At 61.0% G+C, this 57,671-nt stretch carries 38 protein-coding genes and 1 pseudogene (1 of these 39 running past the window's edge); 12 read left to right on the forward strand and 27 right to left on the reverse strand.

The features are described 5' to 3' along the window. The 5 genes and pseudogenes from L8H52_RS19250 to L8H52_RS19270 form a co-directional block, all read right to left on the reverse strand. Positions 1-1,536: pseudogene (locus tag L8H52_RS19250) on the reverse strand (hypothetical protein); the annotation flags it as partial. Between the two features lie 229 nt (positions 1,537-1,765). Beyond that, a complete protein-coding gene (locus L8H52_RS19255) occupies positions 1,766-2,125 on the reverse strand; it encodes a hypothetical protein (RefSeq protein WP_242208386.1) in 360 nt (119 codons plus the stop codon). Between the two features lie 533 nt (positions 2,126-2,658). Then, complete coding sequence (locus L8H52_RS19260; RefSeq protein WP_242208385.1) at positions 2,659-3,954, reverse strand: OprD family porin; 1,296 nt, start codon at positions 3,952-3,954, stop codon at positions 2,659-2,661. Positions 3,955-4,248: 294 nt separating this feature from the next. Beyond that, the gene (locus L8H52_RS19265; RefSeq protein WP_242208384.1) at positions 4,249-5,952 is read right to left on the reverse strand and encodes an amidase; all 1,704 of its coding nucleotides are present in this window, start codon (positions 5,950-5,952) and stop codon (positions 4,249-4,251) included. 306 nt (positions 5,953-6,258) lie between these two features. Then, on the reverse strand, positions 6,259-7,635 hold the full coding sequence (locus tag L8H52_RS19270; protein ID WP_242208383.1) for an aspartate aminotransferase family protein: 1,377 nt from the start codon (positions 7,633-7,635) through the stop codon (positions 6,259-6,261). A gap of 158 nt (positions 7,636-7,793) precedes the next feature. Between L8H52_RS19270 and L8H52_RS19275 the strand changes: the two genes are divergently transcribed. Beyond that, on the forward strand, positions 7,794-8,399 hold the full coding sequence (locus L8H52_RS19275) for a TetR/AcrR family transcriptional regulator (RefSeq protein WP_242208382.1): 606 nt from the start codon (positions 7,794-7,796) through the stop codon (positions 8,397-8,399). 1 nt (position 8,400) lies between these two features. On the opposite strand, the gene L8H52_RS19280 is transcribed toward L8H52_RS19275, so the two are convergent. Beyond that, positions 8,401-9,174 carry a DUF3313 domain-containing protein gene (locus L8H52_RS19280; RefSeq protein WP_242208381.1) on the reverse strand — a complete coding sequence of 258 codons (774 nt, stop codon included), beginning with the start codon at positions 9,172-9,174 and terminating at the stop codon, positions 8,401-8,403. 292 nt (positions 9,175-9,466) lie between these two features. Here L8H52_RS19280 and L8H52_RS19285 point away from each other — a divergent pair, with 292 nt between their 5' ends. Next, the gene (locus tag L8H52_RS19285; RefSeq protein ID WP_242208380.1) at positions 9,467-10,492 is read left to right on the forward strand and encodes an NAD-dependent epimerase/dehydratase family protein; all 1,026 of its coding nucleotides are present in this window, start codon (positions 9,467-9,469) and stop codon (positions 10,490-10,492) included. A 61-nt stretch (positions 10,493-10,553) separates the two neighbouring features. Here the strand turns inward: L8H52_RS19285 and L8H52_RS19290 are convergent, their stop codons facing one another. From L8H52_RS19290 to L8H52_RS19340, 11 genes are all read right to left on the reverse strand, one after another. Further along, the gene (locus L8H52_RS19290; protein WP_242208379.1) at positions 10,554-12,917 is read right to left on the reverse strand and encodes an MMPL family transporter; all 2,364 of its coding nucleotides are present in this window, start codon (positions 12,915-12,917) and stop codon (positions 10,554-10,556) included. Beyond that, entirely contained in the window at positions 12,914-14,047 is a 1,134-nt protein-coding gene (locus tag L8H52_RS19295; RefSeq protein WP_242208378.1) for a YCF48-related protein, read from the reverse strand. The genes L8H52_RS19290 and L8H52_RS19295 overlap by 4 nt, the downstream gene beginning before the upstream one ends. A 77-nt stretch (positions 14,048-14,124) precedes the next feature. Continuing rightward, the gene (locus tag L8H52_RS19300; RefSeq protein WP_242208377.1) at positions 14,125-15,477 is read right to left on the reverse strand and encodes a DUF1329 domain-containing protein; all 1,353 of its coding nucleotides are present in this window, start codon (positions 15,475-15,477) and stop codon (positions 14,125-14,127) included. Between the two features lie 16 nt (positions 15,478-15,493). After that, entirely contained in the window at positions 15,494-17,365 is a 1,872-nt protein-coding gene (locus L8H52_RS19305; RefSeq protein ID WP_242208376.1) for a DUF1302 domain-containing protein, read from the reverse strand. Between the two features lie 145 nt (positions 17,366-17,510). Beyond that, entirely contained in the window at positions 17,511-18,521 is a 1,011-nt protein-coding gene (locus L8H52_RS19310) for an AraC family transcriptional regulator (RefSeq protein WP_242208375.1), read from the reverse strand. 55 nt (positions 18,522-18,576) lie between these two features. After that, complete coding sequence (locus L8H52_RS19315; protein WP_242208374.1) at positions 18,577-19,854, reverse strand: OmpP1/FadL family transporter; 1,278 nt, start codon at positions 19,852-19,854, stop codon at positions 18,577-18,579. A gap of 36 nt (positions 19,855-19,890) precedes the next feature. Continuing rightward, a complete protein-coding gene (locus tag L8H52_RS19320; protein WP_242208373.1) occupies positions 19,891-21,366 on the reverse strand; it encodes a DUF1214 domain-containing protein in 1,476 nt (491 codons plus the stop codon). Continuing rightward, complete coding sequence (locus L8H52_RS19325) at positions 21,359-22,795, reverse strand: DUF1254 domain-containing protein (protein ID WP_242208372.1); 1,437 nt, start codon at positions 22,793-22,795, stop codon at positions 21,359-21,361. Before L8H52_RS19325 ends, L8H52_RS19320 begins: the two co-directional genes overlap by 8 nt. Before the next feature lie 94 nt (positions 22,796-22,889). Further along, positions 22,890-24,422: an arylsulfatase gene (locus L8H52_RS19330; protein ID WP_242208371.1), complete on the reverse strand. Its 1,533-nt coding sequence runs from the start codon at positions 24,420-24,422 to the stop codon at positions 22,890-22,892. Positions 24,423-24,504: 82 nt separating this feature from the next. Then, positions 24,505-25,557 carry a hypothetical protein gene (locus L8H52_RS19335; protein ID WP_242208370.1) on the reverse strand — a complete coding sequence of 351 codons (1,053 nt, stop codon included), beginning with the start codon at positions 25,555-25,557 and terminating at the stop codon, positions 24,505-24,507. Positions 25,558-25,584: 27 nt separating this feature from the next. After that, positions 25,585-26,424: an SDR family NAD(P)-dependent oxidoreductase gene (locus L8H52_RS19340; protein ID WP_242208369.1), complete on the reverse strand. Its 840-nt coding sequence runs from the start codon at positions 26,422-26,424 to the stop codon at positions 25,585-25,587. Positions 26,425-26,629: 205 nt separating this feature from the next. Here L8H52_RS19340 and L8H52_RS19345 point away from each other — a divergent pair, with 205 nt between their 5' ends. The 4 genes from L8H52_RS19345 to aspT all read left to right on the forward strand — a co-directional run bounded on the left by L8H52_RS19345 (position 26,630) and on the right by aspT (position 32,213). Then, positions 26,630-27,757 carry an AI-2E family transporter gene (locus tag L8H52_RS19345; RefSeq protein WP_242208368.1) on the forward strand — a complete coding sequence of 376 codons (1,128 nt, stop codon included), beginning with the start codon at positions 26,630-26,632 and terminating at the stop codon, positions 27,755-27,757. 43 nt (positions 27,758-27,800) lie between these two features. After that, on the forward strand, positions 27,801-28,811 hold the full coding sequence (locus tag L8H52_RS19350) for an AraC family transcriptional regulator (protein ID WP_242208367.1): 1,011 nt from the start codon (positions 27,801-27,803) through the stop codon (positions 28,809-28,811). 71 nt (positions 28,812-28,882) lie between these two features. Continuing rightward, the gene (locus L8H52_RS19355; RefSeq protein ID WP_242208366.1) at positions 28,883-30,496 is read left to right on the forward strand and encodes a mechanosensitive ion channel domain-containing protein; all 1,614 of its coding nucleotides are present in this window, start codon (positions 28,883-28,885) and stop codon (positions 30,494-30,496) included. A 25-nt stretch (positions 30,497-30,521) separates the two neighbouring features. Beyond that, entirely contained in the window at positions 30,522-32,213 is a 1,692-nt protein-coding gene (aspT, locus tag L8H52_RS19360; protein ID WP_242208365.1) for an aspartate-alanine antiporter, read from the forward strand. 9 nt (positions 32,214-32,222) lie between these two features. Here the strand turns inward: aspT and L8H52_RS19365 are convergent, their stop codons facing one another. The 5 genes from L8H52_RS19365 to L8H52_RS19385 are packed head-to-tail and all read right to left on the reverse strand — an operon-like array spanning position 32,223 to position 49,312. Beyond that, positions 32,223-34,319: an HlyD family efflux transporter periplasmic adaptor subunit gene (locus tag L8H52_RS19365; protein ID WP_242208364.1), complete on the reverse strand. Its 2,097-nt coding sequence runs from the start codon at positions 34,317-34,319 to the stop codon at positions 32,223-32,225. Further along, on the reverse strand, positions 34,319-35,665 hold the full coding sequence (locus L8H52_RS19370) for an HlyD family secretion protein (protein ID WP_242208363.1): 1,347 nt from the start codon (positions 35,663-35,665) through the stop codon (positions 34,319-34,321). Before L8H52_RS19370 ends, L8H52_RS19365 begins: the two co-directional genes overlap by 1 nt. Then, on the reverse strand, positions 35,662-36,435 hold the full coding sequence (locus tag L8H52_RS19375; RefSeq protein ID WP_242208362.1) for an efflux RND transporter periplasmic adaptor subunit: 774 nt from the start codon (positions 36,433-36,435) through the stop codon (positions 35,662-35,664). Before L8H52_RS19375 ends, L8H52_RS19370 begins: the two co-directional genes overlap by 4 nt. After that, entirely contained in the window at positions 36,416-37,951 is a 1,536-nt protein-coding gene (locus tag L8H52_RS19380; protein WP_242208361.1) for a TolC family protein, read from the reverse strand. The genes L8H52_RS19375 and L8H52_RS19380 overlap by 20 nt, the downstream gene beginning before the upstream one ends. Before the next feature lie 45 nt (positions 37,952-37,996). After that, positions 37,997-49,312 (reverse strand): VCBS domain-containing protein, encoded by an 11,316-nt coding sequence (locus tag L8H52_RS19385; RefSeq protein ID WP_242208360.1) that lies wholly within the window; start codon positions 49,310-49,312, stop codon positions 37,997-37,999. A 252-nt stretch (positions 49,313-49,564) separates the two neighbouring features. On the opposite strand from L8H52_RS19385, the gene L8H52_RS19390 reads away from it, so the two are divergent. Both L8H52_RS19390 and L8H52_RS19395 read left to right on the forward strand, forming a co-directional pair. Continuing rightward, entirely contained in the window at positions 49,565-50,365 is an 801-nt protein-coding gene (locus L8H52_RS19390; RefSeq protein WP_242208359.1) for a DUF2092 domain-containing protein, read from the forward strand. Position 50,366: 1 nt separating this feature from the next. Then, positions 50,367-50,933, forward strand: coding sequence for a hypothetical protein (locus L8H52_RS19395; protein ID WP_242208358.1), 567 nt, complete (start codon positions 50,367-50,369; stop codon positions 50,931-50,933). On the opposite strand, the gene L8H52_RS19400 is transcribed toward L8H52_RS19395, so the two are convergent. Next, positions 50,934-51,527 (reverse strand): hypothetical protein, encoded by a 594-nt coding sequence (locus L8H52_RS19400; protein WP_242208357.1) that lies wholly within the window; start codon positions 51,525-51,527, stop codon positions 50,934-50,936. Between the two features lie 126 nt (positions 51,528-51,653). Here L8H52_RS19400 and L8H52_RS19405 point away from each other — a divergent pair, with 126 nt between their 5' ends. Further along, a complete protein-coding gene (locus L8H52_RS19405; RefSeq protein WP_242208356.1) occupies positions 51,654-52,298 on the forward strand; it encodes an amino acid transporter in 645 nt (214 codons plus the stop codon). On the opposite strand, the gene L8H52_RS19410 is transcribed toward L8H52_RS19405, so the two are convergent. After that, positions 52,272-52,943, reverse strand: a complete 672-nt coding sequence (locus tag L8H52_RS19410) for an NAD(P)-binding domain-containing protein (protein WP_242208355.1) — start codon at positions 52,941-52,943, stop codon at positions 52,272-52,274. The two genes, L8H52_RS19405 and L8H52_RS19410, sit on opposite strands and share 27 nt — an antisense overlap. A 99-nt stretch (positions 52,944-53,042) precedes the next feature. On the opposite strand from L8H52_RS19410, the gene L8H52_RS19415 reads away from it, so the two are divergent. Continuing rightward, complete coding sequence (locus L8H52_RS19415) at positions 53,043-53,930, forward strand: LysR family transcriptional regulator (RefSeq protein WP_242208354.1); 888 nt, start codon at positions 53,043-53,045, stop codon at positions 53,928-53,930. 14 nt (positions 53,931-53,944) lie between these two features. Here the strand turns inward: L8H52_RS19415 and proP are convergent, their stop codons facing one another. The 3 genes from proP to L8H52_RS19430 form a co-directional block, all read right to left on the reverse strand. Beyond that, positions 53,945-55,447, reverse strand: a complete 1,503-nt coding sequence (gene proP / locus L8H52_RS19420) for a glycine betaine/L-proline transporter ProP (RefSeq protein ID WP_242208353.1) — start codon at positions 55,445-55,447, stop codon at positions 53,945-53,947. Between the two features lie 251 nt (positions 55,448-55,698). Next, positions 55,699-56,358, reverse strand: coding sequence for a DUF3313 domain-containing protein (locus L8H52_RS19425; protein ID WP_242208352.1), 660 nt, complete (start codon positions 56,356-56,358; stop codon positions 55,699-55,701). Then, the gene (locus tag L8H52_RS19430; RefSeq protein WP_242208351.1) at positions 56,358-56,669 is read right to left on the reverse strand and encodes a hypothetical protein; all 312 of its coding nucleotides are present in this window, start codon (positions 56,667-56,669) and stop codon (positions 56,358-56,360) included. The genes L8H52_RS19425 and L8H52_RS19430 overlap by 1 nt, the downstream gene beginning before the upstream one ends. A 146-nt stretch (positions 56,670-56,815) precedes the next feature. On the opposite strand from L8H52_RS19430, the gene L8H52_RS19435 reads away from it, so the two are divergent. Together L8H52_RS19435 and L8H52_RS19440 are read left to right on the forward strand one after the other, a co-directional pair. Then, on the forward strand, positions 56,816-57,538 hold the full coding sequence (locus L8H52_RS19435) for a response regulator (protein ID WP_242208350.1): 723 nt from the start codon (positions 56,816-56,818) through the stop codon (positions 57,536-57,538). Beyond that, positions 57,535-57,671, forward strand: the 5' portion of a protein-coding gene (locus tag L8H52_RS19440) for an ATP-binding protein (protein ID WP_242208349.1). Its footprint extends 1,195 nt past the window's final position; the window shows 137 of its 1,332 coding nt (coding positions 1-137); its start codon is at positions 57,535-57,537; the stop codon falls past the right edge of the window. Before L8H52_RS19435 ends, L8H52_RS19440 begins: the two co-directional genes overlap by 4 nt.

Genomic DNA, 57,671 nt, shown 5'->3' on the forward strand with positions numbered 1-57,671 from the left:
TTTCAGTTGTTGGCCGGTTTCCCCGGCAATTGTCGGCATCGGCAACCGTGGATCATTCTCGGCAATAGCGTTAATGACCAGTACCAGCCCCGGCGACTTGCCAACCGGTTTGCCATCACGCACAAGTTCCCAGTAGAACGTTTGGGTAGTCCCTCGTTGCGTCACCAGGAAGGCCGAGGTGAATTTGAAGTTGGCGCGCTTGTTCTGGTTGATCAACACCAGTGGAAAAGGTGGGGTGCCTGCTATCGGATCAACTTGTTTCAGTTGAGCGTGATCACCCGGCAACGCCGCAAGGTGTTCTATGCGCACAGTAACGCCGTCTTCATAAGCCAACACATCGATGGGATTGATGGCCGGCGCGATAAGCGTTGGCGGCAGCAGGTCGACGGGGGCGGCGCCGGTCACCGTGGCGATTGCCGTTTTGGAGAGGCCCAGGAGATCTCCACCTGGACGCCTCAACTCGAAGAAAACTTCCACATTGCTATCGGCAACGATTCGGTCATTGGGCACGCTGACAATGCACGGCTGAAGCACACCAAAATTCGCCGTGATCTTGCCGGGAATCGTCAGATCAACATCCGACGCGCTGGAGCGGTAAGTCACCAATACGTCGTCATCTTTCTGATAGATCGGCGCTTGCGGAATGATAACCACCAGTAGCGGTCGACCTTGTAATTTGTCGAGGTCGATGATTGTCGGATCATCCGTATCGTCGTCGGGATCTTCTCGCAGGATCGGTTTATCCAGCGTGAGGCGATCAAGATCAACGTTCGCCCGAATAATCTTCGACCAACGCCGTTTATCCGTAGCGTTTAGCAGTTGATCGACCACGGTGTAGGAGAACGGGCAGTTGTCCTGACTGCCCACCAGTTCGAACTGCTCACGATCGATCAGCGCGACAAAAGAAGCGGCCGCCTCACCAGGTTTTACCGTGAATTCGAAGCGCTCGTTGCCGATTTGCACGGTGACCTTGTCGTAAACCTTCATGTGCGAATAAGCGAGGGTGAGAGGGACCTTGTTGTCGATCTTGTCCTTGTCGATGTTCGCCGGATCCCCCCATTCTGCGGGCAGGCTGATGCCCAGCCCCGGGTGTTCGCCATTACCCGGCACGTCATTGCCACCGGGTAACGTGGCGCTGTAAAGCGCCCACAGCTCGGTGGATTTGCTTTCATTGCCGGGGTGAGTTTTCAGTTTGTACTGGACGACGTTGGTGATGCTGTCACGCAAGTCGGACTGGAACAGGTCGAAGGCGATGATTTGATTGCCGACCTCTTGGGGCAGGCCGATCTGTACGCCATTGAGCCAGAGGGTGATTTCGTCGTATTGGTCGGGGTCCAGCGGCGGATCGACCAAGACCTTCACCGCTGCGGCGAGCGTGCCATCCTTGCGAAGTACGTCCTCGAAAATCCCCAATGGCACCCCTTGCACCGGTACACCGTCGGGTGGCTTTTGGTCGCTGATGACGCCGTTGGTGGCACGGGCGATCTTGGCGGGGTAGAGCTGCTGCGTTTCGTTACCTGAAACAATGCTTGCCATGGGACACCTTCCCGGGTGATTGGTCAGCGCGGCGCGCTGACTGCGATGGAGCGATCAAACACCGGGGTGGGAAGGTTGGCTACTGTCAACTCTGACAGGTGGCGACGAGTGGTAGGAGCGTTGTCCGGCGAGCCGGAACGGATTGCATCTCAGGCAGGTGCTTTCGGGGAGTTCGTCCATCCCTGTGGCGAGAGCGATCGCCCTCGCCACAAGATTGCCGGGGTACAGATCAGCCCGGCAACTCCAGATTATCCATAACCCGATTCACCGCCAGCTCCCCGAGCATGATCAACTGCGCGATCCCCAACAGCGTCCTGCGCTGCGACGCGGGGATGAGGTGGGCGAAGTCATGGGCGATGGTTCTGGCCGAGGCGAGTGTTTCGCTGGCATCGGCCAGCAGTTCCTCGTTTTTGAAGTCCGCGGTGACCGCGTACATCCGGCGGGTTTTTCGTGGTGGTGGGGTGGAGCCGGGTGGGCAGAGGTAGTGATCGAGCGCGCGTTCGGCAGCGTCGTTGAGCTTTTTTGAATTGAGGGATTCGTAGGGGGAGGCGAGGTCGGTTTCGGGCGGGTTTGGCGTTGGTTTGATCATCGGTAAAGCCTCTAGAGTAATGAAGCTGCCACCGTTCGCTGCTAACGAAGGAGGTGGCGGCTGTACGCGGGTTAGCAGACCAGGACTCTAGAACCCGGCGCACCGAAGTGCCCCACGCAAAGCCGCCATAACGGCAACGGACTTTATGCGTCTAGAGAAAAACCCGGGCTGCTAAACCCGATCACTGACAATCAGCGACCGACCCACAATAGAACCCGCCCCAAAGGCGCACAAGCCGGCGGATTCTGGCGTAGCTGTAGGCAATGGCGCAAGAATTTGTAGCCTTGAAGGCGTGTCTGGAGGTGTCTTTTAAACACCGGAGTTTAAAAAGCAAAGGATCGGGCGATTGGCTGGGTGCAACCGTGGTCTGTCCCCGTTTCCCCCAGGGTTTGTGACGGACGCAGAAACCTGTGGGAGCGAGCTTGCTCGCGAAGGCGTTTTGTCAGGCGAAATCAATGTAACTGATCTATTGCATTCGCGAGCAAGCTCGCTCCCACAGTTGAATGATTGCAGGCGGGATTGATCGTGTTGCGTCAGAAACCCAACGGGTACTGGATCACCACGTAAATCCGGTCAATATCATCGCCAGCCTGCGCCTCATTGGCGCGGTGCGATACGTGGGACAACTGCACCGACAAATCCTTCGCCGCACCCGACTGGACGACATACTTCAGATCAATATCGCGCTCCCAATGCTTGCCGCCATCACCTTGCTGCGGCTGATAACTGCCGCTGTCCGGATCAAACGGGTTGTAGGCGCCGCCCTTGGGCGCGTGGGTGCCGTCGATGTGGCTGCCGGAGACGTAGCGGGTCATGAAGGTCAGGCCGGGGATGCCGAGGGCGCCGAGGTCGAGGTCGTAGCGCGCTTGCCAGGAACGTTCGTTGGCGCCGTTGAAATCGGCATATTTGATCGAGTTGGCGAGGTAGATCGAGTCGCCGCCGACGAAATCGAACGGCGTGTCGCCATTGATCCGTTGCCAGCCGAGCATCACCGCGTGCGCGCCGAAGGTGTATTTGCCGGACAGGCTGAACGCGGTGTTGTCGATGGCGCCGGCCAGCGCCCGGCCGGTGTCGCGGGTGTGGTAGAGGTTGGCGTCGAGCAGTACGCCGGACTGCTTGAAATGCAGATTGCCGTAGTACTGGTGCCAGGTATCGCTCAGATCCGAGGCGTACAACGCGCCGCCCACCGGGCTGTCGGTGAACAGGTCGGCGCCGATAAAACTGATGCCGCCGGCCTCGGTATTGGCGCCGTAACCGTAAAAGTCGCCTTTGCCGGATGAGCTGTCCTGATTCTTGAACGCGGTGAAATGCCCGGCGACCAGATTGATGTGGTCGAACTCGGCGCTGTTGAGCAGAAAACCGGTGGCGTATTCCGGTTGCAGGCGTTTGTCGGAGGTGTCGAATACCGGTGTTTCGACGGTCATTTCACCGAAGGCGAGGGTGGTGCGCGAGGCTTTCAACTTGAGCGCGCCGCCGGCGCTGGAGTAATCGTTTTCGCTGCGACCGTCGCTGTCGACTGGCAACAAACCGGTGCCGGAATGGCCCCGGCCGCCGTCGAGTTTCAGCCCGGCGAAGGCGTGAGCATCGATGCCGAAACCGACTGTTCCTGATGTGAAGCCGGATGAGAAGGTGCCGATAAAACCTTGAGCCCATTCCTGTTTATAGTTTTTGCCGGACGGTGAGGGCGAGCGGTAATCGTTGCTGAGGAAGAAGTTGCGGCTGAGGATTTCGCTTTTGGCGTCGTCGAAAAAACCGTTGGCGTGGGCGGTTGGGTTCAGACCGCAGAGCAGCGCGAGGAGGGTGAGACGCGAAGGGGCGCGGTCGATCATGGTCGGTGGCCAGCGGCAATTAAGATGGCTGGGATGATCGCGGGATTGCAGTGCGGGGGATTGAGCGGATGTGCTGAATTTACGGGGCTACACAAAACCTGTGGGAGCGAGCCTGCTCGCGAAGGCGGCACATCAGGCGACATTTCTGTCGGCAGACACACCGCTTTCGCGAGCAGGCTCGCTCCCACAGGGTTTTGGGTTATATGAGGGTTTTGTGGCGGGAGCAAAAACCTGTGCCAGTGATGGCGGTGTGTCGGGCAACATTTTTGTTGCCTGACACACCTTTTGATCGCGTTACGACAATGGCGGCGTGCGTGGCGGGATCTGGCGTTTGCTGCCGGTCGATTCAAACGCGGCCGCCAGGCGCAGCAGGTTCGAATCGTCGTAGGCGCGGCCGGCGAAGGTCAGGCCGACCGGCATGCCGATGTCGGCCATCACGCCCATTGGCACGGTGACGGTCGGTACGCCAAGGTGGCGGATCGCGAGGTTGCCGTTGGCCACCCAGATGCCGTTGCTCCAGGCGATGTCGGCCGATTCAGGATTGACATCGGCGTCTGCCGGGCCAACGTCAGCGACCGTCGGGAACAGCACGGCGTCGAGGCCCAGCTTGTCCATCCAGTCCTCAAGGTCGATACGTCGAGTCTGCTCCAGACCACGCAAGCCATCGGGCACGGTGCTGATTTCATTCCACGGCGTGATGCCGCGCTCGGCCATGCGCACGTATTCATCCATGCCCGCGACCAGATCACCTTCACGGTTGGGCAGGGTGCCCGGTTCGTGCGGGAAGATCTTCGCGCCGTCGACGTCGACCAGACGATTGAGTTTCGGGTCGCCGTTGGCTTGCAGGAAATCGTCGAACGCCCATGCGGTCAGATCCCACAGTTCATGGTGAAGGAACTCTTTCGAGACCAGACCTCGGGTGAATACAGTCGGCGCGCCGGGACGATCGCCCTCGCAGTTGGAGGCCAGCGGGAAATCGGTTTCGACGACTTCGGCACCGGCGGCTTCGAGCGCCTGACGCGCCTGCTTCCACAGATCGATCACCGACTCACGGGTGTTGATGCGCTGGCCGGTCGGGCCACCGATGCCCGGTGCTTCGCTGGTGCCGGCTTCAGGGTCGGCATTGATGAACATGCGCGGCACGGCGAAACGCTTGCCGGCCAGCGCTTTGGCGTCGGCAGCCAGATCGGCGTAAGCGGCGGGGCGCACCTCGTTGACGCTCGGGATCGGCACCCACGGTTGCAGGCGCCAGAGGTCGCCACGGGTGTCCGGGTCTTCGGCAACGACGATGTCGAGGACTTCGAGCAAGTCAGCCATGGTCCGTGCGTAAGGCACGACGACGTCCATGGTTGGGGTCAACGGCCAGTTGCCGCGCACCGAGATCACCCCGCGCGACGGGGTGTAGGCGCACAAGCCATTGTTCGACGCCGGGCCACGCCCGCTCGACCAGGTTTCTTCCGCCAGACCGAACGCGGCAAAACTGGCGGCAGTGGCGGTGCCGGCACCGTTCGACGAACCGGAGGCAAACGGCGCGGTGAGGTAAGCGGCGTTGTAAGGGCTTTCGGCGCGACCGTAAACGCCGCGCTGCATGCCGCCATTGGCCATCGGCGGCATGTTGGTCTTGCCCAGGCAAATCGCCCCGGCGGCGCGCAGGCGTTCGATGGTGAACGCATCACGATGGGCGACCAGATCGGCGAAGGCCGGGCTGCCGGACGCAGCGGTCAGACCTTTGACCAGATAACTGTCTTTGGCGGTGTAGGGGATGCCGTCGAGCGGGCCGAGGGTTTCGCCTTTGGCACGGCGCGCATCGGACGCCTGTGCTTCGTTCAATGCTTCAGGGTTGCGCACGATTACGGCATTCAGCGCCGTCGGGGTGTCGGCACCGTCATAGGCATCGATACGCGCCAGATAGGCCTGCACCAGTTCGATCGCAGTGGTCTGGCCGGACTCGAGCGCGGCGCGCAGTTGGGCAATGGAAACTTCGGTGACTTCGATCATGCGGTCACCGCCGTTGGAATAGAGGTGTTTTTCTTGGAATGGGGGTTCATAGCGGTTCTCGTTGCACGGCTTTACGCGACAAGGTTAAGACTGGCGCCTATTTAACACCAAGCGGGGCGCGGAGTAATCGGCGGGATTGATCTCCCACCGAGTTTCTCTCCGGCCGGCCCCTTCGCGAGCAGGCTCGCTCCCACAGGGATCGCATTTCAAACAGGCATCCAGGCTGCCAAAGTGGAATGCATTCCAAATGTGGGAGCGAGCCTGCTCGCGAAAGCGGAGTTTCTGCCAACCCATCACTTCAGCCGATCACAAAACGCCGTACTCCCGCGCCGTCCGATCCACCGCAATCCGCGTCTTGTCGATTAACTCATCCAACTCCGCGCGCGTGGCCACCAGCGCCGGCGCCATGATCATCCGCCCCAATGTCGAGCGAATGATCAAGCCTTCCTCAAAGCCAATCGTGCGGCAACGCCAGGCGATGTCGTTTTCATTGGCAAAACGCTTGCGCGTCGCTTTGTCCTCAGCAAACTGCAACGCCGCCACCAGCCCGACGCCCTGAATCTCACCCACCAACGGGTGATTGCCGAACACCTCGCGCAGACAATTCTGCAGGTACGGCCCGGTGTCGGTTTTCACCTGAGTGACCACGCCCTCATCGCGCAAGGCCTTGAGGTTGGCAATCGCCACAGCGGCCGCCACCGGGTGGCCGGAATAGGTCAGGCCGTGGGCAAACACGCCACCTTTCTCGACCAATGCTTCAGCCATGCGCCGCGACAGAATCAAGCCGCCCATGGGGATGTAACCGGAAGTCAGGCCCTTGGCGATCGACAGCGTGTCCGGCTCAAAACCGAACGTTTGATGCGCGAACCATTCGCCGGTGCGGCCGAACCCGCCAATCACTTCGTCCGCACACAGCAGCACGTCGTATTGACGGCAGATGCGCTGAATTTCCGGCCAGTACGTCGCCGGCGGAATGATCATGCCGCCCGCGCCCTGAAACGGTTCGGCGACAAACGCGGCGACCTTGTCGGCGCCCAGTTCGAGAATCTTGTCTTCCAGTTGCCGCGCCGCGCGCAGGCCGAATTCTTCCGGGCTGAGATTGCCTTCATGGGCGAACCAGTACGGCTCATCGATGTGCGCCACGTCAGGAATGGTGCCGCCCATCTCGTGCATGAACTTCATCCCGCCCAGTGCCGTCGCGGCCAGGGTCGAACCGTGGTAGCCGTTCCAGCGGCCGATCATGATTTTCTTCTCGGGCTTGCCCATGACCTGCCAGAACTTGCGCACGGTGCGGATCAGCACTTCGTTGGCTTCGGAGCCTGAGTTGGTGTAAATCGCGTGGCTGTAGTGCTTGGGCAGCAGGCTGAAGAGCAGCTCGGACAGCTCGATCACTGCCGGGTGAGTGGTGTGGAAGAACATGTTGTAGTAGGGCAGTTGTTCCAGCTGTGCGGTCGCGGCGGCGGCGAGATCCTTGCGCCCGTAACCGAGGTTGGTGCACCACAGACCCGACATGCCATCCAGATAGCGATTGCCGTCGTTGTCCCACAACGCCAGCCGATCGCCGCTGACCATCACTCGCGGGCCTTCCTCGTTGAGAGCCTTTTGATCGACGAACGCATGGATGTGGTGCGCAGCGTCGGCGGCTTGGTAATCGCGGGTGGTGCGGTCGAATTCGGCGGACATGGCTGATCTCCAGACAAACGGGAAAAGTGAGTGCGTTCATTCCTGCGTTGTGCGAGTAAAGTTTTGTCACTTAAAAATATTTTTGTAAAGAAAATATTTGTCGGTGAAAAAATATCTCCGTAGGCTGAGCCCGACACGCAAGGATCATCAGAGGCAACATGAGCGGACTCAGAGAACGGCAGAAGGAACAGCGTAGGGAAGTCATCGCCGCAGCGGCGCTTGAGCTGTTCAAAAGCAATGGTTTCGCGGCGACCACGCTGGAGCAGATCGCCGTACAGGCCGGCGTTTCCGCGCCGACGGTGGTGAATTACTTCGGCGGCAAACAGGAAATTCTGCTGGCCTTGCTCAAACAACCGGACGAGCAGGCCATGCGCGAGGCGCGGGCGAATCTGGACGCAGACAGCGATCCGCTGGAGGCGTTGTGCGAGTTCGAAGGGCTGATGACCGATTACCAGCTAGCCGCGATGCCGGCTTCGTTGTGGCGGGAACTGGCGCCGTTTCTGCTGACGGGTGACCTCGCTGAAGCGCTGAGTCCGTGGAATGCGGCAGTGATTGAGGAAACCAAAGCGTTGCTTTTGCATTTCCAGCAGGCGGGCAAGGTGCGCGAATCGATCGATCTCGATGTCGTGGCAACGCTGTTCAACCAGTACGCGAACATGGCGTTTATCCGCTTGGCGACGCAAGAAGTTCCGGACCGAGCCGCACATGCGTTGCACATGCGCGGGGTTCTGAATCTGTTGTGTCACGGCATGCTGGAGTGCTGAGCTATTCGGTGGCTTTCACGCAATTACCAGCCTCACGACGCATGCACAGGCGATAACGCAGTTTTTCCGCCCAGTATTTTTCCGCAGCGGTGACGTCGCTCCACGAGTCGTAGGTGCTGCTTTCGAACAGGCCAATGATCGGCCGGCGCGAACCGGTGCGGCGGTCGATTTCAGCGGCAATGACGTCACCCGATTGCGCATCGGCCAATTTGCCTTCGATGGTCACCTGACCGGTGAACGGTGGCTGCCCGGTCGTGTGAGAAGCCGCTTGCATGGCGGCGGCTTTGGCACCCGGCACACCCAATGGAATCGGAATGTAGGACGCGGCTTTCATCGACGTGTCGGCAGCCTCTGCATCGACGATGGCCACCGAAATGCGCAAGGTGTCCGGGCCCGGCTTGTCGACCATGCGATAGTCCTTGGCCAGTTGTTCATGCAACTGGTTGTAGAACCCCTGGGCAATGGCGTTGCTGTCGGTTTGCGGTGCTTCGTGCAGTTTCGACTTGGGTCCGGCATAGAGCTGAACCGGATCGAGCATCACACTTTTATAGCGGGTAAAACTCGCTGTGGAAGCGTACTTCGGGTTGCGGTACAGCCGCAGCGCTTCGCCGTCGTCACCTTCTTTCATTTGTGGGTAGATATCGGCCAGAAAGCCTGAGCCATTGAGGTTTTCTTCGCCCAGCGTGGTGCTCCTGCCGGGTTGTGAGGTGGAGGAACAAGCGGCGAGGGTGATGACAGCAACAGCTAACGTCAATGTGCTCAGAATGGGCTTCATGCAGTTTTCCTTGATTGCCTGAAAGGGGGCGCTGGGGGGCTTGCCACGCAGAAGGCTAGTTCATGGTGGTAAAAAAACACCGGTCGTGTACCGGTTTTTTTGTGCATTGAAATCCACCGTCGCATATTTGCCGCTACGGTTCAGGGCACTGGCAGCATCTGATGGAAACATGGCGTGAAATGGACAAACCGCGGCTACCGGAGCGCTCAATCTAGCCGGTGGATCCATGCGATCTTTAACTCTAAAAATGGCTGACAGAGCAACGGCATTGCGCACGTTGCAAGGATCTCCTATGACGGATGCAAGAATGCCCTCCGGCGTCGACGGACAGACACCGCCCGTGCCTCGCTCGGTATTCATTACCGGCGCCAGTGGCTTTATCGGCAAGGCGCTGCTCAAACGCTACAACGCACTGGGTGCAACGGTGCGCGGGATGGACCTGGTTGCCGACCCTCAAAACGATATTGTCGCCGGCGACCTGACCCGGCCGGAGCGGTGGGCGGCTCACGCCAGCGGGTGCGAATTGTTCATCAACACGGCCGCCGTGGTTTCGCTGGCGGCGCCGTGGTCGCTGTATCGCGAAGTATCGGTACGCGGCGTGCGTCATTGTCTGGATGTGGCAATCGCCGCTGGCGCCAAGCGTTTTGTACAGATTTCCTCGATTGCCGCGCTGGGCTGGAACTATCCGGCGCTCGCCGATGAGCGCTGCGATGTGGTGATCGGTGATCAGTATCGTTACGGCGTGGCCAAGGGCGCCAGCGAGCATGTGGTGCTGGCTGCCCATGCGGCGGCTGAGATCGACTGCACCGTGGTACGACCGGGTGATGTTTACGGCCCGGGTTCACGGGCCTGGTTGATCGAACCGTTGAAAATGGCCAAGGCCGGCGCGCTGATTTTGCCCAATCGCGGTAAGGGCGTATTCACGCCGGTGTACGTCGATGATTTGCTTGACGGCATCATGCTCGCGGCGGGGCTGGAGCAAGCGCGCGGGCAGATTTTCCACTTGAGCAGTGCGCGGCCGACGACCTGTGGCGAGTTCTTCGCCAATCACTGGCGCTGGGCCGGGCGTAAAGGCTCGCCGAAAACCCTGCCGCTGCCCTTGGCCACTGCGCTGACCTCGCTGATCTGGCGGGTTAACGGGCTGTTGAAGATCAACAGTGAAGTGACGCCGGACGCGATGTACATGCTTGCGCGCACCGCAGATATCTCTATTGCCAAGGCGCGGCGGTTGTTGGGTTATGAGCCGAAGGTGTCGCTGGAGGAAGGGCTGCGCCGCTCGGAGGACTGGCTGCGCAGTACCGGGCAGATCGGTTCATAGGTGATTGCTCCCACGCTCTGCGTTCCCACGCAGAGCGTGAGAACGCTCAGACGTGAGTTGCTTAACGTGTGTGCTTGTTGAAGATCAGCATCGAGGCAAGGGCCGGCATCAGCAGTAACGCCCCCACCATGTTCCACAAAAACAGCAACACCAGCAGCAGGCCCATATCTGCCTGAAACTTGAGCACTGAGAACGACCATGTCGCCACGCCCAGCGCGAGCGTGATGCCGGTGAAGGCCACCGAGGTGCCGGTGGTCTTCAGCGCTTCGAAGAAGGCGGCTTGAAACTTCAGACCTTGCTGCAGAAATCCTTCGATGCGGCTGTACAGATAAATACCGTAATCGACACCAATCCCCACGCCCAGGGCAATCACCGGCAAGGTCGCAATCTTCACGCCCAGGCCCATTTTCGCCATGACCGCTTCGCACAACACGGTCGACAGGTACAGCGGCGCCATCAAGGCAAACGTGACTTTCAGCGAACGGAACTCCCAGAGCACCACCAGACTGATGATGATGAACACCAGCATCAGCATGGTCTTTTCCGAATCGCGGATGGTGATGTTGGTCGCTGCCTCAATGCCCGCGTTGCCGGCGGCCTGGAGGATTTCGAAGTCCCCGCCGTCGTAGCGCGCACTGAAAGCGTTGATTGCGTTGACCACGCCGCTCAGGGTTTCTGCCTTGTGATCGGCCAGGTACAGGCTGATCGGCGCGACGCTGCAGTTGGGGTCAACGAACTCGCCGGGGACACTGGAGCGGGCGTTGTTCATCACGAATTGATCGCGGGAGAACTCGGCCCATTTCGGGTTGCCCTCGTTGCGCGCGACAATATTGAAACGCATGGCGTTGTACAGCGATTGCACTGACTCCACACCCGGCACGGCGCGCAACGTCTGTTCCAGTTGATTGGCCAGGTCCGCGGCGGCAAACCGCGCGCATTGCTCCACCGGCGTTTTGAACATCACCACGAACACATCAGTGCTGGTGGTGTAGTGATCGAGCAGGTAAGCGTTGTCCTGGTTATAGCGCGACTCGGGGCGAAACTCCGGTGCGCCCTTGTCGAGATCGCCGATCTTCAGGTCTTGTCGCGCGGCGTAACCGACACCGAGCAGAACCAGACTGAGCGCAATCAACGTCACGGCCTTGCGCGGTTGCACGATGGTGGCGAGTCGGCGAAACACCGGCCACGACGAACCACTGCGCTTGTGCTGTTCACGCAACCCGCGCGGGCTCACGCCGACATAGGACATCAATACCGGCAGCAAAAACATTTTGGTGAAGATCGCCACGAATACACCGATGCTCGCGGTGATCGCCAGTTGCTGGATCACGCCGATGTCGATCACTAGCAACGTGATGAAACCCACCGCGTCAGCCAGCAGCGCGGTGGTGCCAGGTATAAACAGCGCGCGGAAGGTCTTGCGCGAAGCGTCGACAGGCGTAAGGCCATGGCTCATTTCGCTCATCATCAGGTTGATGTTCTGCACCGCGTGGCTGATGCCGATTGCAAAGATCAGAAACGGCACCAGAATCGAGTACGGATCGAGGCCAAAACCCAACAGACTCAACAACCCCAGTTGACAGACCACTGTGAGCAGACAGGTCAGCACCGTCACCGCTGTACTGCGCCAGCAGCGACAATAACCATAAAGCAACGCGGTGATCAAACCGACGGTCAGGGCGAAGAACAGCACTATGTCAGCGGCTGCGGCGAGCAGGTCACCAATGATCTGCGCAAAGCCAATGACGCGAATGGTCAGGCCTTGCGCGGCAAAGTGTTCACGCACCTGTTTTTCCAGCGACTGGGTGAGGGCACCGTAATCCAGCGGTTTACCGGTTTGCGGGTCACGCTCCAACAGCGGCACACGGATGATTGCCGAATGAAAGTCGTTGGCGACGAAGCTGCCGATCATGTTGGCGCGTTGAATGTTCTGCCGCACCTGCTCCAGCGACGCGGCGCTGCCGTCGTAGGTGTCGGGAATCACCCGGCCGGCGCGCAGGCCTTCGGTTGTGACTTCTGACCACAAGGCATTTGGGGTCCACAGGGATTTGAGGTTGCTGCGGTCAACGCCGGGAATGTAGAAAACCTTGTCGTTGACTTCGCGCAGGGTCTCGAGAAACTCCCGAGTGACGATGTCGCCCTTGGGGTTTTCCACCAACACACGCAGCACATTGCTTTGCGGGCGCAGCACATCTTCGAACTTCAGATAATTGGCAATGAACGGGTGGCCGGTGGGAATCATCCGGCTGAAACTGGCGTCCGGTCGCAATGACAGCGCGGCATAAGCCAAGACCAGCGTGGCAAGCGCAAACACGGCCAACACGACACGGCGATGGCCGAACAATAGACGTTCGGTGCCCGCGACGATCCGTTGCATGAGGCTGAGCGGTACAACAGCGTCGCACTGATGGGAGAGGGCGTTCATTTCGTTTGCACCTTGAAGGGAACCATCGGCAGTACTTGCAGGCCCGCAGAGCCGACCAGCAATAACTGACCGGTGCGGGTTTCACTGACATTGAGCAGCGCCGCTTTGCCCGGCGCGCGCCACACCGCGAATTGCTCAGTGTCCTCGCTGAATTGCAGCGAACCGGCTTGACCGGCAAGTACGACTGCACCGGACGACAATTGCTTGATGCCGTAGAGGCTGGTTTTCAGCGGCAACTGACGCGCTGTCCACGTGGCACCGTGGTCATGGCTGACCAGCAACGTGCCACCAAACCCGGCGGCCATGACGTCGCCGTTTTTCAGTTCGGCGAGGCTATAGATCGAGGCATCCGTGGGTTGCCGCGCGGCGTCCCAATGTGTGCCGCCATCCCCGGAGCGATAGAGACGCCCGGCTTCACCCGCGACCAGCAGGCTGCCGTCGGCCAGCCCGAGCACGCTGTTCAAGTGCAGGCGATCGGGGTTGTCGAGGCCACTGACGACTTCCCACGTCGCACCACCATCGACGGTTTTGAGCAGCAGGCCATAGGCGCCGACCACCCAACCTTCATGGGCATTGCGAAACCACAGACCGAGCAACGGACGGGCCGGGCCAGCGTCCGTGGCGGCCTGGGCGTCGTCCATGGCGAAGTGCGCGTTGTCCAGCGCGGTGGCGAGGCGCTCGTCATCTGGCGCGGCATCGACGGCCTGTTCCAGACGCGCGACGTCTGCTTCGGCGGCTTTCACCAGCAGTGGATTGATCTGGCGGCCATCGAGCTGTTTGCGCCACGTGTGCCCGCCATCGTTGCTGTGCAGGACTACGCCGTCGTGGCCCACGGCCCAGCCGTGATCGGCGTCGACGAATTGCACCGCGGTCAACAGCAGGTCGACCGGCACCTGCGCTTGTTGCACCTGACCATTGGCGTCGCGCAGAAGGATATGCCCCGAGGCGCCGACCATCACTTGCCGGTCACCGACCGATTGCACATCGCTCAAGGGTGACTGGAGGGCCAGCGGGGTCATGGCCGACGGACGTTCCAGGCGGTCAGTCAGTGTCACCGCGCGCGCGCCTGCGCTGGCACTCAGCGTCAGTAGCAGGGCAAGCGTCATCTGCAGGGAATTGTTGAGCGTCATACAGCACCCGTTTTTTTACAGAGGGACGACGAGAAACGGGCGGTCACTGACCGCCCGCCGATGCGGCAAGCACGGTGTCAGCGACCACTGCGACGCAGGGCCGAGGTGCTGAAATCCTTCAGGTTCGCCTGAATGCCGAATTGCGCGCGTTTCTCTTCGTTTTCCAGCCCCGAGACGATGTAGCGACGGGCCTGCAAATCGTAGGAAACGTCGCTGATGTGAATCGCCGAGAGCACGTCGTAACGCTGCAGGCTGTGAGCTTCCTGGACACGCCACAGTTCGCCGCGACCGTCGTACAGATCAGCGGCCAAAATGCCCCAGCTGTCTTCGTCGATGTAGAACACACGCTTGCCGTAGATGTGACGCTGACCGGGTTTCAACGTGGCTTCGACCACCCAGACACGGTGCGGCTCGTAGCGGATCAGATCCTGATTGAGGTGATCGGGCTGAATGATGTCGCTGTACTTGAGCGCGTGCGCGGCGAGTTTGTAGGTGTTGTAGGGCACCAGCATTTGCTGCTTGCCGAGCAGTTTCCAGTCGTAGCGATCCGGCGCGCCGTTGAACATGTCGATCATGTCGTTGGTGCGCAGGCCTTCAGAGGTCGCCACCGGCGAGTCGTAGGAAATCTCCGGAGCACGCAACACGCGGCGCTGGCCGGGGTTGTAGGTCCAGGCCAGACGCTGCTCGCTGGTCTGGTCGATGGGTTCGTGCACCAGGTTCTGGCTGCCGGCGACGCTTTCCGGCGAAGTCACTTTGCCGAGGTAGTAATACAGGCGATTGGGTTCGGGATTGCCCATCGCCGAGGCCATGGCGACCGTGACGTCACGGCGCACCGGGGTGAACTTGCCATTGGCTTGCACAACCATTTCGGTCGGATAGTAGTGGTAGCCGCCGGCGCGGTAACGCACGACGTGGTTGTAGATCGCTTCCAGGCCGGTTTTCGGGATCGGAAACGGCACGCTGGTGCTCTGGTAATCGAGCAAGCCGTTGCCATTGCCGGCCAGCGAAACGGTCGCCGCTTCCTTGCGGATTTGCGCGTACTCGCTGCCTGGCAATGCGGCACTGCGGTGGCTTGGATATACGAGCATCTTGTAGGTCGGGTATTTCTGCAGCATGGCTTGATAGCCCGGCGTCAGTTCAGCTTTGTATTGCGCCATGTTGGCAGCGGTAATGGTGTACAGCGGTTGTTCGCTGGCATACGGGTCGATGTAGTCTTTCGACGAATCGAAACCGGCCGGAGCGCTGGTCAGGCCACCGGTCCAGGCGGGAATCTTGCCATCGGCGCTGGCTGCTTTTTCCGCGCCCACGGGCGTCAGGTCGCTGCCCAGACGGGCGATTTCCTTGGCGTCCAGCGCCGCGAAGGCTTGCACACTGGCGGTGCTGATCAGTGCTGCGAGCAATGAAAGGCAGAGTATTTTTTTGTGGTTCATGGCGAGATCTCTTGAACTAGAAGCCCATCCGCAGGCTTAAGGAAATGAAGTCCTTGTCGGTTGGAGCGAAAGGGGTGTTGCCACTGCCGGACCAGGACAGTTCGGCGGAGTAATCCTGCAGATAGTCGGCGCGCAGGCCGACGGAGCCGAGCAAGCGGTCTTCGACGAAGTTACCGTCGTACGACCAGCCCTTGACGTCCTGCCCGAACGCCACGAACGGCGCCAGGTTGACCCCGGCAAACACCCCCGGATAGTTGAGTTGCGCGCGCAGGCGATAGCCCCAGGAGAACTGACTGGTGTAGCCGTCGCTGGAGCAGCCGTATTTCTTGTACGCCTGCACGGTCACGCCGCCCGTGCAACCGGCGGCGCTGCCGGACGCCAGGTCGCTGCCGTAGATTTCGGTCTTGTTGTAGCGACGCTCGGACAGGTCCGGCAGGTCGTGCATGTATTTCATTGCCGCTTCGCCCATCAGGTTCAGGCTGTCGGCGCCGAGCACTTGCGGGATCGATTTGATGAAACCGAGGGACAACTGGGAAATCTTCAAGCGGTCGTAGCCGTTGTACACCGAACCTGGTGCGGCGCTGAGGGCATCGTTGCCCAGCGTCAACGGCTGGCCGATGGCGGCACCGGTCAATGCAGCATTGCCGGCGAAGGCTGGAATCAGGTCACCCGTGGCCAGTTGCACCGGTTGGTTGGGCCGGAAACTGTATTCGCCAAACACCGAGGTGCCCCAGACGTTGCTGGAAAAACTCAGACCGAAAATACGAATGTCTTCCGGGAAGTCGGCGAAGTAACTGGCGTTGCGTGCCGCGTTACCCGGTGCCAGATTCGGATCGCGCCAACCGGCGCCAGTCGGGCCATACAGATCGGTAGTAATGCTCGCGTAAGGCGTGCGCGAGTGAAGGTTCATCGCGTAGGCACCGAACTCAGTGCCGATGCTGTCGGCAAAGTAGCGCAGCGACAGACCGAACTGCCCGCTGTCACCAGGTTCGTTGTCCGGCCCGCGATTGATGTATTGGCCGGCGGCGTAGGAGGCCGGGTCATTGGCACCGGCACGCGGTACGCCATAGCAACCGTCGGTGATGTAGTCGTTACTGGAAAAATACGTGCCGCAGCCTTCCAGCACCGAGGCTTTCCACTGCAATTGGTAGAAAGCTTCCAGGCTCAGGCTGTCGGTCAGGCCGAGGTTGCCATAGAGCATCGGCACCGGCACCAGTGCTTCCTTGAGTTGCGAACCGGCGCGGCGCAGGGCAGTGGTGTCGACCGGGTTGACCGCGTTGATGCCGTTCTGGAAGAACAGGCCTTCGCCCCAGTTCACCACCTGATTGCCCAGGCGCGCATTGAGCGGATGGTCAGCGATGTCGAAGTCGCCGAACACGTAGGCATCAAGTAGCGCCACGCCCTGGAACTTGGCCAGATCATTGAAATGGCTGTCGCTCAACGTGTCGTTGGCCTGGTAACCGTTGGCCGAGTGCCCGAAATCGACGTTGTGGTGATTGAGGGTGTAGTCGTACCAGGTTTTGCCGCGAATGAAGGCACCGTAATTTTGCCACTTGAGTTCCACTTCACCGAGCACAGTGACGGGTGAGGACACCAGATCACCCTTGCGCCAGTTCAAACGGCTATCGTCGACGTTGCGCGCACTGTTGGGGTTGAACTGCCCGGCGTGGCCACGGCCGATGCTGTCGGCGTTGGCCTGGTTGATGAAATTGCCATTGGGATTCTCGGCGCTCCAGACCGAACCGATGCTGATACTGCCGTTGGCCCGGCCACTGATCTCTCCCCATTCAAACTCGCCGGCGTGCACGGTCTGCATGACGGCCAGCGACAACGGAGTGAGGGCTAAAGCGGTGCGCACGAGTGAGGTGCGGCGTTTGACTGGGGTCATGAAATGCCCTCCTGATTATTATTGTTGGAGGCTTGGAACAAGCTGAGGCAGATCATGAATAGCGGGGCGGCGGAAAACCGTGCATTTCACGCCAGCGATTTACCAAATGGCGTCAATCGCTTTGTGGGGGCTCACCCCATCGAGGTTAAACGCGTGGGGTCTGTTGTTTCAGCCACTGTCGTGGGCTGACACCAAACCAGCGTTGGAACGCGCGGCTGAAGGCGCTCTGATTGGCATACCCGAGCACGTCGGTCAGTTGCATCAGGCTCATGTCCGATTCTTCGAGGTAGCGCACGGTCATGGCTTGGCGGGTCTCGTCAAGCAACGTCTGAAACGAAGTGCCTTGCTCGGCGAGATGGCGTTGCAATGAGCGCGGGCTCATGCTCATGAAGTCGGCGATACAGTCGACGGTCACGCGGCCACTGGGCAGGAAGCTTCGCAGCAGACGCTGAACATCGTTCGGCAACGGGGTGGTGTTGTGCTGACTCGACATGGCATCGAGCTGATGTTGCATCAAACGGTACAGCGCCGGGTCAGCGTCGGTCAGGGGAATGTCCAGCCAGCGCGCATCGAATAGCCAGGCATCGAACGCGCTGTTGAAGCGTGGTGCAACGCCCAGCAGACGGCGATAACGTGCCGCGCTGGCCGCCGGCGCATGTTGAAACGTCGCCGCCATCGGCTGCCAGCGTGAACCGAGCAAGGTGCGCATCAACTGATGTCCGACGCCCATCACCAGTTCGCTGACATGCCGGCTGCCGGGCAGATTCTGCGCTTCAGTGGCGTAGTAAAGGTGTGCCAGGCCATCGGCCCTATGCACGCGCACATCGCCGTAATTGTCATGGACGTGGAAGTAGCGGCTGAGATCGGCCAATGCGTCGCCCACGTTGTTGGCATTGCGCACCAGATACAACAGCGAACCGAAGATGCCGACGCCTTGATACAAACCGAATTCCAGGCCAAACAGCGGGTTGGCACTGGCGTTGCCCGCCAGTTCCAGTACCCGCGCGAAGCGGTGAAAGGCAATCAGCGCATCCGGGTCGTCCAGCACATTCCTCGGCAGACCGGCTTCGCGCAGCAATTCAACGGGATTGAGCTGCAAGCTGCGGGCGAATTCGTTGAATCCATGGAGTGATGACGCACGGGTGAGGTAACTCATGAGGGTTGTACAGCCTTGATAGGGGCCGCGCATGCACGGCCCGGGTACAGGTGAATCAGAAACGCCAGGTCACGCCGCCGCCAACGATATGCAGTGCACTGTTGGGGTAACTGCCGGACAACGTCTGGCCATTGCGTTTGGTTTGCTGCACGTCCATGTCGCCGAGCCAGACCAGGGTGTAGTTGAGGTTGATGTCGGTGTCTTCGGCCAGTTTGTAGCTCAGGCCGGTCGCCAGCCGCCAGCTCTCGTTCATCGGGTTGTCGACGGTGCGATCCTTGTCCTTGACGGCTGAGCTGTCATAGCCGATGCCCATGTTCCAGCGCAGTTTCGGGCTGATCTGGTTTTGCGCACCGAACGACAGGTGCCAGGTGTCCTGATACTTGCGATCCACCGAACGCGACACATTCCCGGCGGCGGAGTCCACCGACACGCCGACGTCGGCAAAGTCACTCCAGTCCTGCCAGTTCACCGAACTGAGCAGGGTCCATTGCTCATTCAACTGATGGGTGATGCTGAACGTCGCGGTCTGCGGAATGTTCATGTCGATTTCCAGTTGATCGACATCCAGCCGCGACAGCGCCAGATTCAGCAGGGGATTGCGCACGCCATGCACCGACGGCGAGTCCTTGAATTCCAGTTTGACCTTGCTGGTGTAAGCGAATCCCAGCGTGGTGCGCGGATCGAGCTGATAGCGCAAGCCGAGATTGATCCCCACGCCCGTGTCCGTGTCCTTGTATTGCAACTTGCCGTCTTGCTGGAACGGCTGGCCCGGAAGGAAGGCGTTATTGTCGATGGCCATTTTGTCGTAGAAATAGCCATAGACCAGGCGCGGACCGATGCCCATCGACAGGTCATCGGTGATCTTGTAGGCGAAGGTCGGCTGCATCGAGATGCCGATCAACGTCGATTCCTGGCTGAAATAGCGCCCGGCCCAGTCATCGTCATATTTCACGCTCAGGCCGAAGTTGCCGTACATACCGAAACCGATACTGGCGCGGTCATTGACCTCATGACTGATAAAAAAACTGCTGCCCGGCAACACTGGCAGCGGGTTGCCGCCTTCGTTGCCGGAGAAGTCATTGTCGCTGTCACGATCAAAACCCAGCCCACCGAGCACTGCCTGACCGGTCAGCGTGACCTGCGTCCCCTTGAGCGCGGCAATGCCCGCCGGGTTGCTCATCAGCACGCTCGGGTCGGTGGCCAGCGCCGCCGAACCTGCGTTGGCCAGACCTGCGCCTTCCTGACCTGCTTCATACAACTGAATGCCGCCTGCCAGGGCCTGACCCGTAGTGCCGGCCAATGCAAGAATGATCAGTGAGTAAGTGGATCTCATCCGGAACTTCCTTATCAATAGGGACGTGCATCAGTTTTAGTAGTGAATTGGCCCGGGCACCAGTGGCGGAGGCGTCCAATCACCTTTGATCAACGCATCGGACGGGCCATAGGCACGAAGGGTCAGGGCGAACTCCTGCTCGGGAGCAGGCAGCCAGTTGCCGACTTTGTCTTCGGTCGGGCGCTGATGCTGGATGTACAGGGTCAGAGAACCGTCAGCGTTGTACTTCAAATCCTTGTTCTTGGTACCGGTGGAGTAACGCTTGATCTCGTTGGCGGCAAAGAAGTGCAGCTTGTCGTACAGGGTCAGCGACCAGAAGCCGGACACGGGTGGTGTTTGCCCGGCCGGGAAGGTCAGGGTGTAACTGCGTGTACCGTTCAGGCGCTGACCGTCGCCATCCTCTTCGCGGAAAATGTAGGTGGTTTCCTTGACGTTATTCTCGAAGATGTTCGACTTGGCGATGGCCAGACGCGTCAGGTAATCGGTGCCAAACGCTGCATTGTTGAACGGGCGGTTCCAGCCATTGGCGGTGCGTACGCCGTTGTGGCCGAGATAGAACAACGGATCGACGAGGTCCTTTTCGCTTTGCTGCGCGGTGTCCTGCAAGACCTTGGCGACCGCAGGATCGGCTTCACCGGCTGCAATCAAGGCGCGGAACTGCGCATACAACGACTGTTCACCGGCAAGCGGCGGTACTTCGGCCAGCACACGCTTCAACTGCAGGAAAAAACGTTCGGGCGTGACCCACTTCATTTCGCCCGGAGGCTGATCGGTGGCGTTTTTTGGCATCGGCAGTTTCGGCAGATTTTTCCAGTCGATGGTCTTGACCTTGCCATCGAACGCCGACAGCGGGTACATGGCGATTTGATTGAGCAGAGGCTGAATGGCTTCACGGTCCTCAGCCGTGTCGGCCATGAATACCCGTGGTATGACCACACCGGTATTGGTTGGCGAGCGCAGGATCGCCTGAACCCCATCGGGTTTTTCGCCTTTCCAGTCAGGGCCGACAATCAGATAGAACCCCGGCTTGCTGGCATGGATTTTCGCCACTTGAGCGAAGCTGTCGGTGCGTTGATCGGCCAGTTCATACATCCAGAATCGCTCGCCGAAGTCCGGCACTTGCAGGATCACCGGACTTCTATCCAGCGCCAGAGCGCCGAATCCGTAGACCACGTCCTGGTTCGGGTGCGCCACGATGCGTACGTTCGGGTCGATGTAGTCAGACAGCATCGCCAATTGATTGACCGGTGCCACCGGAGTCGGGCCGAGCAGGCCAATCGTCGGCACCTGCTCATACATCATGCGGCGGGTTTGCAGGTTGACCATTGGCCAGCCCCAGGCATAAGCCATTTGCGCGACCGCGTGGGCGTAGCCGGGAGTCATCACCGTGTTGGCCACCGGACCTGGAAACATGGCTGCTTCGTCGGCGTGAGCGGCGGGCAGGGCGATCAGCAAACTGCTGATCGCCAACGCAGCCAGTGTCAGTCGCGAGGGTAACGTGGACTTATTCAACGGCTTCCACCTGTGGCAACTCGTACTTGCCCTCAAGCACTTCACCCTTTGGCTGATACAACCGCAGGATCATGTAGAACGGGCCCTTGGGCGCCGGCAACCAGTTGGCGGCGAACTCGCCCTCAGGCTTGTCGGCTTGCAACGGCACGTCGAATGAACCGTCGGTACGCATCTTCAAACCCTGAGTGTCGGTGCCGAGTTTGTAGCGGCCAATCGGGTTGTCCACGAGCATTTTGTCGGCGGCGTTGTAAACGGTCAGCGACCAGAACGCATCGACCGGCGGCGCACTCTTGAAGTGCAACACGTAGTGTTTGTCACCACTGAGCTGCTGGCCTTTCGAGTCGGTGGAGCGCAGCGGGTACATCGCTTCCTTCTCGCCCTGACCACCCAGATACGGACCGCTGACCAGCGCTCGCAACGGGTAGTTGGTGCCGAAACTGTCCAGGCCCTTGGCCCAGGCCCAGCCATTGCGTTGACTGGCGCTGCTCACCAGCGAAGACACCGCGACCTTCGGGCCATCGGCCAAAGCACGCACCAGACCGGCCTTTTGCGGCGGTGACAAATGCGAGGGATCGAAGCCCTTGGCGGTGAGGCCGAAGCGCGAGAATTGCGCAAACAACGCCTCATCCCGCGCCGGCACCGGGTTTTCCTTGATCGCCGCCGCCAGTTCACGGAAGAAATCCAGGCCGTCGTCAGTGGCGGCGGGCAAGGCCGGCAGGGTTACGCTTTTCGCCTGATAGTTGCGGTTGTCGCGCTGGGACAGCGGACGCAAGGTGAATTGCACCTGCAAGGCGTGCAGCGGTTTCAGGTCCTCGCCTTCATTGACGCGCAAGCGGCCCCACAACCACACGTTGCGGGTCGACACATCCAGACGCTTGAGACCGGCCGGCAGCGTGCCTTTCCAGCCCGGTGGCACCAGCACGTAATCGCCGGCGGCGGTGCCGGTGGTGCGGCGGCCGATGTAATGTTCCAGTTCCTGCCACATGTTGAACACATCGACCACGTAATAACGGTCGGCGGTGTCCGGTACGTGCAGCACGTAAGGCTCGTCCAGTTGCACGACAGAACTCAGGTACAGGGTATCGTTGTTGGCCGTCGGCATATCCTTTGCCGCCGGGGAGGCGAGGGCTTTCGCCCAGCCTAGTTGATTGAGTGGCGCGCGATAGCTGGTGTCGGGACGCGGGTTCGGCACGTCGGTGTAGTCGCGAGTCACCCGTTCCATGCGCACCAGCGGATAACCCCAGATGTAGGCGTTGATACCGCTGGCATAGGCGTCCGCCTCAAGCCCGGCACCAATGTTTTCCTGGCTGGTCGGCATGTTCAGCAGGGCGTCTGGCTGGGCCTGGGCGAACGCGGCTGAACCGCAGAACCCGCTGCTCAGCACTGCGGCGGCAAGGGCACAGCGTAACCAAGGTGTTTGTTTCGACATGCGTATTCTCCCAGGCGCCCGGCACCTCACCGGTTGGGGAGTGTGCGGGGCGCCTGCGTTGTCAGTAAAAATCAGGAGTGCAGCAGCGGGCTTTTCAGTTCGCCATCGACGCCATGCCGATGCCGCCCGCGCCTTTCTGCGACGGCGGGAAGTCCTGCATGCTCTTGGCGAAGGCCTGCATGTACGGCGCAATGATCGGGATGATCCAGCTGCGCTGTTGCTGCCAGCGGAAGTGATCGCCCGCTTCAGGTGAGCGCTCGTAAGGATCGACCTTGATGTCGATGACCAGCCCGCCGGGAATCTCCTTGGCCGCTTCCATCCATTTGTCTTTGATCGCGGTGTGGATTTTCCACTGATCGACGCGCACGGCGTTCATATGGGTTTCGCCAAAGAAGAAAAACTCGTGGCGATTGGACTTGCCGTCAGGCTTGGTCAGCATGTTGAGCTGGTTGTAGCCGTCGAGGTGATTTTTGAAGGTTTTGCCATCGACGTCGAGGCCGGTCAACAGCTTCTCTTTGACGTCGCTCTGGCCAACGGCTGCCATCAAGGTCGGCACCCAGTCTTCGGATGTCATGAACTCGCCGGTCCAGGTGTTCGGTTTGATGTTGCCCGGCCAGCGCACCAGCATCGGCACGCGGAAACCGCCGTCCCAGGTCAGGCCTTTTTCACCGCGGAAGGACGCTGCGCCCGAGTCCGGCCAGTGCGACAGGTTCACGCCGTTATCGGAGGTGAACAGCACAATGGTGTTCTTCGCCAGCCCCTGATCGTCGAGAGTCTTGAGCAGTTTGCCGACCAGAGAGTCGAGCTGCATGATCGCGTCGGTGTATTCGGTGTGGCCGCTTTTGCCCAGCCACTCGTCACTGACATGGATTTTCTGGTGCATGCGCGACGGGTTGTACCAAAGGAAAAACGGCTTGTCGGCGGCTTTCTGTTTCTTGATCCAGTCGATCGACAGGTCGGTGAACTGGTCATCCACTGACTTCATACGCTCGATGGTCAGTGGCCCTTCATCGGTGATTTTTTGTTTGCCGACCCGACCCCAGCGTGGATCGACCGTGGCGTCATCGGTCGTGGTGGCGACTGAATGGATCATGTTGCGCGGAATGCCGGGGAAATTCGGGTCTTTGGGGAAATTGGTCATTTCTGCGATTTCCATCACATTCAAGTGATAGAGAAAACCGAAGAATTCGTCGAAACCGTGCGCGGTTGGCAGGTATTCATTGCGATCGCCAATGTGCGACTTGCCGAACATGCCTGTGGCGTAACCCTGAGCCTTGAGCAATTGCGCGAGGGTGACGTCGCTGTCCTGAATGCCGACCTTGGCGCCGGGCTGACCCACGGCCGTCAAACCGGTACGGATCGGATACTGACCGGTGATAAACGCCGCGCGCCCGGCGGTGCAGCTCGGTTGCGCGTAGTAATCGGAGACCATCATGCCTTCCTGGGCAATGCGGTCGATGCTCGGCGTGGTCACAGCGCCGAGGCCACGGTTGTAAGCCGAGACGTCCATCGGCGCCATGTCGTCGACCATGATCACGACGATGTTGGGTTTTTCGGCAGCCTGGGTGACGCCCATGGCCGCGAGGCTCAGGCCGATCCCCAGAAGGGCAGTTTTCAACGGGTGCATAGTGAATTCCTGTTCATGCGGGATCGGTAAACCTGAGCCAGTCTGGTTCAGGTTTTGCCATTGCGCAAAAAGTGGAGCGACGTTAAGGACGCTGAAGCTTTCCATGTCGGGCATGCCCGACATAGAACGCCGGACGGGTGCCGGGGAACATCCAGAACGGCGTCATTTCCGAAGACGGGAACACGTTCGGGAAGCGTGGATCACGGCGCGAAGGCCCGGCCACCGTGGCTTCCTGAACCATGGAAATGTATTGGTCGACGGCGTTTTCCAGGGTGTTGCCGTTGATGATGACTTCGGTGCCGATCATCTTCGCGTAGTCCGCCACGCCGCTGGCGGTGGACAGCAACGGCGCGTAGGCATCGACACTGACGCCGTTTTCGCTGGTCACCCACAGGCCTTCATCGGTATGGACGACGATCGAATGGTTGCCTTCGGTGTGCCCCGGCGTGTGCATCAGCGCGACGCCGTCGCCGAGCATGATCGAGCCGTCGAAGCCGATCACCTTGCTCTCGGGAATGCCGACAATGCCGCCCGGGCAATACCAGTCGGCCTGGTACGGGTTTAGATCTTTGGCCGATTCCCACTCGCGCCAGTGCACCAGCAGCTTGGCGTTGGGCAGCAGCCCCGGCGTTTTGTCGGTGCCCAGCCAGCGACGCACGTCCTGGGTGTGCAGGTGATCGTAGGTGATGTAATCGACGTCTTCGGGGCGCAGGCCGATGCGTTCGAGTATTTGCGGCACGCTGCTTTGACGCTTGATGATCAATTTGGTCAACCAGGCAGCGGTGCGATCCTGCAAGCGGCGAAAGAACGGCGTCTCGATGTTGCGTTCGTGATCGGACGGTGACACCAGCAAGGTCTTGAGGCCGTCCGGTGTGTCGAACTGCACCACGAACAGGCGATTCTGAATGTGCATGTACTCGACGAAACGCTCGCGGGAAAACGCATTGCGCAGACCGTAGCGCACGGGGTAGGGCACGGTGATCAGGTCGAACGATTCGAAATAGCGGACCTTGGGACCGTTGAGCATGTGCTGGCGAAACTGTTGCGCGGCGATCCGCGTGTCTTCGACACGGGCCTGCTGGCCGGCAGCGGCGCGCGAGTCGTCGAAGTGAGGAATGGATTCAAATGCACTCATGTCGGAGCGTCCTGTGAGTGAAAGGGATCAGCGCAGCGCTGCCGAGGGGTGTTTGGCACGAAAACTCCTGGCCAGATTGCGATCGACGATCCAGCGTTGCAGCGTGCTGCATTTGCGCGCCACGGCGCGGATCACTTTGGCTTTGAAGCCAGGCGTGATCATGAATTGCCGGCGCTGGATGCCGCGCAAAATGCCGGCCACCGCTTGATCGACGGTCAACACGCCCGCCACCGCATTGAGTTGACGGGTGACGTCACTGCCATGCTCGCGCTCGTAGTCGAGCAGTGGTGTCTGGATTTCACCGGGGCAGACCACTGACACATCGATGCCTTGCAGTTTTTGCTCGGCGCGCAACACCTCGGCGAGCCCCACCACACCAAACTTTGACGCGGCATACGCGGCCTGGGTGTAACTGCCGACAATTCCGGCCAGCGATGCCATGAACACCAGATGCCCCTGCGGCGCCATGTGCTTGAGGGCACTGGCGGCGAAGTTGCGGCTGCCGATCAGGTTGACGTTGATCACTTGCACGAACGTCTCGAAAGGCAATTCGGTAAACACCGCGTTGCGCATCAGGCCGGCGCAGTTGAACGCCAGATCCGCCGGGCCTTGATGAAGATGAGCAAGCCCCATGGCACTGTCCATGCCCTGCGGATCCGTGACGTCGGCGGGGTAGAAAAACACCGATTGGCCGTGGGCCACGCAGGCCTGTTTGAGTTCGGCGAGCAGTTCGTCGCGCATCTGTAAATCGAAAATCGCCACGCTGCCGCCCTGAGCGATCAGCGCTTTGGCGAACCCAAGGCCAATGCCGCTGCCACCGCCGGAAAGGTAGGTGACGCGGGGACGTCGATGGTTCCAGTTCGTCATGACGAAACCTGCAGGTAGATTCAGTGGCGATAAATTATCTTTTCGCGCCGCAGATCACTTGATGTTTGGCGAACGGAATTTGATTTATTGCGAACAATTGCAAAGGGAGCCGCCACTCAGTGCGCTTGCGCGCTGACATTGCAACTGGCCCGAAGTGTTCTAGTCTCAGCGCACTGACGGAAATTCGGCATCGGGAGAAACCGTGATGGAAGATAAGCCGCTGATTGCCTTCAACAGCTCCAGAGCCCTGCTGGATGTGCTGATCCGCGCCGGGCTGATTGCGACGCTGGTGCTGTTCTGCTTCGACATATTCCATCCGTTCCTCAACGTGATGTTGTGGGCACTGATCCTTGCCATCACCTTGTACCCACTGAATCAGAAACTCGGCGAGAAGCTCGGTAATCGCTACGGTTGGGCGGCAATCATTCTGGTGCTGCTCGGGCTGGTGATTCTGCTGGTGCCGCTCAGCCTGCTCGGGGCTTCCGTTGCTGATTCGGTCAAAGTCGGCATGCACACGATGGAGGCGGGCCAATTCGAAATCCCGCCACCACCGGCCAGCGTCGAGAACTGGCCGCTGATCGGCGCGCCGCTTTTCGGCATCTGGCAGCACGCCTCGCAGGATTTGAGTTGGGCTTTCAAGGAACTGGCGCCGCACCTGACCAGTTGGGGCAAGGTGCTGCTGCATCAGGCCGCCGGCGTCGGCGCCGGAATTGTGGTGTTTGTCGTGGCGCTGATCGTGGCGGGGCTGATCATGACCCACGGTGAAGGCGGCCACCGCACGGCCGTGGCGATTACCACGCGGATTTCCGGGCCGGTGCGCGGTCCGCAAATAGCGGAACTGTGTACCGCGACTATTCGTGCCGTGGCGCAGGGTGTGGTCGGCATCGCCTTCATTCAAATGCTGTTGATCGGTGTGGCGCTGGTGATCATGGGGATTCCCGCTGCCGGCATTCTGGCCTTGATGGTGTTGTTGCTGGGCATCATGCAATTGCCGGTGTTGCTGATCACGGTGCCCGTGGTGATTTACGTTTTTGCCCAGGATGGCGTCAGTGCTGGCACGATCATTTTTACCGTGTGGATGATCATCGCCGGGCTCTCCGACAACGTCCTCAAACCGATGCTGCTGGGGCGCGGAGTGGCGGTGCCGATGCCCGTGGTGTTGATTGGCGCGCTGGGCGGCATGGTCACCAGTGGCATTATCGGCTTGTTTACCGGGCCGGTGATTCTCGCCGTGGGTTATGAGCTGTTCATCGGTTGGGTCTATCAGCCGGCGGATGTCAGCCACTTGGCCGAGCAAACGCCCGAGCAGGCGCAGCTTGACAATCCACGTTGAAAAACTGATCCATTAGTGACTTTTTCAAGCAAGGATTGTTCAGATGTTCCTGTTACGCAGCGGTGCCATCGACGGTTTCAGTGCCCTTGTGACCGAGCTGGGGCAAAACCCGGTGAATCTGCTGCGTGATCACGGCATGGTCGTGGCGCAACTGCGCCAACCCAACAGCTATCTGTCGTACGAAAAAACCGCCAATCTGCTTGATCTCACCGCACGGCAATGTGCCGAACCGCTGTTCGGCCTGCGCCTGGCTTCACGCCAGAGCCTGCTGGCGATCGGTGATGTCGCGCTGTCAGGCAGCCGGCAGCCTACCGTCGGTGATGCCTTGAACTTCGCCCGTCAGTACCTGTATTTGCACGCCAGTGGTTTGCACCTTGAACTGGGCAAGCGCGGTGAGCGGGCCGAAGTGAAACTGCGCTTCGACTTCACCAACCCGCAGGGTCTGCAGCATTTGAGTCAGCTCAGCGCCGCGCAATTGTTCAATGCCGTGAGAATTCTCACCGCTGCCGACAGCCCGCAGATCCGCCTGCACCTGCAACAGGCTGCATCGAAAAGTCCCGGCTGGCAGGCCATCAATATTTACGGCAAGGTTCGCTTCGACAGCAGCTTCGACGGCGTCAGTTTTCCCCTCGAATACCTCAAACGCGCGCCGTCCGCCAACGAAGAACTGATGCGCGAGCATTGGGCCAACCGTATGCAGCAACTCAAGACCCAGTACCCCGACAACCTCCAGGCGCAGGTTTGCCACCTGATCGGCAGCTTGCTGAACAGTGGCGAATGCAACATCGAGGCAGTCAGCAACTCGCTCGGCCTGCAACCCCGGGTGCTGCAAAAGCGCCTGAAAGCCGAGAGCAGCAGTTTCAGTCAGTTGTTGCAGGAAACCCGGCTCGACATCGCTCGGCAAAACCTGCTGCGCGAGCGCACCAGCATCACCGATCTGGCGCTGAATCTGGGCTATGCCGATGTTTCGGTATTCAGTCGTCACTTCAAGCAATGGACCGGCGTTTCTCCGCGAAACTGGCGAGCGCAACATCTGTCGACTGCACAAATCTGACAACCGTTCATCGCTCAACTACGCTGGCTTACGTATCCCTCACTGACACTTGGGCGTAAGGAAACAGGCGCATGCGAAGCAGGCTGCTGGCGGTTTGGATAGTGGTGTTTGCGGCGCTCTGGAGCGGGCCCGGCTGGGCGGCCGATGACGCGGCAAAATCGGCGGATGAAGCGGTAGAACTGAAGGTCGCCAACCGTAGCATCATGCTGTTTCGCGCGACCATTCTGGGTGAGGCTCCGGCCTCGCGGGTCAAACGGGCGAAAATGGTCATCAGCGAAGCGCTGGACGAAGACGCGGCGCTGAACATCAGCACGGATTCGATCCAGAACAGCTACATGGTGCTGATCGGTGACAAGCGCGCCTTCATCGTTGCGCCCAAGGACATCGACAGCCTCGAATACTCTTCGGTGCAACAGGCCGCCGAAGGCGCAGCGGAAAAACTGCGCCAGGTGGTCACCGAAACCCGTGAGGCGCGCAACCTGCAGATGATCCTGCGTTCACTGGGGCTGGCCGCTGTGGCCACGCTGATTTACGTTGCGCTGCTGTGGTGTCTGGCGTATCTGCGCCGCAAATTGCTGGCCAAACTTCCCGCGCTGATGGATCGCCACACCCAGGCGCTGAAGGTCGGGCGGGTACAACTGATTGACTCCAACTTCCTTTATCCGATGGTCAGCCGTTTGCTGTTGTTGCTGCGCTGGCTGGTGATTTTGCTGCTGACCTATGAATGGCTGGGCTTTGTCCTGTCGCGCTTTCCCTATACGCGGCCGTGGGGCGAAAGCCTCAATAACTACCTGTTCGAGCTGGCCGGTTATCTGTTGCAAGGCATCGTCGGGGCGATTCCCGGACTGGGCGTGGCGCTGGCGATTTTCTTTATTGCCCGTGGCGTCACCGCGTTCACCCGGCGGATCCTGCGGCGCATGGCCACCCCGGGCACCTTTAGCTGGCTCAATCACGAAACCCTGCAACCGACCCAACGCCTGACTGCGCTGGCGATCTGGCTGTTTGCCCTGGCCATGGCCTATCCGTATCTGCCCGGCGCCGGCACCGATGCCTTCAAGGGTTTGTCGGTGCTGATCGGCCTGATGATTTCCCTCGGCGCGACCAGTGTGGTCGGGCAGGCGGCGGCCGGCTTGATCCTCACCTACACGCGCACCTTGCGCCCCGGCGAGTTTGTGAAAATCGGCGAGTACGAAGGCACGGTCACCGAACTGGGCATGTTCACCACGCGGATTCGCACCGGTCTGGGGGAAGTGCTGACGCTGCCCAATTCGATGATCACCGGCACCGTCACCAAAAACTATTCGCGCACCGTGCAAGGCCCTGGTTATGTCGTCGATACGGTGGTGACCATCGGCTACGACACGCCATGGCGTCAGGTCGAGGCGATGTTGCTGGAAGCGGCAAAACGCACGCCGGGCGTTCTCGAAGACCCGCCGGCGCAGGTGTTCCAGACCGCGCTATCGGATTTCTATCCCGAATACCGACTGGTCGCGCAGGCCATTCCGAGCCAGCCGCGCCCGCGCGCGGTGTTGCTGAGCATGCTCCACGCCAATATTCAGGACGTGTTCAACGAGTACGGCGTGCAGATCATGTCGCCGCACTATCTGGGCGATCCGCAACAAGAAAAGTGGGTGCCGAGGGACAAGTGGTACACCGCGCCTGCGCAAGAACCGAAGGATCAGTGACCGCCGCTCAAAGGGAGTTCGCCCCATGCTCGAATTTATCCTTCACGCCTTGCGCACCGACCCGGAAATCGCCGTGTTTCTGGCGATTGCCCTCGGCGTATTTATCGGCCGGATTCGTATCGGCAGTTTTCACCTCGGCTCGGTGGCCGGCGCGCTGCTGATGGGTTTGCTGATCGGCCAGATCGGTCTGGAAGTACCGGCGGGCCTGAAGTCGGTGTTTTTCGTGATGTTCATCTACGCCGTCGGCTTCAAGAGCGGGCCGGAATTTTTCGGCAGCCTCAATCGCGGCACGCTGAAACTGGTGGTGCTTTCGGTGGTGCTGTGTGCCACGGCACTGGGGGCGATTCTGCTGATGTACTCGGTGTTCGATTTCGATGCCGGGTTCACCGCTGGCCTCGGCGCCGGTGCGTTGACCGACACGGCGATCATGGGCACCGCGACCAGCGCGATCAATCAACTGACAATCGATGCCGCAGCCAAGGCGCAACTCAACAGCCACATGGCGATTGCTTATGCGATTACCTATCTGTTCGGCACCATCGGCTTGATCGTGTTTGTCGGCAGCATCGCGCCGAAACTGCTCGGCGTGAACCTGCGCGAATCGGCGCGGGAACTGGAGCTGGAACTGGGTATCGCCAAGGAAGAGGAGGCGATCACCGTGCCCTATACGCGCATGGTGGTGCGCGCGCATCAGGTCGCGGAAAACGGCCAGGCCGCCGGGTTGCGCATCACCGATCTGGAAAAACCCCACGAATCGCTGACCGTCGAGCGGGTGATGCGCGCCGGCAAAGTCATCGAGCGCGATGAAGAGTTGGTGCTGATGGCGGGTGACATCATCGGCGTCTACGCCTTGCGCGATGCGGTGGGCAACCTCAGTCACTGGGTCGGGCCGGAGATCGATCATCTCGAAGCCCTGTCGTTTCCGACCCGCCAGGTAGACATCGTCCTGACCTCGGCGGAGTTCGCCGGCAAAACCATCCATCAAGCCAAATCGCGTTTGGCCAGCGACCGGCGCCTGGGCTGCTTCGTCAACAACATCAGCCGTCAGGGCTACGACTTGCCGTTGCTGCCCAATACCGTGCTGCGGCGCGGCGATGTGATCTCGCTGACCGGGCGCACCGCCAGTGTCGAAGCCATGGCCAAACGCTTGGGGCGCATTCGCAAGAACAACTACAAAAGCGATATCGCCATGCACACTCTGGGCATGGTGCTCGGTTCGTTGCTGGGGTTGTTGTCGACCCACATTGGCATGATCCCGGTGGAGCTGGGAATCGGCGGCGGGGTGCTGGTCGCCGCGCTGGTGATTGGCTGGTACAACTCGCGCCACCCGGAAATCGGCGCGTTGCCGCCAGCGGCGCAATGGGCGTTTTCCGAATTCGGCTTGACCGCGTTTGGCGCGGTGGTCGGTTTGCTCGCCGGGCCAGCAGCCTTTGCCGCGATGAAGGAGCAAGGCCTGGCGCTGTTGCTGTCCGGCGCGGTGGTGACGATTCTGCCGCCACTGGTGGCGTTGTACTTCGGCCGCTATGTGCTGCGCCTGCACCCGATGATTCTGTTTGGCGCGCTGGCCGGGGCGCAGACGGAAGCGGCGTCGATGAACAAGATCATCGAGCAGTCGGGGAGCAACACGCCGGTGATCGGCTTCACGGTGTGCTATGCGATTTCCAACGTCTTGCTCGCGGTGTGCGGGCCGATCATCATCTTCGTCGTCGCCGGTTAGGCTCGCTTGTCAGAAGCCACTCTCGCGCATCAATACCGCGAGCACATGGGTCGCGCCGTCCGCGAGCAGGCTACGCCGCTCGCCGTCGATTTTCAGATGGCCACGGGTTTCGCGCAGGCTCGGCAATGGCTCATCCAGCTGAATCAGCACCTGAAACAACGCACTGCTCGGAATCAATGAATGTTCGGCATTGGTGGTCGGCACAGGTCCACCGAAGCGTGATGACAGCATGCGGTGCGACAACTGACTGGCGCGGGTGCTGCCGACCTGCACCACGCGACCGCTGAGTGGCGTGGTCTGGCCATCCGGATAAAAGCGCACGCGATCGCCGGTGGCCATGCGATGCACCTGATCCTGCGCAACATACGCGTCGACCTGCCAGCTGCGCGGGTCAATCAGCATGCCCAGCGATTCCTGACGACCGACCCATTGCCCCGGTTTCCAGTCGGGATTGACGTCCAGCCACACCCCGGCAAACGGCGTTTGCAGGTTCAGCCGGGCGATTTCCGAGCGCGCGGCGCGGGCTTCTTCGAACTGCACGTTGAGGCGTTGGCGGGTCACGGCGTCTTCAGCCAAGCCGCCGGGGTCGGCGATCAGCCCCGAGAGTCGCGCTTCGTAACTGCGCGCATTGGCTTCGCTGGATTGCAGGCGTGAGGCGATGTCCGGCTCATCGAGGGTAATCAGGGTTTCCCCGGCCTTGACCGCGCCGTCCGGGTGAATCGATTGCAGGCGCGCCGGGTAGGGCGCGTACACGCGCAGTTGATGCTCGGCGCGAGCCACGCCGACTGCATCGATCTGCGTGCGCCAAGGCATCGCCAGCCCGACGAGAACCGCTAGTAACACCGCGTAAAACGCCAGTTTGCGGCGACCGGGAATCGCCGCCCGATTTTTCCACCAGTGGCCCAGCTCACGCATCACGGGCAGGGCGATAAACCACGACAGTTCGACCATGAACAGGAAAATCCCCAGAACCTTGAAGAAAAACAGATAGACCGCGAGCGCGATCCCCAGAAACAGCACCAGCCGATAAATCCAGGTGATGATCGCGAAGGTCACCAGCAAACGCCGCTGACCGGTCGGGAAGGTTTCCGGCCAGTCTTCCTGCAGACCGAGCAGATTGCGCCGCAACGTCACTCGTGCGAGTGCCGAGGCGCGTTCGTGCAGGTTGGGAAAGTCCAGCAGGTCGGAAAGAATGAAGTAACCATCGAAACGCATGAACGGACTGGCATTCAGCGCCAGTGACAGCAACCAACTGGTGGTCGCCAGATACAGCAACGCATTGCGCAACGCGCCCGGATCGCACAACGCCCAGCCCAGCGTCGACAGCCCGGCCAGCGACAGTTCGGTGACGATGCCGGCCGAGGCAATGGCCAGTCGTTGTCGCGAACGACTGAGTTTCCAGCTCTCGCCGGTGTCGGTGTAGAGCATCGGCCACATCACCACAAACGCGATGCCCATGTGCCCGACGCGCAACCCCAGGCGCGTGGCGACCAAGGCGTGTCCGAGTTCATGCAGGGTTTTTGCGACGATCAGCGCCAAGGCGAAGCTGAACAGGCCTTCGGTGGAAAACGACTCGACCACGGCGCTGGTGAACACGTCCCACTGCTGCAACACCAGAATGATCCCGAGCAGGCTCAGGCTCAGCACGATAATCCCGGTGAGTGGATGAAACACCCAGCCCAGCGCTCGCGCCAACACCTGCAACGGCTGTTGCGGGCGCAGCAACGGAATGCGGAAAAACAGGTAATGGTGCAGCCACCAGCGCCAGGTCAGCCAACTGCCTTGCTCGCTTTTATCCTTCAAACGTTCCAGCGCAGCGGGGCCGGCGCGCAGCAATTGATGCTGTTCGAGAAACTGACGGAAATCGAGGACTTGCTCGACATCCGGTTTCAGCGCTGTGTTGTCGGCAATCTGTTCGCTGATCGTGCGTGGCGACTGACCCCAGCGCAGCAGGCACTCGAATTCCAGCCAGCCGATACGGTAGAACCGGTTGATCACCGTGTCTTGAATCACCCACGCCGGTTCGCCGTTGCTGCCATGGGCCGCTTCGCTCAGGCGCAAGTCTTCACGCAGCGGCGGGACGGGCAGGTCGGCCGGGTCGAGCATCACCAGCCACTCCACGCACGCAGTGTCGCCAAGGGGCGGCGCAGCAGGTAATAACCGAGCATCACCCGCCCGCCGTAAATCTTCGCCGTGCCGTGCAGGCCGAGGCGCGCGTGCTCCGGGGCACCCTCGATGCTGGCGAGCAAACGGTAGGCGACCACACCTTCATCGCTGGGCCGCGCCTGATAACTGGTTTCCAGAATCTGGCCCTTGAGCGGGGTCAGTGGGTATGCCGTGAGGAACAGCGTCACTTCAGCGCCCGGCTCCAGCGCAATGGCATCGGCCACGGCGAGTTGAATGAGCATGGCCGGTTGCGACGGGTCGGCCACTTGCATGATGCGCTCGCCGGTGACGACCGGTTTGCCCAGCCAGTCGTTGGGATCGCTGAACACCGCGACGCCGCCCCGTGGCGACAGCACTTGCGTGCGCTTGAGTTGCGCCTGCACCGCTGCCAGTTCGGCCCGGCGTTGCTGCGCGCGGCCGGCGAGCAGGGTCAGTTCGCTTTTGCTTTGCGGGTTGTCGAAAGCGCGCTGGCTGGCCGCCTGCAATTCGGCATCGGCGACCGCAACTTCCTTGCCGAGCACTTCGGCGCGGCTGCGCAGGGTGGTTTCATCCAGCGAAAACAACGCTGTGCCGGCCTCGACCGGTTGATTGGGCCGAACCTGAATCTTCTCGATCACGCCATCGATCGGCGAACTGATGATCTGCGCCTGGCGCGAGACGATTTCTGTCGGCGCCAGTGCCGTTTGCCGCACGGGCAATAACAGCAGGGCACCAAGCACAAGCGCCGCGAGCAGCAGTTGCTTGCGATTGGGTCGCCAGCGACTGAAACGCTTGCGCCGAGTCAGCGCCGACCAGCAATACGCCCAGGTCGTGACCAGGCCTTTGAGGTGTTGCCACAACACGGCCGGCGGTTCCTGCTCCAGTAACAGGATCAGCAGGCCCAAGCGCTGATTGTCGCGATCCTGCAGCGGTATGCACCACAGCCCCGACGGCCACCATTCGTTCCAGCCTTCGGCAATGTCCGCTGGTGGCGCGGCGTTTTCCTGAGCGATCCACACCGGCTCTGCGTCGGGCACTTGCGCCGCGACCCAGCGACTGGCGCGGCGCAGCCAGACCAGATACGGCGAATCCTCGCTGGGCCGCGACAGGCCGGAGACGTTGAGCAGTTCCAGCGACGATTCACGCTGGGCAAACACCAGCGCCTGATGAAATGGCAGCAACGGGTACAAGTCGTTGGCCATGCTGAACGCCAGACTGTTCAGCGAGTCGGCGGCCATGGCTTTATCCCGCAATGCATCGAGTTCGAGCAGCAGGTGAGGGTGGGGCAGCGATTCGTTCATGGTCATGGGCGAGCGACTTGTTCGAACTGCGCCGTGCCGCTCATGCCGGCCATCAGGTCCGGGTATTTGTTGTTGAGTTGGGCTTCCAGTTCAACGGTCTGTGCCACCGCATCGACCCGCGAGTTGATGGCGCTGACATGGGCCGGGTAGGTCTTGCCGGTTTCGTGGATGCTGACTTGCAGCGGCAAGCCGGGTTTGAGGTCTTTGAGCAAATTCGAAGGCACGTTCAGGCGCACTTTCAACGCACCGTCGCTGACCAGATCGAATAGTGGCGTGCCGGCCGACACGGTCTGGTAAGGCTTGACGTAAACCTTGGCCACCCGCCCGGAAAACGGCGCGAGCACTTGGCAGTAGCTGCTTTGCGCCGCGCCCATGGCCCGCGCGCCGTCAGCCTTTTGCACTTCGGTGTTGGCCATCGACACTTCGATATCGCCGACCGCGTTGAGCTGACGCAATTGCTGTTTCGCTTGCAGGTTCTGTTTGGCCATGGCCAGTTCCGCTGCGGCGACTTTCGAGCGCGCTTCGGCTTCATTGCAGTTGAAACGGGCGAGCAATTCGGATTTGGCGACCTGTTCGCCGAACCCGGCTTTCAGTTCACCGAGGGTGCCGGCCATCTGGCTGGAGAGGGTGGTTTCCAGTTCGGCGGCGAGCAACACACGAATCGCACTGGCACTTTCCAGAGCGGGGGCCGAAGGGCTGTCTTCGGCGTGGACGGGCAGGATCAGACTGGCCAACAGCAGAGCCCCGATACGGGACTCAAGGGCGATTTTGCGCATTCGGCATTCCTTGCGAAGAAGCGAGCAGACGTTGTTGTTCTTGTTCATTCAAGGTGCGCTGGATTTCCCGGGCGAGGGTCTTGATGTCGTGTTGCGAGATTTCTTTCGGCAATACGTCGAGGCCGACCGAGTTGTACATCCGCCCCCACGCAGCCTGAGCGCTGGAAAACGCCGCCTCACGTTGATAACGCGACAGCAAATAACGGCCTTCGGAGCGGATCACTTCCAGCTCCGAGCCCAGCGCGCCGGTTTTCGCCGCTTGCGCGTAATCGAGCAGGCTGCGGTCGACGCGCAGGCTGTCTTCGGCGAACTCGACTTCCTGCCGCGCCAGTTGATAGCGCAGGGTGCCGACCCGCACTTGCGTGAGAATCGCCATCGACAGCGCCACGCGGCGGGTGTCGTCGGTTTCGCCCTGGGATTTCTCTGCGGCGTTCAGCGACGGCAATTGCAGCAGACGAATCAGGTTCATCGACACTTGCAGGCCGGTGCTCATCCAGTCGTTGTTGTAGAGGTATTTGTTGGAGTCGTACTTGTAGCCGAAATCGACACTGACGTTCGGCCACAACTGCGCCTTGGCGATCTCCAGATCCTTTTGATTGACGCGTTTGCGGTACCACTCTTCCATGATTTCCGGGCGGTTCTCCAGCGACAACTGTTCCAGCCGCGCCATGCTCTGACGGACTTCCGGCAGCGGCGGGTCGGGCATGTCGGCGAGAATCATTTTCGAGCCCGGCGGCAGCGACATCAGTGCCGACAGTTCAGCCTGGGCGAATTCCAGATCCTGACGGCGCACGGTCAGCAGGTAGATCGAGTCGAGCAGCGCACGCTGATAAGCGAGGATTTCCTGACGCGGCAGCAAACCACGGGTTTCGGCTTCGCGGGCCGAGGTCAGCGCGGTGTGGGTGCGCATCAGCAGTTTGTCGACTTCCGGCATCAGTCGCTGGGCACCGAGCGCCCGCCAGTAAGCGTTGCGCACGTCTTGCAGGACGTTTTGCGCGACTTTGCGCCGGCGCTCTTCGGCCATGAGAATCTGGTCGGACTTCTGTTGCGTACGGTAATAAGCGACGCCGAAATCCAGCAGGCTCCAGCTCAAACCGAGGCCGTAGACTTCGCGATAGCGTTCTTCCGAGGTGGAGGGGCGCAAGCTGACCTGACGGTCTTCGATGCCGATCGAGGTGCCACCGGAGTCGTTGTCGCGCCCGGCGTAACCGGCCGACGCGACCAGACGCGGCAGCATTTCATGGCTGGAGACGTCGCGCAGGTCGGAGGCCAGCGCGCTTTCCATCAGTTTGAGGCGGTAGTCGAGGTTGTATTTCAGCGCCCGTGCGGCGGCCTCATAAAAGGTAATCGGCGCGCTGACCGGCTCCTGACCGGAATACATGCGTGACTGGTCGGCAATGATCCGTTGGCGGTTTTCTTCATCGGTGGAGGGTTTTGGCTCCGTTGATGAGCAAGCACTGAGCAACAGTGCAGAAGCGATGGCGGTACTGAGAAGCCGGGTCGCGTGTAGGCGCATGTTCATTCCTTTGCATTCTTCGAATTTTTCTTCAGGTCGACCGCTTTATCGTGGTGCGCGGCGTTGCGCTGCATCGCGCAATTGCGCGCTGAAGCCCTTGGCCCGGGGTTTTTCCTGTTGTTTCTCTGCGTGTGCCGGACTGTGTGTCAGGTCGGCCGGGTTCAAGGTGAACAGCGACGGATCGCTCAACAAACCATCGGCGCTCAGCCCGGTACGGCCCTGACGCCCCTGAATCCACAGCAGGTCGAGTTCGCTTTCGAGACGACTGGTGCGCACCGCTTGCTGGACAAATTGCCCCGGCACCAGACCCAGACCATTGCCCAGCGAATCACTGCTGAACTCACCGACCGCTGCCAGGCGCAGGTTGCTGCCATCGACGCCCCACGCCGACAGCTCGGAGATTTCAGCGGCTCGCTCGACCACTGGTGTGACGAAGATCGCCGGTTGCGGGTCCGGGATCAGGAAGTTGCGGTTGAGGGTGTTGGGATCACGCTCGAAGTTGTTGCCGCCCGGCGCCGGTATGAACGGCGTGGCGATGTCGAGGGTGATCACCAGTTCGGCCTGATCGCTGGCGCCGGCACGGTCGTTGATGGTGTAGGTGAACACGTCGCGCAAAACCTGGCCGAGACCGGCGGCAGCGAGGACGGCGGGGTTGTTCTGGTCGATGGTGTAGGTGTAACTGCCGTCGGCGTTCAACACCAGCGTGCCGTACAGACCGATGATCGGCTGGCCGATGACGCCGGACGTGCCGCCATCCGCTTCGGCCCCGGTGCGCACGCCGACCACGACGAGGCCGTCGTTGTTATCGACGTCGCCATCGTTGGGCAGCACGTTGCCGGTGGTTTGCGGGGCAGGGGACTGGTCGCTGGCAAAGCCGCTATCGTTCTGGGCGACCGGTGCGTCGTTGGCGCCCTGAATCACCACGGTCAGGCGCGCATCCGAGGTCGCGCCCGCCGTGTCGACCATGCGATAGGTGAAGGTTTCGCTGACGGTTTCGCCCGCTGTGCGCAGGGCCTGGACCACGGGATTGTTGTTGTCGATGACGTAGGTGTAGCTGCCATCGGCGTTCAACGTCAGTAGCCCGTAGAGACCGATCAACACTTGCCCGGCGCCGGTGGACTGGCCGGCCTGATTGCTGACGCTCTGCACCTGTTTGCTTTCGCCATTGGCGACGCTGTCGACGTCCGTGTCGTTGTCCAGCACGTTGCCGGTGGCATTGCTGCCCGGCGTGCCGTTGTTGACGCCGCCAGCCTCGACCGCCGTGGCGCTGTCATCGACGGCGACCGGGGTGTCGTTGCGGCCATCGACGGTGATACGCAATTCGGCAGTGCTGGTGTCGCCCCAGCGATCGACGATGGTGTAGGTGAACACTTCGTTGAGCGTCTGACCGCTCTGGCGCAAGGCCTGGACGGCAGCGAGAGTGTTATCGACGGTGTAGCTGTAGCTGCCGTCGGCGTTGATCAGCAGGTCACCGTACAACCCGCGCAGTGAAGTGCCGACGCTGCCGACCGTACCGATCGCGTCGACGGTGCCGGTGTGAATGCCGATCACCGACAGCGGATCGCTTTCGGCGTCGGTGTCGTTGTCCAGCACATTGCCGCCGGGGTTGAGGCCGGGTTGATCGTTGTTGCGGCCACCGGCCTCGATCGCCGTCGCGGTGTCGGTGTTGGCCACTGGCGCAACGTTACGGCCACGAATGATGATGTGGATTTCCGCCAGATCGTTCTGTCCGCCACGGTCGCTGACTTGATAGGTGAAGCGCTCGTTGAGAAATTGCAGCGGCCCGAGGGCCAGTACGGTCGGGTTACTGGAGTCGAGGTTGTAGGTGAAGCTGCCGTCGGCGCCGATGATCAATTGCCCGTAGAGGCCGTTGATCAGCGTGCCATTGCTGTTATCGGTGCCTGCGGTGACCCCGGCCAGACTGCCGCCGGCGTCTTCAGTGCCGAAACGGATGCCAGTGACGGTTTTGCTGTCACTCTGGTCGACGTCAGTGTCATTGGTCAGCACGTTGCCGCTCGGGTTGACGCCGTTACCGTTGCCGTTATCGGCCACGGCGAGCGCGGTGTCATTGGCGGCGACCGGCGCATCCCACGCGCCGTCAATGCGGATGCTCAGTTGTGCGGTGTCGGTGGCCCCGGCGATATCGCGCAGGCGGTAGGTGAAGGTTTCCACCAGCGAATCGCCGACTTTCAGCGCCTGCACGGCGGCGAGGCTGTTATTGATCACGTAGCTGTAAGTGCCATCGGTGTTGAGGGTCAGCGTGCCGTACAAACCGTTGAAGGTCTGCGCGCCGATAACGTTGGTGAAAGCGCCGCCGGCCGCTTCGCTGCCCGTGCGAATCCCGGTCACCAGTTTCGCGTCGTTGGCATCGACGTCGTTGTCGTTGGTCAGCACATTGCCGCTCGGATTGACCCCCGGCGTGCCGTTGAACGTGCCGCCGGCCTCGACCGCCACGGCACTGTCGTCGCTGGCGACCGGGTTGTCGTTGGCGCCGCGAATGGTGATGGTCAGGGTCGCGCTGCTGGTGGCGCCGGCGAGGTCGCGGATCTGGTAGGTGAAGGTTTCCGTCAGCGTGTCGGCATTGCTGCGCAGTGCCTGGACCTGCGGGTTGAGGTTGTCGAGCAGATAGCTGTAGCTGCCGTCGGCATTCAGGGTGAGGACGCCGTAAGTGCCATTGAAACCGCTGCCGATGAGGCCCACCGAGGCGCCCTGATTGACACCAGTCACGCTGAGCACTTCGCCGTTGCCATCGACGTCAGTGTCGTTGGCCAATACGTTACCGCTCGGATTGATGCCCGGCGTGGCATTGTTCGCACCACCGGCCTCGACAGCCGTGTTGCTGTCGTTCTGTGCGACCGGCGTGTCGTCGCGTCCCTGAATGCTGATGTTCAACGTGGCGCGATCAGTGGCGCCGGCCGCATCGATCACTTCGTAACTGAAGGCATCGAGCAGGGTATTGCCGGCGCGCAAGGCCTGAACCGCCGCCATGCTGTTGTCCAGACGATAGCTATAACTGCCGTCGGCGTTCAGGGTCAGCCAGCCATAGGTGCCGCGCAACTCGGTGCCGAGGGCGCCGGCCGTGCCGGTTGCGGCTTCGCTGCCGGTGCGCACCGAGGACACCGCGCGGGTTTCGCCATAGTCGTAGTTGGGCAGGTCGCCAGGGACTTCGCCGCCGTCGACATCGCTGTCGTTATCCAGCACGTTGCCGGTGGGATCCTGACCGGGCTGGCTGTTGTTCAGGCCACCGGCCTCGATGGCCACGCTGGCATCATCATTGGCAATCGGATTGTCGTTCTGCCCGCGAATCAACACGATGATTTCCGCCGTGTCGGTTTGCGGGGTCGCGCCGACGCCATCGCTGACGGTGTAGGTGAAACGTTCCGAGAGCAGATCGGCGCTACGGCGCAGGGCTTGCACGTCGGGGTTGCTGTTGTCGACTTCGTAGACGTAGCTGCCATCGGGGAAAATCGTCAGCGTGCCGTACAGCCCGGCAATCACCGTACCGCCGAGATTGACCGCGATGGGCGTGCCTGGATCCGCGCTCGCGCCGGACTTGATCAGCGTCACCGTCAGTGGGTCGCCATCGGGATCGGTGTCGTTGACCGTGACATCGCCCGAAGGGTTGTTACCCGGTGTGTGGTTGTCGACGCCGCCCGCTTCTGTGGCCACCGCCGTGACGTTTTGCGCAACCGGTGGATCGTTGACGCCATGCACGGTGATGACCAGTTGCGCGGTGTCGGTCAGGCCAGTGGTGTCGGTGACGCGGTAGGTGAAGAACTCGGTCAGGGTCTGACCCGGCGCCAGGGCCTGTACCAGCGCATTGGTGCTGTCGACATCATAGAAAAACGAGCCATCGGCGCCGATGCGCAAAGTGCCGTAGAGCCCGGCCACCACGGTGCCATTGGCGGAAGTGGTGCCAGTGGCGACACCGCTGAGCACGTCGACGGCCGGATTGTAGGTGGCTTCGCTTTTGTTGATCACGCCATTGACCAGCAACTGGCTGCTCGGCTGATCGTTGGCATCGACGTCCTGATCGACGCCGTTGCCGCCCGGTTGAGTGATCGGCCCGGGACGGCTGGGGAACTGAATCACGTTGCCGCTCGGATTGCTTTCCGAGGCGGTGCCGTTGGTGGATGCGGCCTGCGCCGAGGCGGCGTCATCGCTGGCCACCGGGTTGTCGTTGGCACCTTGAATGACGATGCGCAATTGCGCGACATCATCCAGCCCGCCGGCATCGGTCAGCCGATAGCTGAAGAACTCGACCAGTTGTTGCCCGGCACTCAGGCGCTGAACCGTGGCGTTGCTGTCGTTGACCACGTAGCTGTAAGTGCCGTCGGGGTTGATGGTCAAGGTGCCGTAGAGCCCGGCAATCGCCGTGGCGCCGCTGACCGCGGTGAAGTTGCCGGAACCGGCCTCGGCCACCGGGCGAATGCCGGTTACGCTGCGGGTTTCGCCATTGGCCGCGCTGTCGACGTCCAGATCATTGCTCAACACGTTGCCCCTGGCGTCACTGCCCGGTGTGCCGTTGTTGACGCCGCCGGCCTCGATGGCCACACCGTCGTCATCGACGCCTTGCGGCGTGTCGTTGGCGCCCTGAATGGTCACGCTCAATGTGGCGGTCGAGGTTTCACCGGCAAGGTCAGCGAGGATGTAATTGAAGTTGTCCTGCAAGGTCTGGCCCGACACGCGCAGCGCCTGCACGGCGGCGTTGTTGTTATCGACGACGTATTGATAGGAACCGTTGCTGCCAATCACCAATTGGCCGTACAGACCGTTGATTACCGTCACGCCGAGCACCGGCGTCTGAATGCCGGCACCCGGGCCGACCGAGACCACGTGCAACTGATCGGCGTTGGTGGCGATGTCGACGTCGGTGTCGTTGCTCAGCACATTGCCGCGCGGATCGATACCGGCGGAGGCGTTGTTGGTGCCGCCGGCCTCCAAAGCCGTGGCGCTGTCGTTGACGCCGACCGGGTTGTCATTGACGGCGGCGAGGATGATTTGCAGGGTGTCGGTGTCGGTCAGCGCATCGGCTGCGGTGCCGGGAATCCCATCGCCGTCGGCATCGCCGTAGTTGCCCCGGTCATTGCTGAGCACGGTGAGGGTGTCGGTGCCGTTGAAGTTGGCATTGCCCAGATATTGCAGGCTGGCCAGCGCGGTGTTGATGTCGGCGAGGTTGCCGGTCAGGATCAGGCTCGCGGTGTTGGCACCGCTGACGGTGACGCCGGGCACGGTCGCACCGAGGAACAGCGTGCCGTGGGTGACCGTGAGAATCACGCTGATCGCCCGGTCGTTGACGTTCGGATCGCGGTCGGCATCGACATCGGCAATGCTGATTCCACCGATATTCAGCACCACATCTTCCAGGCCGTTTTGCGTGCCGGGGAGGGTGTTGACCGGTGCGTCGTTCTGCTCGACATAACCGGCGTTGGCGCTTTGCGTATCGGCATCGCCCAAGGTGATGGTGATCTGGCCGAGGGTGCCGGCGTCGCTGTCGACCCGCACGCGCAAATCGCCCAGCGGTTGCGGATAACTGACCAGTCCCGCCGGCACGTCGATACGGAACACGCCCAGCGGCAACACGCCGAAGCGGTACTGGCCGTTGGCATCCGTGGTGGTGGTGAATTGCAGGTTGTCGGCCGTGGTATCGAGGCGGCCGTCGGCACCGGCCCAGGTCAGGGTCACGGTTTGCCCGGCCAGACCGGCGCCATCCGGTGTGGCGCTGGCAGTCGGGCTCGCGGTGTCGTTCCACAAGGTGCCGGTGATCACGCCGAGCCCGGCGGTGTCGCGCAAGATGTACTGGTTCGGGCCGACGGCGCTGCCATCGCGTTCGCCGGTGGTGGTGCCATCGACGCCGACGCTGTTGCCGCCCCAACTGGTGAAGTCTTCCGGCAGGCTGCTCCAGGTCAGTGTCGCGTTGCTGCTGGCGACAATGCTCGAGTTGGGCAGGTCGACCGAGTAGCGCACCTGAATCTGCGCGCCGACATCCAGTTGATCGAAATTGACGCTCAAACCGCCGCTGGTGCTGAAACTGATGCCCGCCGGCAGATTGCCCGGGCCGTAACTCACGCCGTTGATGCTGACACTGAGCAACGTGTAATTACTGCCGCCGGCAAAGCCGTCGCTGACGCGCGCATCGAACGCCGGCAGACCGCCGTTCTGGGTGAAGCTCAGTTGCACCGTGGCATTGCCAGTGCTGCCGCTCGGGTTCGGGTTGAAGGTGACTATCTGCTTGTCGAGGCCGCTGAAGCTCGGTTCGACCACGCGTTCAAACACGGTATCGCTGACCGCACGCCCGGCACCGTTGACGATTTCCTGCGCGGTTACCGCCAGTTGTGCGCCGGCAATATTGGCGGCGATGTTGGTCACACGCACGTTGAACTCGATCGAGATGCCTTCCAGATCGTCATCGTTGCCATTGCCGTTGACCACGTTGCCGAGGTTGAACGTCACCACCTGGCTGCCATCGGGGTTGGTGATGACCGTCAGCCGGCTCGGGTCGAAGATGCCTTGCGGCGCCAGGCCAGACAGATCCGCAGTGATCGGCAGCGCCTCAGGACTGTTTTCGTTGCCGTCGATATTCAGCGTGCCGCCAACGATCAGGTTGGCGTCGCTGGTCAGTCCGCCGTTGGAGATGAAGGCAATGCGCAGGGCATTGACCAGCGCGTCCGGCGAGATGAACTGCAAGCCGTTGGCCAGGGTGATCTGCACCTGATAGTTGGGGTTGTTGCCCTCGGGCACCAGCACCACTACGCGGTAGCGAATCACTTCGCCGACGGTGACTTGTTCGACGGTGGCGGTGGTCGGGTTGGGCGCCGCCGTGTCCGGTAGGCCGCCGACACGGGAGATTTCGATGGCCTGAGCCACAGGAATCAGCAACGTCGACAGGTTGCGGTAATCATTGAGCGTGCCGCCATTGAGCACGCCGTCGACGCCGGTTCGCTCGCCGGCATTGCCGCCGTCGAGACTGGTCCACTGCACGCTGGCGACGTTGGCGATGTTCGACAGGGCTGCGGCGCTGGCGTTGACGATGCCGCTCAGTTGCAAAACGATGCTGCCGCCCTTGGCGATATCGATATTGGCGCCACTGGCGGTGCGCAACTGCCCGCCGACGATTTCAAACGCCACGCCACCGTTATTGGTCGCACCGTTCTGATACAGCACACCAACCAGCGTGACGTTGCTGAGCTGGGTCGGCAGGGTGTCGAGGAAACTGATGTCGAATGCACTGAAATCGGTGCTGCCATTGCCGTTAGTGATGGTGATATTGAAAGTCACGGTGTCGCCCTGGTCATAACCGCCAAGGCCGGAGGTGGAGGTGATCACCTGATTGATTTGCAGGGTCGGCTCGCGCACGGTCACTGTCGGCTGGCCACCGCTCAGGGCCACGTTGCGATCCAGCGCCACCGCACCGTTCGGCGTGTCGCCATCCGGGTCGCTGTAGACCAACTGCGCATTGTTTTGCAGTGAGACGTTGGCCTGGTTGGCAATCACGTTGTTGGCCACCAGTTGCAGACGAATCACGAAGGTGTTGTTGCCGGTCTGGTTGTCCGCCGACACGCTGGAGACGCTGAAGGTCCAGCGCCCATCGACACCGTCGCCGCCCAACGCACCGCCGATCCCGGCAAAACCGCTGACCAGCACGCTGCCGGCAAAATCGGCGCCCAGCGCGCCACTGCCGGCACGGGTGGTGATGATCTGATAGCCGAGACCGCCATTGAACGTGGTGTCCAGGCGCATGCCCGGTGGAATCAGGTCTTCGATGCGCAGGTTTTGCGTGGTGCCTTCCGGCAGAGTGACGACGATGTCGTAGCGCATGCTTTCGCCGACCACCAGATCGCTGCCCGTGGTGTGGCTGGCGCTGGAGTCGCCATTGTCCAGCGTGCCGTCGGCGAAGACTTTACTGATCACCGGCGCGGCGATTTGCTGGCTGGCCAGATCGGTGAGGTCGGTCGGGGTGAAATCGCTGCCGCCGTTGACGCTGGCGTAATTGCTCAGGGTGGCGGTGGATTGCAGGCTGCGGCTGGCCTCGATGGTCGCACTGACCACGACGTCATAGCTGATCACCACGACGTTGGCGCCGCTGTTATCGGCGGTCGTGCCGCTGCGTCCGGCCAACAGACTGGCCTGACCACCCGCATCAAGGAAGTTGATCTGGTTGCCGCTGACGTTGTAGTCGGTGCCCAACACCAGCAAGGTGCCGTCGCCGCGATAAATCTGCAGATTGGCCGCGGCCAGACTGCCGCCGACAAAACTCAAGCCGGAGGGCAGGGTGATACTGGTAACCACGTCAAACGCGCCACCGCCACCGCTGTTTTCAATCGCCGTGACCAGGCGCAAACGGTCGGCGCCGTCGATATTGCTGATGTTGCCGTCGACCGCCGAAAGATCGGTGACACTGCCATTGAACGGCACACCGGTGCTGCCCGGTGGGTTCCAGCTACCGCTCGTGCCGGTGACCGTGCCGTTCGAGCCGGAGACCACGCCATGCTTAATGTTGAGTACCGGTTCGGCGACGGAAACGATCGCCACCACGTCAGAAGAAATCAGCGTGCGGTCGGTGAGGGTGGTCTGCTGGCTCGATTGCGCCAATACGTCCAGCGAACGCTGGTCGGCAAACGGCTGATCGCCGACCCTGACGGTGAAACGAATGACAATGCGGCTGCCCGTGGTGGTGTTGGTGGCAAAACTGCCGAAATCGAACACCACCGAGTTGCCATTGGCGCTGGTCACGCTGACCACGCCACCGGCATTGGTATTGCCTGCGCCCAATTCCCATTGACCGACGTCACCGCCCGAACCCCAGGTAATCCCGGTGACATTGAACAACGGCAGCGGCAGGTAAGCCGTCAGTTTGAATTGCTCATAATCACCGGTGACCAGGTCGTAGCTCAGCTCGAAGGTCACTTCATCGCCAGGACGCAACTCGCCGTTGCCCGGCGGTGCGCCGTTATTGACCTCGACCAGACTGATATCGACGTTACTGGTGGGGACGACGCTGGTGGTGCTCGAACCGTCGGTTTCGCTCTGGCCGGTGAGGTTGAACTGATCCTGCAGCAGCGTGCCGTCCACCGTCGCGGTGTTGCCCAACTCGTCGCCTTCATTGATGTCCGGGTGCGGGTCGCCCGACGGCGGCTTGTAGGTCTGGCCGACGATCGCCGAATAGCTCAGGACTGCAATCACCGCGCCTTGCAAGGTGTCGTCGAAGGCCAGATCGCCGTTGAGCCAGCCGCGAACATTGTTAAACGCATCGCGCAAAGACTGCGCGATGTCGAACACCATCGACGTCGTGCCATCGGCGTTGTTCACCACGCTGGTGACCAGCGTGATGGTCTGCGCGACGCCGTTGATGGTCACCGTCAGGGTCGGCGTGCCGCTGAGGGTCTGACCGTCGCTGAGCTGATCGCGAATGACCAGTTGGCCTTCGTTGAAAAAATCCTTGCCGAAGGCAAAGTAGTCGGAAATCGCCAGATTGAGGGTGTACTGCAGGGTGTCACCGGGGCTGATGCCGGTGTGGCCGATGTCGTTCTGCATCGTCGCGGTTTTCAGCAGCGTGATCGACTTGGCGATGAATTGCGTGCCCTGGCCGGTGCCACTGAAATCGATGGTGGTGTTCGGCGCGGTGAGGTCGCGCGGATCCAGCGGCACCCATTGCCCCGAAGCGGTCGGCGGGCCAAGGGTCACGGTGACCGCATCGCCGGTCACCGGGTTAATCACCGGTTGGCCGTTGGCACCGACTTCCGGCACATAGAAGGCCACCACGGTATCGGTCTTGCCGGTAAGGCTGTCGTAGGCGACGGTGAACGAGTTGATGTAAACGTCATTGGCCGCAATCAGCACGGCGATTTGCGCAGGATTGGTCACCACGGTGCCGTCGTGCAGGGTGATCGAGGTCAGCCGCCCGCCGGCACCGGGGGTGATTGAATTGACTTGAATATTGTCTGGCAGCGGTTGGGTAACGACGACGTTAGTCAGCGTTTGCCCCGGTGCCGGCGTCGCCGACAGCGTCAGCGTGCGCACGTAGTTGGGGCCGGTGGCGGTTTCGCCTTCCGGAGTATTGATGGTTTCGCTGACGGTAATCACCGTCGGGTGCACGACGAATGCTGCGGTGCCGGCCTGAATCAGGCTCGGATCATTGGTCGGGTTGTCCAGTGCATCGTTGCCGAATTCGAAACCGCCACTGGCGCGAATGCTCAGGTCGGGTGTGCCGTTGGAAAACGCCGTGTCGGCCAGATTGCTCAGGCTGGCGGTGATCTGCACGCCAATCACCGGTTGCTGGTTGGTGACGCTGGCGAAGGGCAACTCGATGACCACCAGTTTGTCGCCGGCGCGCATGCCGTAAGTGGCGGCGTTGATGATCAGAAAGTTGCCGTTGGCGTCTTTGGCCAATGGGTGCGTGGCATTGCCATTGGCGTCGAACGTGACGACATGGCTGATCAGGTTTTGCCCCAGATACGTGGCCGAGATGAAATTGACGCCGTCGTCGCCATCCTTGCCGGTCGCCGGCATTGCCAGGTTGATGAACGGCGCGTAACCCACTTGGGTCGAGGTATTGCTGAAATTCACGGTGAAGGTGAAGCGGTCGCCGAGCAGCACATCGCTGCCGCCGGTGGCCACCGTGGCGGTCGGCGCAGCATCCGCCAGCAAGCCATCGAAATGCGCCATGGCGAGGCCGCTGATGGCGATGCTTTTATCGATGTCGCCGACGCGGGTTTCCAGCGTCCAGTCGCCGCCAGCCTTGCTGCTGCCGGTGTCATTGCTGGAGGCGCCGACATCGGCACCGGTCCAGCGTGCCAGTTCGCTGACCAGGGTTTGCCCTGCCACACCGGCGCCGACATCGCAGCCGTACAGCTGAATATCGGCGCCTTGGGTCAGATTGTTGCGCCATTGTTCGAGGGTCTTGCCCAGCGAGTCGATGTTGTCTGAGGTGACCGTGCGGTTGCCCAGGGTGAACTGCCCGGCGGCGCCATGGGACATGATCTGAATCGAATCGACCTTGCCCAGTTGCGCCAATGCGGCGGAGATCGCGGCCAGGCCGTCTTCGCCGACATTCACCACAATCGCGGTGACATTGCCCGGCAACTGCGCGACGAGTTGGTCGCGGTTTTCGATGCGACTGTCGATGACCAGCAGGCTGCGCGCGGCCGACGGTGCTTGCTCGGTGGCGGCGCGGCCTTCGGTTGGCGTGGCGTGCGGGACTTGGGCATCCACAGCGGCCGGCGGGGCAGCGGGATCGCTGTGATGTTGATCGGCAGCTGCCGAAGCGGCGGCGCCGTCGAACAGGATTCTTGGCTCCAGCGCCAATGCCTGACGTTGCGGGCGCAAGTGCGCGCCGGAAAATCCACCCCGTGAATCTTGCATGATCGGCCCTCGTACTGCCTGCTGAATCCTTCCAATGAGTGCCGACGCCAAGCGACGGACAAATTCAGCGTAGGCCGTTTCTTACACTTTTCCAGCCAGCTTCAGGGACTTGCAACGAGGCGGGGTAACAGCCTATGGCCATCAATGCGCGGTGTGGCTGTGCGCATTGGCGCACAGCAATAGTGAGGTCTAGGCTGGTCAGTCAGTCGCCCTTGGGGCGTAACGCCCAACCCAGGGACAGGAGCGCAACCGATGAAAGCCCCAGCCAGTATTGTCTGCCTGATGTTCACGTTGGTGCTCGCGCCGGCCGCCCGCGCCGAAGACCCGCCCGGCACGCCGCCCGCAACGCCCGCTGCCGAGGCCAGCGACGACACGCCGTTGATCAACCCGCAAGTGGTCGACAAGCTGATCGACATGGGCAATTACCTGCGCAGCCTGCCGAAATTCCAGGTCGATGCCCAAGTCTCGCGCGACACCGTTCTGGAGTCCGGGCAGAAGATCAAGACCGAGTCCGCCAACACCCTGAAAGTGGTCGGCCATGATCGTTTGTATGCGAAAAGCGAAGGCGATGTGCGCACCCGCGAGTTCTTCTACAACGGCAAAAAACTCACCCAGTATTCGCCGTACCTGAAGTACTACACCACGGTCGACGCCCCGGCCACCGTCGCGGAAACCCTGCACAAGGTCGAGAACTTCTACGGCGTGCAGGTGCCGATGGAGGATTTGTTTCTGTTTGGCAGCGATCAGGCGCAGATCGATGCCTTGAAAGCTGCGCTCTACGTCGGGCCGTCAATCATCAAGGGCCAGCTCTGCGACCATTTGGCGTTTCGTCAGGAAGGCATTGATTGGCAATTGTGGCTGACCCGTTCCGACAAACCCTTGCCGTGCAAACTGGTGATCACCACCACCGACGAGAAGAGCTTTCCCGAGTACAGCGCGGTGTATCAGTGGAACCTCAAACCGAACATCCCCGACACGCAGTTCACCTTCAAACCGGGCAAGGGCGATGTGGCAATTGCGTTGAAAAAAACCAGCGATCAGGGAGGGCAGTGACATGAACAAGTCGATGACGTGGACTCTGTTGTTGTCGCTGGCCACCGCAACGCTGTTGACCGCCGGTTATGTCGCCGAAGCCGATGCCCGAGGGCAACGCGCCCAGGGCCATGCGCGCGCCAACGTCAACCGCGCGCCGGCACCGAATGCGCAACGGGCGCAGCGGATCAATGCGCCGCAGCGCACCAATCACGTGAACGCCGGTAATCGGGTCAATTCGGGTAATCGGGTGAATGCCGGCAATAACGTCGGCAATCGCACGAACGTCAACAACGGCAACCGAAACGTCAACATCAACAACAGTCGCGATGTCGATATTGATGTCGACGGCCATGGCCGTTATGGCTACGACGATCACTACCATCCGGTGGCGACCGCTGCGGCAGTAACGGCCACCGTCGCGGTCACGGCGGCAGTGGTGGGCGCGATCTTCACCCCGGCGCAAATGCCCAGCAGTTGTGTGCAAGTGATTCAGTACAACGTCGCCTACATGCAATGCGGCTCGACCTGGTACCAGCCGCAGTATCAGGGCAGTGATGTCACGTATGTGGTGGTCAACGCGCCTTGATCAGCTTTTCGGCACCCAGGGTTGCATCTGCGCGAGCATGCCACGGCCGCCACGGCGCAACCCGGTGGCCAGGGTCAGCCACGACAGATCGGTAACGATGACGTGTGCGGCGGGCACCAACCGCACTTCACCGGCGGTGCCGCCGGCCGGCCCACCGTCCGGCATGAAAATCGTCAGCCAGTCATCCACGCTCTCAACGATCAGGCACAGCCGAAAGCCTTCGCCCTCGGCAATCAGGCCGACCTTGGAACCGTCCTCGTTTTCCAGTCCGGCAAACCGCGCTGTGGTGTCCTTGAACAATTGATAACCCGGCAGGTTGCTCAGCAGCTTGTTCTCGGTGGCTTCCATCGCCCGTGCCGCCGCCGAGGTGCGCGCGAGCAACCCGGCGAGAAAACACAGCACGATCAACCCCAACAACGTCGCCACACTCACCAGCGTCACGCCCGCGACGTCATAGCCTTTGAACATCGGCAACAGCTTTTCCACCGGCCCGCGCAGCAGGTGGATGGCTTTTTCGATCAGCACGACGATCAGCACCAACGGCAGGATGAACAGCAACCCGCCGATCACGGTGGTCTTGATGAACTTGTACATGACGGCTCCTTGAATGACGGGCGATGCGGATTCAAGGCTAGCTGATAAAAACTCTTGAGCCGGGTGGTGAAAGGGGTTCGAATGGCGCACTCCCGTTATCCATCAATAAAACAACGAGCCTGAGACATGACGACAGCCCAGCCGCTGGTGCCCGATCAAGAGCAATGGCAACCCTGGACACCTGAGGAGTTGGCAACATTTCTGAGCTCGGTAAATCGCCCGTGGTGCGTGGTCGGCGGTTGGGCGCTGGACCTATGGCTCGGGCAGCAAACCCGGAATCATAGCGATCTGGAGTTCACGGTGTTGCGGGCGGATTTTGTCTTTTTTCGCCAAGCGTTGAACGATCTGGATTTCTACGCGGTGAAGGACGGCACATTCCAGTTTCTGTCAGCGACCTGCTTGCCCGCCGAAGACATTTTTCAGATATGGGGATACGACAGCACCGCACAGGCCTGGCGCGTGGACGTGATGATCGAACCGGGATCTTCGGATAGCTGGACCTACAAACGCGATCCGTCGATTGCCTACCCGCGCTCCGACATGGTGCTGCGCAGCACGGCCGGTATTCCGTATCTGCGACCTGCTGCCGTTCTCTTGTTCAAAGCCAGGCACACGCGCGCCAAAGACCGCAGCGATTTCGCAATGGCTTTACCGCAAATGTCGGGGCAGGAGCGCGTCTGGCTGGTTCGACATTTGACGCTGTTGCATCCGGAGCACGAGTGGCTGGACGCTGAGCGGGCTTTATCAGCGCCGCCAACTGCCCAAGGGTAATTCGACCTCGCGCTCGGCGGCAACCAAGGCTCTTGCCAGCCCGGACTTGTCCAGCGACGCGCAATAAGCCGGTTTCGCCCGTTCGAATCGCCAGCTCTCATCAAGGCCTCCGGCGTCGACCGCATCAAAACCGAGGTCATCCAGCAAACCCGCGACCAACGCCTTGGCTTGCGCGTCATCCGCTGCGATGGGCAGGGCGCGCCGCTCGGTGGAATCATGCGGGCGGCCATCCGTAAGCAAGTCCGCTGCGAGAATGGCATTGAACACCTTGACCACCGTGGCGCCGCGCAAATGCTCGGCGAGCAAGCGGCTGGTGGTGCTCTGGAACGTATCGAGCGCAGCGATGTGGCCGTCGCGATCCGGGTAATAGTTGTTGGCGTCGAGCACGGTTTTGCCTTCGAACCAGGCGGGTTGCAGGCTCGGGATGTGTTCGTAGGGGATGGCCAGCAACACCACGTCGGCAAACTGTGTGGCCTGTTCGGCCGTGCCGATCTGGCAGCCGGTGATGCCGGTGATGCCGGCGAGCACGCTGCTCATGGTCTGCGGGCCGCGCGAATTGCTGAGCATCACTTCGTGCCCGGCGGCGAGAGCGATTTGCGCGACGGCGCGCCCGATGAAGCCGGCTCCAACGATTCCAATGCGCATGGTGTGTTCCTCTGTCAGGTGGGGAGCCACTATGATGATTCCTGACCAGGTGCAGATAAATCGCACTCTGTTACTTACTTTCGCTAACAGGAGTTTCGAATGGATCGGCTGACCAGCATGGCGGCTTTCGTGATGGCGGCCGAAGCCGGCTCGTATGCCAGCGCCGCGCAACGCCTGGACATGTCCGCGCAAATGGTCGCCAAGCACGTGGCCGCCCTTGAGCAGCGGCTCGGCGCACGGTTGCTCAACCGCACCACACGCCGGCAAAGCCTGACCGAGCTGGGCCAGGCCTATTACGAGCGCTGCAAGCACATCGTCAGTGAGGCTGAAGCCGCTGATTCACTGGCGCAAGTCATGAACGACACACCGCGCGGCAAGCTCAGGGTCAGCGCACCGGTAAGCTTTGGCTCCTACAGTCTGATGCCGTTTGTGACCGTGTTCTTGCGCGAGTACCCCGAGGTGGAAATCGACCTGCACTTGACCGACCGCGCCGTGGATCTGGTGGAGGAGGGGTTTGAGGTGGCTTTCCGGATCGGTCCGCTGGCGACGGCCAGTCTGACCGCCAGACCGTTGGCTGCGTATCGCTTGATCGTTTGTGCAGCGCCGCGCTATCTGGCCGAATACGGCACGCCGCAAGTGCCCGCCGATCTGCAACAGCATGAGTGCCTGGGTTATGCCTATTGGTCGCGGCCTGCCGACCATGAGTGGTCATTTTTCAATGGCGCCGAGGTCGAGCGCGTGCCGGTCAGCAGTCGCTTGCACGTCAACGAGAGCAAGGCGCTGTTGTCAGCGGCTATTGATGGGTTCGGGATTGTGCTGGGGCCTGCCGACTTTCTTCAGCCGGCGTTGCGCAGAGGGGAGTTGGTCAGGTTGCTGGAGGGATTCGAGGCGCCGAGCAGACAAATGCATCTGCTGTACACGGCGCATCGACAGAAGACCGCGAAAGTTCGCCAGTTCATCGATGCCGCGGTCAGGCGCTTTGCCTGACCGCGGCATCCGGCTCAGTTAATGCGCGGATGCTGCTGCACCAGTTCCTTGCGCTTGGCTTCCAGCGCAGCGATTTCGGCGTCGATGTCTTCGATTTTCTGCTCGATATTGTCGTGGTGTTCCTGCAGCAGTTCCTTGGCTTCTTCAAGGTCGGACGCGGCCGGCGCGGCACCACGCAGCGGTTTGTTGGCGGTTTCCTTCATCGTTACGCCGGTGACCAGACCGACCACCGCGATGACCATCAGGTAATACGCCGGCATGTACAGATCGTTGGTGCTTTCGACCAGCCAGGCGACCACGGTCGGGGTCAGGCCGGCGATCAATACCGAAACGTTGAACGCCGCCGCCAGCGCACTGTAGCGAATGTGCGTGGGGAACATCGCCGGCAGGGTCGAGGCCATGACGCCGATAAAAAAGTTCAGCAACACGGCCAGCATCAGCAGGCCGGCGAAGATCAAACCAATCTTGCCGCTGTTGATCAGCATGAAGGCCGGGATCGCCAGAATGAACAAACCGATGCTGCCCACGACGATGAAAGGCTTGCGGCCAATCTTGTCGCTGATAAAGCCGATTGCCGGCTGCACGAACAACATGCCGACCATGATCGCGATGATGATCAGCACGCCACGGTTTTCGCTGTAGTGCAGGTTGTGCGACAGGTAGCTCGGCATGTAGGTGAGCAGCATGTAATAGGTGACGTTGGTCACCGCCACCACACCGATGCAGGTCATCAGGCTGCGCCAGTGCTTGGTCGCGACCTCTTTGAAGGAGACTTTCGGGCCACCGGCGAGGCCTTCACGATCGCCTTGCTCAAGCTTTTCGACGTGCTGCTGGAACGCCGGGGTTTCTTCCAGGGCGTGACGCAAGTAGAGACCGATCATGCCCAACGGCAAGGCGAGGAAGAACGGCAGACGCCAGCCCCATTCCTCGAATTTGGCTTCGCCGAGCGTCGTCGAGATCAACACCACCACACCGGCACCGAGGACGAAACCGGCAATAGAACCAAAGTCCAGCCAACTGCCGAGGAAGCCGCGTTTACGGTCCGGCGCGTATTCAGCGACGAAAATTGAGGCGCCGGTGTATTCGCCACCGACCGAGAAACCCTGCGCCATTTTCGCCAGCAACAGCAGGATCGGCGCCCAGATGCCAATCGAGGCATAGGACGGAATCAGGCCGATGGCAAAGGTGCTGAGCGACATGATGACGATGGTCGCGGCGAGGACTTTCTGCCGTCCGTACTTGTCGCCCAAAGCGCCAAAGAACAGACCGCCCAAAGGCCGGATCAGGAAGGGCACGGAGAACGTCGCCAGCGCGGCGATCATCTGCGTGCCGGGATCGGCGCCGGGGAAGAAGACTTTGCCGAGTACATAGGCGACGAAGCCGTACACACCAAAATCGAACCATTCCATGGCATTGCCCAGTGCGGCGGCGGTGATTGCCTTGCGCATCTTGGCGTCGTCGACAATGGTGATGTCGTTCAGGCCGATCGGCTTGACGGTTTTCTTGCGTGATTTCATCCGGGTCTTCTCTTTGCTGATCCATCGTGCCGCGTAGATGCCATCTATTTGATGGCGCGTACTCTTTGGCTCAGATACATGAGGACACGAAATAATTCACTGCTCGCTGCTTTTTTTCCTGGCGCACCTGTGTAGGAGCTGCCGAAGGCTGCAATCTTGATCGTTCCCGCGCTCTGCGTGGGAATGCAGCCGGGGACGCTCCGCGTCCCAACAGGATTGCAGCCTTCGGCAGTTCCTACAGGGGAATGCCGCTACCGGCGAAGGGTCGCGTAGGATTTACCGAGGTCGCTGGCCCAGCCATCGAGCACAACCTTGACGTCATCGGCAGTCAGCACCTGCTTGTCGTTCTCCAGTGGCACGCCGGTGCCTTTACGCACCACTTCGGCAATCACCTCGCCGGTCGAACCGTCCTCGAACGACACCTCGGTGACGACTTCGCTGTCCTGATCACGGATGCCGGCCGCCGTGCTCACACCGGCAGCGACGAGGGTGACGGGCAGCCACTCATAAAAGCGCAAACCCTGAGTGCTGGTCGCCACCTGGGTAATGGCGGGGCGCACCACCAGAGTGTTCGGCCCCGGCTGATTGACCAGATGCATGACCTTGCCCAATTCCACCCGCAGCGCCGCGTCGTAATAGTCGGTAACCCCGGACAGCGTGCTCAAGGGAATCCGCTGCGTCGGCTCGGCACTCGGATAAAACTGACTCGGCGCCAGATAAACCTGAGTGTATCGACCCCGGGCGAGAGCCGGGCTGACCCACGCCAACACAGGCTGACCGGACGGCGACTGGCGCTCGGTCATCACGCTGTAGTCATGCAGAAACCCACTGTGTTCCGGGGTTTTGCTGCTGCACGCCGCCAGGCTCAGCGTGGCAACAATCGACAGCGACAGCGAACGAATGCGCGACATCAAACGGCTTCCTTGTTTTGCGCCAGGTTGTCCGAGCACTCGATGTGCAATCGACCGTGGGCCATGATCCAGTTCATCAGATCGGCAGTGCTGACGCTGTGCACGTATTCCACCCAGTGCGCATTGGTCGGGCTGAAATGTTCGAAATAACGGCGTAAAACCACCGTGCTCTGATCACTGGAAACCCCCATGCACGATTCCTGAAACACCACCGGTGTGTCCGGGCCGAGCGCGGCGGTGCGCTGGCTGAGAATCAACGGCCGATTACCGTTGTGCTGCGTAACGCCCGGTTTGCTGTTCAATACCTTCATGCCAATCCCCCCGCTGGAAATACCTGCAGAGTGCCCGCGCGGTTTTGCCGGAGGATGTCCGCTTGATGTCTGGCGTGCAGAAATGTTGCTCGATTGAAATAAATGACCGGCGCGGTGAATGGCTTTAGATTGGCTCTTTTTGGTGCATGGATCCTGTCACTGTGAGCAGACTGCTGTTCGTCGACGACGACGTGGAAATTCTCGCGCTGCTGAAGAAGTTCTTCGTGCAGCACGCCTATGAGGTCGACGTTGCCCCTAATGGCGAGGCGATGTGGGCGGCCATTGCGCAGCAGCGCCCGGACACGATCATTCTTGATCTGATGATGCCCGGCGAAAGCGGCCTGAGCCTGTGCCAGAAGGTGCATACGCAACTGGGCATTCCGATCATCATGCTCACGGCCATGGCCGAACTGAGCGATCGCATTGTCGGTCTGGAATTGGGAGCGGACGATTACCTGACCAAGCCGTTTGCCCCGCAGGAACTGCTCGCGCGGGTGCGAGCCTTGCAACGTCGCGCCGGCGAACCGCGCCAAGCGGTTGAGCCTTCGCGGCCGGTAATCGGCTTCGCCGGTTGGCATCTGGACATCACCTGCCGCGAGTTGCGTTCACCGGAAAACGTGATGATTCCGCTGTCCGGCGGCGAGTTCGATTTGCTGGTGGTGTTCCTCGACCATCCACAGCGCATTCTGACCCGCGAGCAGTTGATCGATCTGACCCACGGTCACGGTCATGACGCTTTTGATCGGAGTATCGATGTGCAAGTCAGCCGCTTGCGCCGCAAGATCGAACCGGACAGCAAACGCCCGGACCTGATTCGCACCGTGCGCAACGGCGGCTATCTGTTCACCGCCAAGGTCACTCGCTCGTGATCCGCCGGCTGTTGCGCGGCGACACTCTGCGCCGGCACATCGCCTTGACCATCATCGCAGCGATGGTCGCGTCTTTGGCGTTGAATGCACTTTTCGTCCAAGTCGCCGGCATCTGGGCCCGGCCGCCGATTGA

Origin of the sequence: Pseudomonas sp. CROZ-RG-20F-R04-15, assembly GCF_022662375.1 — a bacterium.
Taxonomy (GTDB): Bacteria; Pseudomonadota; Gammaproteobacteria; order Pseudomonadales; family Pseudomonadaceae; genus Aquipseudomonas.

Bases quoted from the DNA above. Each gene is read 5' to 3' on its own strand.
- L8H52_RS19255 (WP_242208386.1), bottom strand. From the start codon at position 2,125: ATGATCAAACCAACGCCAAACCCGCCCGAAACCGACCTCGCCTCCCCC.
- L8H52_RS19260 (WP_242208385.1), bottom strand. From the start codon at position 3,954: ATGATCGACCGCGCCCCTTCGCGTCTCACCCTCCTCGCGCTGCTCTGC.
- L8H52_RS19265 (WP_242208384.1), bottom strand. From the start codon at position 5,952: ATGATCGAAGTCACCGAAGTTTCCATTGCCCAACTGCGCGCCGCGCTC.
- L8H52_RS19270 (WP_242208383.1), bottom strand. From the start codon at position 7,635: ATGTCCGCCGAATTCGACCGCACCACCCGCGATTACCAAGCCGCCGAC.
- L8H52_RS19275 (WP_242208382.1), top strand. From the start codon at position 7,794: ATGAGCGGACTCAGAGAACGGCAGAAGGAACAGCGTAGGGAAGTCATC.
- L8H52_RS19280 (WP_242208381.1), bottom strand. From the start codon at position 9,174: ATGAAGCCCATTCTGAGCACATTGACGTTAGCTGTTGCTGTCATCACC.
- L8H52_RS19285 (WP_242208380.1), top strand. From the start codon at position 9,467: ATGACGGATGCAAGAATGCCCTCCGGCGTCGACGGACAGACACCGCCC.
- L8H52_RS19290 (WP_242208379.1), bottom strand. From the start codon at position 12,917: ATGAACGCCCTCTCCCATCAGTGCGACGCTGTTGTACCGCTCAGCCTC.
- L8H52_RS19295 (WP_242208378.1), bottom strand. From the start codon at position 14,047: ATGACGCTCAACAATTCCCTGCAGATGACGCTTGCCCTGCTACTGACG.
- L8H52_RS19300 (WP_242208377.1), bottom strand. From the start codon at position 15,477: ATGAACCACAAAAAAATACTCTGCCTTTCATTGCTCGCAGCACTGATC.
- L8H52_RS19305 (WP_242208376.1), bottom strand. From the start codon at position 17,365: ATGACCCCAGTCAAACGCCGCACCTCACTCGTGCGCACCGCTTTAGCC.
- L8H52_RS19310 (WP_242208375.1), bottom strand. From the start codon at position 18,521: ATGAGTTACCTCACCCGTGCGTCATCACTCCATGGATTCAACGAATTC.
- L8H52_RS19315 (WP_242208374.1), bottom strand. From the start codon at position 19,854: ATGAGATCCACTTACTCACTGATCATTCTTGCATTGGCCGGCACTACG.
- L8H52_RS19325 (WP_242208372.1), bottom strand. From the start codon at position 22,795: ATGTCGAAACAAACACCTTGGTTACGCTGTGCCCTTGCCGCCGCAGTG.
- L8H52_RS19330 (WP_242208371.1), bottom strand. From the start codon at position 24,422: ATGCACCCGTTGAAAACTGCCCTTCTGGGGATCGGCCTGAGCCTCGCG.
- L8H52_RS19335 (WP_242208370.1), bottom strand. From the start codon at position 25,557: ATGAGTGCATTTGAATCCATTCCTCACTTCGACGACTCGCGCGCCGCT.
- L8H52_RS19340 (WP_242208369.1), bottom strand. From the start codon at position 26,424: ATGACGAACTGGAACCATCGACGTCCCCGCGTCACCTACCTTTCCGGC.
- L8H52_RS19345 (WP_242208368.1), top strand. From the start codon at position 26,630: ATGGAAGATAAGCCGCTGATTGCCTTCAACAGCTCCAGAGCCCTGCTG.
- L8H52_RS19350 (WP_242208367.1), top strand. From the start codon at position 27,801: ATGTTCCTGTTACGCAGCGGTGCCATCGACGGTTTCAGTGCCCTTGTG.
- L8H52_RS19355 (WP_242208366.1), top strand. From the start codon at position 28,883: ATGCGAAGCAGGCTGCTGGCGGTTTGGATAGTGGTGTTTGCGGCGCTC.
- aspT (WP_242208365.1), top strand. From the start codon at position 30,522: ATGCTCGAATTTATCCTTCACGCCTTGCGCACCGACCCGGAAATCGCC.
- L8H52_RS19365 (WP_242208364.1), bottom strand. From the start codon at position 34,319: ATGCTCGACCCGGCCGACCTGCCCGTCCCGCCGCTGCGTGAAGACTTG.
- L8H52_RS19370 (WP_242208363.1), bottom strand. From the start codon at position 35,665: ATGACCATGAACGAATCGCTGCCCCACCCTCACCTGCTGCTCGAACTC.
- L8H52_RS19375 (WP_242208362.1), bottom strand. From the start codon at position 36,435: ATGCGCAAAATCGCCCTTGAGTCCCGTATCGGGGCTCTGCTGTTGGCC.
- L8H52_RS19380 (WP_242208361.1), bottom strand. From the start codon at position 37,951: ATGCGCCTACACGCGACCCGGCTTCTCAGTACCGCCATCGCTTCTGCA.
- L8H52_RS19385 (WP_242208360.1), bottom strand. From the start codon at position 49,312: ATGCAAGATTCACGGGGTGGATTTTCCGGCGCGCACTTGCGCCCGCAA.
- L8H52_RS19390 (WP_242208359.1), top strand. From the start codon at position 49,565: ATGAAAGCCCCAGCCAGTATTGTCTGCCTGATGTTCACGTTGGTGCTC.
- L8H52_RS19395 (WP_242208358.1), top strand. From the start codon at position 50,367: ATGAACAAGTCGATGACGTGGACTCTGTTGTTGTCGCTGGCCACCGCA.
- L8H52_RS19400 (WP_242208357.1), bottom strand. From the start codon at position 51,527: ATGTACAAGTTCATCAAGACCACCGTGATCGGCGGGTTGCTGTTCATC.
- L8H52_RS19405 (WP_242208356.1), top strand. From the start codon at position 51,654: ATGACGACAGCCCAGCCGCTGGTGCCCGATCAAGAGCAATGGCAACCC.
- L8H52_RS19410 (WP_242208355.1), bottom strand. From the start codon at position 52,943: ATGCGCATTGGAATCGTTGGAGCCGGCTTCATCGGGCGCGCCGTCGCG.
- L8H52_RS19415 (WP_242208354.1), top strand. From the start codon at position 53,043: ATGGATCGGCTGACCAGCATGGCGGCTTTCGTGATGGCGGCCGAAGCC.
- proP (WP_242208353.1), bottom strand. From the start codon at position 55,447: ATGAAATCACGCAAGAAAACCGTCAAGCCGATCGGCCTGAACGACATC.
- L8H52_RS19425 (WP_242208352.1), bottom strand. From the start codon at position 56,358: ATGTCGCGCATTCGTTCGCTGTCGCTGTCGATTGTTGCCACGCTGAGC.
- L8H52_RS19430 (WP_242208351.1), bottom strand. From the start codon at position 56,669: ATGAAGGTATTGAACAGCAAACCGGGCGTTACGCAGCACAACGGTAAT.
- L8H52_RS19435 (WP_242208350.1), top strand. From the start codon at position 56,816: ATGGATCCTGTCACTGTGAGCAGACTGCTGTTCGTCGACGACGACGTG.